A 56,169-nucleotide genomic window follows, 5' to 3' on the forward strand; every position below is an offset into this window, starting at 1 on the left:
CAGTTAAAGCATCATTATCCGAAGTTTCCGCCTCGCTATCTTCAGGATCAACGAGAAGGAGACTTACATGACACCAGATCTCGACACCGCCATCGTCACCGGCGCCAGCAAAGGCATAGGCGCAGCCATAGCCCGCAGGCTTTCGCGCGATGGCTTTCAGGTGGTCATCAACTACGGCAAGGATGAAGCCGCGGCTCACGCACTTGTCAAAAGCCTGGAAGACCAGGGCGGCACGGCAATGGCGATCCAGGGAGACGTTGCCGAGACAGCGACCCACGAGCGTCTTTTCGAAGCAGCAGAAAAGGCCTTCGGCCCGGTGGGTGTACTCGTCAACAATGCAGGCACCATGCGTAATGCCGCGATTGCCGAAGCAAGCGACGAAGATTTCGACAGACAATGCGCGGTCAATCTCGGCGGTGTCTTCCGCGCCATGCGGCTCGCGTCGAGCCGGCTCGCGGATGGTGGCCGGATCATCAGCATTTCCTCCAGTGTGGTCGGTCTCTATCAGCCTCACTACGGCCTCTACGCCGCGACCAAGGCCGCCGTTGAAGCCATGACCCGGGTTCTGGCGAAAGAGCTTGGCCCGCGTGGCATCCGGGTCAACGCGATTGCCCCCGGACCGGTTGAGACTGACTTTTTCCTTGCCGGCAAGCCGGCGGAGCTTGTGGAAACGATCCGGAAATCAAACCCGCTTGGCCGTCTCGGCACCCCCGAGGACATCGCCGCAACCGTCGCCTTTCTGACTGGTCCCGATGGGGACTGGATGAACGGACAGGTTCTGCGTGCCAACGGCGGCATCATCTAGACACTTTCACCAAAACCCCAAGGAGAATCGCAATGCCCTTTGCAAATTACAAACTGCCCGAAGCCGCGTTGAGCACAGCGCAAAAGGAAGAGCTGATCCACAAGACCACCGACCTGCTGGTTTCCTTTTTCGGTGAGATCGTGCGGCCCAACACAATGGTTTTGGTGGAAGAGATCAAGGACGGCGGCTATGGCCGCGCCGACGAAGTCTTCACGATACCACCCGAGTATCGTGCCGGGGACTGATCTGAATCCGCGTCACTCGCCCGGCTGGAAACAGCCGGGCACTTTCCGTCATCTGGCCCGCGAACTCAGATGACTTGCAACGTGATGAGCGCAACCAGCACATAGCGCGTGGTCTTTGCAATGGCGACCAGCAGAGTGAAGCTCCAGAACGGTTCTTTCAGCACACCCGCCGCCAGTGTCAGGGGATCGCCGATGATCGGTGCCCAGCTCAACAGCAGGCTCCAGCGTCCGTACCGGTGATACCAGCCCGTCGCCTTGGCAAGCTTGTCCGGCTTGACCGGAAACCAGGACGCGGTCGACCACGCGGTTGCCGCCCGTCCCAGACCCCAGTTGACCATCGCCCCGAGCGTGTTGCCGAGGCTTGCGGTGGCAACCAGCAGAAAAACCGGGTCCGTTCCCAGCGCGATCAAGCCGGAAAGGCCCAGTTCGGATTGGGCAGGCAGCAAGGTGGCGGCGAGAAACGACACGCCGAAAAGACCCAGCAGGCTGGCACTCACCGGGAGTTACCGGACTGGGCTTTCTGCATGGCGGCAACGGCCCTGTGCATGAAATCCAGGAACTGAGCTTTTTCCTGTTCCGAAAATCCTTCCAGTGCCTCGGCATTCTGTGCAGTCGCTGCGCCGACGGCTTCCTTCTCCAGAACCCGTGCCTTGTCCGTCAGGAAAATCTCCTGAACCCGGCCGTCTTCCTCGCTCGCCCGGCGCGTGATCAGGCCGTCGCGTTCCATCCGCGCCAGCGTGTTGGCCAGTGTCGCCTGCTCGATATCAAGCAGTTGCACCAGTTCCTTTTGCGTGCGCCCCTCCTTCGCCCACAGCGCGAGCAGCGCCGGAAACTGCCCTGGCGACAGGCCAAGGGGCCGGATACGGCGCTGGAGACCCGCAGCAAACAACCGGGCCATCTGGTTTGCTAGATATCCAGCGGAGGAATCTTTTTCGAATGTCATCCCTTGCATATACGATAGATAGCTTACTATATAAATAAACATAGCTTGCTATATAAAAGGAGATGAAAATGACATCACTCTGGACCCGACGTGCCATTCACCTGGCCGCGCTTTCTTTACTAACCGCCAACCTGGGAGTTTCCGCCATGGCGAATGAAATCACCTCAAAAGCCCCCATCACGCTGATCAATTCCTTCGAGGTTCCGCAAGACCGCCTTTCCGATGCTGTCCGCGGCTGGGAAAAAGCCCGCGATTTCCTGAAAGAACAACCCGGCTACATCACCACGCGTCTGCACCAGTCCCTGTCCCCGCAGGCGAAGTTCCAACTGGTCAATGTCGCGCTTTGGGAAAGTCCCGAGACCTATCAGGCCGCCATTCAGAAGCTTGGCAAAAGCGGCATTGTCTCGGAGTTCAAGGGGATCGATTTTCATGCCGCGCTCTACACCGTGATCCGGGAGGACGAATGATGTCTTCCCCCAGTTCCAGTATCCGGTTGCTGCATTGGACCATTGCCGGTCTTACCATTGGCGCCCTGGCGACAGGCTACGCCATGACGAACAGCGACACGTTTTCCGCAACCCTTTTGAAATCCCATCTGGGGCTTGGTTTGTCGGCCGGTGGTCTCGCTCTCGTGCGCACCATCAGCTGGATCATGAAGGGAGCCCCCGCCCCGGTCTTCATCGTCAAGCCCGGCTTCCAGGCTGTCCTCGGCAGGAGTGTCCATGTGGCTTTGCGCCTCGTTCCGCTTCTGCTTCTGATCAGCGGCATTGGCATGATCCTGCTGTCAGGCACCCTGGGCGCGATCGTTGACGGTACAATCCCCGGCCTTGGGGCCCTTGCAGGATTGCCACCGGCAAATCTCCACCATGCCGCAGCATTCTTGCTGGCGGCCCTCATCGGGCTACACAGCCTTGCCGCCCTGTGGCACTGGCAACGACGAACTGTCTGGGGTTGAGATTGGTACTCCCAAAAAGGAAAGGCCCGGCCGCATAAAGCCGCCGGACCTCCGCTCAGGTCTTGGGAGGATCTTTCTCCAGGAATTACGCAGCGAGCGGGCCCACGTTGTCCTGTTCAATGCTGGCAATTGTCACGGGAGCGGCTTGAAGAGCGCTGCATATCTCGGGGCGAAGAATTTCGTGAACTTCCGAACTTCGGGTCTTTTGTAAGCTTCGCTGGAAATCAGCATGAGATGCTCTGCTGCGAGTTCATCGATCGGCTCGAAGCAGCGCACGAGATCGGGCTCCTGTTCTACGAGCTTCAGGTTCAGGAGGCCCAGGCCGACGCCGGACCTTATCGCGGCATGCATCAGCTCAAACTCACTGAACGAAAGAAGGATCTGCTCTCGCTTCACGCGGCAGGCTAGCCAATCGTGAAGGGTCGTTGGAACATCGTCCCGCTCGAAGGTGACGAAGGTGTGGCCGGACAGATCTTCCGGCGATGTGGGCAGGCCGTGTTTTTTCGCATAGTCACGAGACCCGAACAGGGAATATCTGGCGGTGCTGATCTTTCTGCAGACAAGGTCTTGCGACGGCGAGTTCCGGGTCAGCCGCAGCGCAATGTCGGCTTCACCTTTTTCAAGATCCAGCATGAGTTGGGTGGGTATAAATTCCAGCCGGACATCAGGATGCCGGGCAGAAAAATCGCTGAAGATCTTGTTGGCTCGTGGTGAAAAATTTGCCGAATATGCGGTGATGCGGATCGGGCGCGGTGTTGCGAGACCGTTCGCCTCGGTTTCAAGCGCTGTCATCGCGGCTTCAATGGCCTCGGCTTTCGGGTAAAGCGCCCTCGCGTGCCGGGTCGGCCGAAAACCACGCGTGTCCCGGTCGAAAAGAGACAGCTGCAGTTCATGCTCCAGCACTTCGATCCGTCGCGCAACAGTCGGCTGCGCAACCCCGAGCCGGCGTGACGCCGCCAGAGTTGATCCTTCCCGGAACACGGCCAGAAAGGCCCTGATATCTGTCCAGTTCGAGATCCGGCTCTTCATTTATGTAGAGCAACACAACGCCGGGCCGGATACCAGCCGAATGTTGCCGAGGATATTTTAAAGGCAGGAAAACAAGCAGGAGGATCGGAAATGTCTGCAACTCTCACTTCGCGACACGGCTTCAGCCTGCTTCGATTTTTGCGAAACCCAACGAGACCCTGGAAAAGGCAGATGAGATCGGCAGAGGCATCCCCCTCAAAGGACATGAAAGCGCGGCGCGCTTGCATCCGGGACCTGTTGCTGTCGCAGCCAGCCGCCTTCGCGAACGAAATGGACGTTCAATACCTTCTGCAGATGTACCCGCTGGAAAGATAAGGGCAGAGTGCAAAGGCCAAACAAAAAACCCCGCCAAAGCGGGGTTTTCCGAAAATCGTCAGGGACCGGATCGGTTACTTGATCGGTTCCGACACTGTTTGAAGCGCCTTATTTCAGGCGGCTTGCCGGGCCGAGGTCGATGAGCTGGGTTTCACCCGGCGCATCGTCAACACCATCATTGTCGGTCACCAGGATCAGGCGGCCGTCGGCGGTGATTGTCAGGCCTTCCGGCTTGTCGAGAACCCAGCCCTTGCCTTCTGCCAGCGCCGGCAGGATGTCCAGGGCATAATGTTTCTCGACGACCGGCAGGTCGGCCCCGTAGGCAGCCGGTGTCACACCGTCCAGGGAGATCGTGGTGATCTGCTTGATGGCCGCGTCTTCACCGCCCTTGTTGTCGCGCTCCAGGATAGCGAACGTGCCATCACCCATGGAGACGATTTCCGACAGGCCGACCCAGCCACCGGCTGCGCTCTTCGGCTTGTCGAGCGGATAGTGGACGAAGCCCCAGGACTTGTCTGCCGGATCGTAGATGGCCAGCTTCACCATGCCCTTCGGATCGTCCTTCCATTCGCGCTGAACGGCGACGGCAACAAGCGTCTTGCCGTCCATCTCGAACTCGGAAACGCCTTCGAAGGAGAAGCGGACAGACTGGGCGCTCAGCTCTTCTGGAAGTGTGATTTCTTCCTCAACCTGACCGTCGGCACTGACTTTCAGCAGCAGGTGCTGCAGGTCCTTGTCCAGGTTACCCTCGGAAGCCAGCCAGAAGCCGCCATCCTTGGCAATGGAAATACCTTCCAGATCCAGCTTGGCCTGCTTGCCGCCCTGAACGGTGGCATAGCCGACAATCTTGGCAGGCTTGGAGGAGATATCCAGCGTGTAGATGCGGGCATCGTCATAGAAGCTGTCGCTGACCGCATAGAGCTTGTTGGCATCCGCCGGGTCCGCCGCCAGACCGGACAGCGCGCCCCAACCGATCGGCGCACCCTTTTCCGGATCAACGTCGGAAGCAACCATCGGATAGGACGAAGCGTCCGCACCGAACTTGTAGAGGGAGACCTGCGCACGAACGTTGTCTTCCGCACTGTCGACCTCGTTGGCCACCACGAACAGATCGCGGCTCGGGATTGCCAGAGAGCCTTCCGGACCGACGTGGGTCGGCAGGAACTGGACGAATTCCGGCTCGGCACCGGTGTCCTTGTAGACGGCGACGAAATTGCCGCGCTCGGAATTGACGAAAATCAGCTTCTCGCCGCCAAATTCACCGACGGTCACGCCTTCCGGCTCGGTGCCTTTCTTGGCCGCCCGCTTGGCCGGGTAATGGCCGTACGACATGGCCAGATGTTCCATCTGGTTGCCGCTGTCGAACAGGACCTCGCCCTTGGTGTTCCAGATGGTGAAGCCGCGCGAACCGCCTTCGTAGTCGCCTTCGTTGGCCGTCACGAACCGCTCGACATCGAGCCAGGCAACCGCATCCGGTTCACGCTTGACGTTTTCGATCGATCCGGAGGCATCGCTCATGCGGGCCTTGATGACCGGGATATTCTCGGCGGACGACGTGCCGGCGGAGAAATGGCTGACAACCTCGCCGGAGGCCAGATCGACCACGGCAAGGTGGTTGTTTTCCTGCAGGGTGACGACAACCTGGTTCTTGGAATTGATGGAAACGAATTCCGGCTCCGGATCTGTCGGCGCGATTTCGGCAAGACCGGTCAGGTCGACAATGCGGACCGCATCACAGTTGGTCGGCGCCCCGGTCTCGTCCAGATCGAAAATCGCCAGATGACCGGCCGGCATCTGCGGGATCACGCCGTCGTTCAGGTCTTCGTCGCGCTCGTTCTCAATGGCGATGGCGATGAACTTGCCATCCGGGGAAATGGCGATGCTGTCCGGCTGCCCCTTGGCGTCGCATTTCGCGGTAATGCCGAGACCGTCGAGAGCAATCACGGCCAGATGACCGGAGGCATTGACGTAATCTTCAGAGGTGTTGACGCCGGCATAGGCGAAATTCTTGCCGACGGTGACCGAGGTTGGCTCACCGCCAAGGGCGGTGCGGCCCATCGGCTGCAGGTTCAGCGGGTTGGCCGCATTGACGAAGACGATGGCTTCGCCCGGGCTGTCGGTAAAGACGAGAGTGCGGCCGTCCTTGGTGGCGGAAATGATTTCCGCGACGGTTTCCGTCGCCTTATCCGCGCCTTCCGGCAGGGTCTTGTAGACCGGGAAAGTGTTGATACGCTCGAAATACGCAGCTTGCGCTGCCGAGACCGCGCCAAGGCCGAATAAAACTGAAAGGCTGACACCTTTTAAAAAGCGCCCACGAAGGTTCGCCATTGCACTCACTCCCACAAATATCGGGTTGATGTTGCGCGCAAGCTAGTGGGCCAGATTACCATATCGGTGACAATTGCATGAAGCTTTCATGACAACGCACTGCGCGGCTTGAATTTGCATTTCAGGCGTTTACCTCATATGAAGGAGGTGCGGCAGTTACCGCCTTCTCCATCTTCCATTCTTTCCCATATTTGTGCCTCCGGCGCATTTTCATCGGATTTTCCAATGCAGATCGGTTTCATCCGCTCCGCCATTGTGCTGGGGCTTCTCGCCGCTGTCGGTCCATTTGCAATCGACCTTTATCTGCCCGCCATGCCGGAAATCGTAAAGGCATTGCGGACGGACGACGCTGCGGTTCACATGACCTTCACGGTCTATTTCATCGCTTTCGGATTTGCGCAGCTCATCTACGGCCCGCTGGCAGACCGGTTCGGCAGAAAGCTGCCGGCCTTTCTGGGGCTTGTCGTCTTCATTATCGGCTCGATCATGTGCGCCACGGCAATTGACGTTTCGGCGCTGACATTCGGCCGTTTCGTGCAGGCGCTCGGCGCCGCTGCGCCCATGGTCATCGTGCGGGCCGTGGTCCGCGACCTGCACACAGGCCCGAAGGCGACCCGGTTGATGGCACTGGTCATGCTGGTCTTCAGCGTGTCCCCCATGCTTGCACCGCTTGCGGGCAGCCTGATCATCCAGTTCGGCAGTTGGCGTTTGATCTTTGTTGCCCTGGGCGTGATCGCCCTGTTGGCCACGTTGCAAATGGCTTTCCTGCTGCCCGAAACGCTGCCGGCCGAGCGCCGGGGCAAGATCGACCCGACAGCGATGATCCGCAGTGCCATCTATCTGATGCGCGACGGCAGGTTCATGGGGCTGACGTTGATCGGAGGGTTCTCGCTGGCGAGTTTCTTCGTCTTCATCGCCGCCGCCCCACTGGTCTACATGACCCAGTATCAGTTGACGCCGATGGCCTTCAGCCTTGTCTTTGCGCTGAACGCAATCGGCTTCTTCGCCTCGTCCCAATTCGCCGCCACACTTGGTGAGCGCTTCGGCATGGGCCGGGTGGCACTGAGGGCAGTCAGCGGCTTCGCCGCGGCCAACGTTCTCCTGGTCATTCTGGTCTGGAGCGGTATCGATGATCTGCCGGTGCTGATGGCCCTGTTCTTCATCGGCAACACCTGCCTCGGTCAGGTCATCGCCCCGGTGATGGTCATGGCCCTGGAAGAACACGGCGAACATGCCGGCATGGCCTCCTCCCTCGGCGGCACCTTCCAGATGGTCGCCGGCGGCGTGATGATCCTGATCTGCAGCCCGTTCTTTGACCGCACAGCCTTGCCCCTGGTCGGCGCCGTTGCCGCCTGCGCACTCATCGCCCTTGCCATTGCACTGCTGACCTTGCGCACTTCGCGCGAGGGCCAAGCCGTCGCCTGAGGCGATATTCCCGAAGCAGGTACGCCGGAGCAGCCTTATACAGGCTCTTCGGCAGACTGACCGATCTGATCGAGTTTCTTTTGCAAAGACAGCCGATCAAGCGAAGACATCGGCAGGTTCACGAACACCGAGATCCGGCTGCTGAGCATCCGGAAGGCTTCGTTGAATGCGACCGCCCGTTCGCTCTCGCTTCCGGCAACAGCTGCCGGATCCGGCAGGCCCCAATGGGCGGACATCGGCTGGCCAGGCCAGACAGGGCAGGTTTCGTTCGCCGCATTGTCGCAAACGGTGAAAACGAAATCCATGACCGGCGCATCCGGCACCGCGAATTCGGCCCAGTCCTTCGATCGCAGGCCGTCGGTCTTGAAATTGAGCTTGCTCAGCAGCGCCAGGGCCTCCGGGCGCACGGCCCCGGCCGGTTGCGAGCCGGCGGAAAAGGCCCTGAACCGGCCTTGTCCCTCCCGGTTTAAGATGGCTTCCGCCATGATCGACCGGGCGGAATTGCCCGTGCACAGGAAAAGCACATTAAAGACATCGCCGGACATCTGGTCCTCCTTACGATGAACAGGTCTCTCCGCAGGCAATCGTCTCGATAACCTGCGCACAAAGCTCCGGATGACCGCCACAGCAGTCGGCCATCAGGAACGTCAACAACTCACGTATTCCGTCCAGGTCTGCAAAATACCGAATCGACCGGCCTTCTCGTTCGTTGCGCACCAGCCCGGACTGAAGCAAGACGGCCAGGTTCGCCGACATCGTGTTCTGCCGAACGTCCAGAGCCTCGCCGATCTCGCCGGCACTCATTCCTTCTTCACCAGCCCGGATCAGCAACCGGAAGACTTCCAGTCTCGTTTTCTGGCTGAGCGCTCCGAAAGCGCTCAAGGCATCTTTCATATCCATAATTCATGATATTTCGATTCTTCAGCAACAGGCAAGTCTTTTTCGCAGTCGGGCGCAACATCTCGCAGACGGCCTCGTCTGGTTCGGAACCGTCATTTTCCGCAAGACGCTTGCAACCGACCGTCAGAGCTGCTGACCTGCCTGGGAAACCGTGCGGGGCAGACAATGAAAACACTGAAAAACCCTTTTCTCGGCAAAGGCCTTCCAGAACAGACCGGGCTAGCGGAAGGATCCGTTTCGCAGGACGTTGCCGGGGCGGAAAGCCTCTTCCGCAAATGCCCACAGGCCGATGAAACCCCGCTCCTGGCGTTGCCGGATCTTGCAAGCCAATTTGCGATCGGCAGCTTGAGCCTGAAGGACGAACGGCAGCGCATGGGTCTTGGCAGTTTCAAGGCTCTTGGCGCAGCCTATGCCATTGCCAAACTGGCGGACCAGCGCGTGCAGGACGGACTGGCGCCTTCACACGCCTCAGCGCTAAACGGCATGACCTTCGTCTGCGCGAGCGCTGGAAACCACGGCATGTCCCTTGCTGCAGGCGCGCCGCTTTTTGGCGCCAGGGCCGCCGTCTTCGTCGCCGAGACCGTACCCGAAGCCTTTGAGGCCCGCCTGAAGGCTCGGGGTGCCGACGTTGTCCGGGCCGGGGCCACCTATGAAGACAGCATGGCGGAAGCCCAGAGACGCGCCGACGCCGAAGGCTGGACCTTACTGCCGGACAGCACCTGGCCGGGTATGACCGGCCCCGGACACGACGTGATGGAAGGCTATCTGGTGATGGCCGCGGAAATCGCACGGCAGATCGAAACACCGCCCACGCATGTCTTCCTGCAAGCTGGCGTTGGCGGCCTTGCCGCCGCCTGTGCCGTCGGCGCCCGCCTGACCTGGGGCAAGGATGTGACCATTGTTGTCGTGGAACCGGAAAATGCCCCCGCCCTTCTTGCCAGCATTGAAGCCGGCGAACCTGTTACGGCGCCCGGCCCGGTGTCGAACATGGGCCGGCTCGACTGCAAGGAACCGTCTCATCTGGCGTTGAAATACCTGGCCCGGGAAGCCGATGTCTTCGTGATCGTTTCTGACGACGAGGCCTCGGAAACAGTTAAATGGCTGGGGGAAAACGACATTGCGACAACGCCGTCCGGTTCGGCCGGCATCACTGCCGTGCGCCACGCGGCCGGTCAGGCCTCAACTCTTGGCCTTGGTCCGGAGGCTCGGGTGCTCTGTTATCTCTCCGAAGGACCGGAGGATGTCTGAGCAGGATTTCCCTGAAGACGAATTTGCCACCCGCAACCAAGCCGCCCAGACGGCCATGCGCGCGCAAGGCATCGACGCGCTGTTCTTCACGACGGAAGCCGAAATGCGCTATTTCACCGGCTTCCGGACTCTTTTCTGGCAGAGCCCGACCCGGCCCTGGTTCCTTGTCGTGCCGGGGAACGGCAAGCCGATTGCAGTCATTCCGCAGATCGGGGCGCATCTGATGGCCGCCACCTGGATTGATGACATCCGGACGTTTTCCGCCCCGCACCCGGTCGATGATGGCATCAACCTGCTGGCCGATACCCTCAAAGACTTCCCGAAAATCGCCATGCCGATGGGCCGGGAAAGCGCGCTGCGCATGCCGCTTCGTGATTTTCAGCGCCTGCAGGATGTCACCAGCGGCTCCGAATATGTCGATGGAACGAACTTGATCCAGAGCCTCAGGATGGTGAAATCGGAACGCGAGATTGCTTTGCTGCGCGAAATCTGCGGCATCGGTTCGGCTGCCTTCGCCAGAGGACCGGAGCTTTTCCACGCCGGCCAACCGCTCAACGACGTTTTCCGGTCCTTCCGGATCGAACTTTTAAGGCAAGGCGCTGACGACGTCCCCTATCTGGTCGGCGGCGCCGGACAGGAGGGCTACGGCGATGTCATTTCACCGCCCTCCGCCCGGCCGCTTCAGGAAGGGGACGTCCTGATGCTCGATACCGGCGCGACCAAAGACGGCTACTTCTGCGATTTCGACCGCAATTTCGCGATCGGCCGGGCAAGCGACGCTGTCAGGTCTGCTTACGAAACACTTGTGCAGGCAGTTGAAGCGGCTGCCGCCATCGCCCGCCCGGGAAGAACCTGTGCCGATCTCTTCCAGGCCATGGCCGGGGTTCTGGGCGAGAGCGAAGGCGATGTCGGCCGGCTCGGCCACGGCCTTGGCATGCAGCTCACCGAGGCACCGAGCCTGACCAGCTTCGACCAGACCTTGCTGCGTGAAAACATGGTGCTGACACTGGAACCCAGCCTGACGCTTGGCCCCGGCAGGATGATGGTTCACGAGGAAAACATCGTCATTCGGGACGGAGCACCCGAGTTTCTGACCATTCGGGCAGCGCCGGACATTCCTGTTATCGCCGCATGAAACACCGGGAACAGCGCCATGAAACTGCCCTTCGACTGCGACACGGGCTCTGCCACAAAAGCCGCTTTCGGCCTTATCTTGCTGTCGGTTGACGAAACCATCGAGAGCGAATTCCGGCCCCTGTTTCATCAGGAGGGCGTCTCGCTGCTTCACGCCCGGATCGAGAGCGCTACTGAAGTCACTTCCGAAAAGCTCATGCAGATGAAGGCCCGGCTGACGGACACGGCCGCTCTTCTTCCAGGCACACGCCCGCTTGATGTCATTGCCTATGCCTGCACCTCCGGTGCAACGGTGATCGGCTCGGACCAGGTAGCTGGCGCGATCCAGCTGCCTCATCCGGGCGCTCTCGTCACAGACCCGGCCCGCGCGGTGATTGCCGCACTTGGACACCTTGGCGTCTCACGGGTCGCCATCGTCTCCCCCTATGTGGCGGAAGTCTCCGACGCGCTCTGCCGTCTCCTGGAAAAGAACGGCGTGACACCCGCCAGTGTCGGCTCTTTCGGGCAGGCGGAAGAAGCTGTTGTCGCAAGGATCAGCCTTCAATCCGTGGAAGACGCTATTTGCGAAGTCGGCAAGGATCCGGAGATAGAAGCCGTCTTTGCCTCCTGCACCAACTTACGTACGCTGCCCGTCATAGAGACTTGCGAAAAGCGTCTGGGCAAACCCGTCATCAGCTCCAATCTGGCACTTGCCTGGCACATGATGCATCTGGCCGGCTTGTCCACGGCGGGACGCGGACCGGGACGGCTGTTCACCGCGTGATCTGCTTGGGGGCGGTTGAAACGGGCCGGATCGCCCTGTTACCAAAGCGCCTCATCTCACGGAAATGCGAAGGCAGGGGCCGCCTGCCGGGCCCGGCAAAGCATCAATTCGTTCACTTAGCTGGCAACACCGGCCTATTCCTTGTTGACTCGCGGGAATTTCCGGGCAAAAACACCGCCGTCTCAAGTTTTGACGATTGCGAGCCCCGATGACCCGGCTGAAAGCCGACATTCTGGATATGATGTCCCAGGCCCTTGCCAGCGCTACGTTCATGCGCGGCGAGCCGCGGACGGCTGCAGCAACCGCTCTCAAACGCACTACCAAGACCACCAAGACCACCGCTTGACGGTGCCGCTCATCCCGCCTCCCCGGGGATGGGAGGCGCCGGGAGCCGGCCACGCCCATCCAGAACCGGGCGGCTGGCGAAGCGGGGAGACGGACAAGGACTAGTCAAAGATGGGTTTCAAGATCGCAATTGCAGGCGCTACCGGCAATGTCGGACGCGAGATGCTGGACATTCTCGCTGAGCGCGGTTTTCCGGCAGACGAAGTCGTCGCTCTCGCCTCCCGCAGGTCTCAGGGCACCGAAGTTTCCTTCAGCGACAAGACGCTGAAGGTTCAGGCCATGGAGAACTATGACTTCTCCGATACCGACATCTGCCTGATGTCCGCCGGCGGCACTGTCTCCAAGGAATGGTCTCCGAAGATCGCTGCCAAGGGCTGCATCGTCATCGACAACTCTTCCGCATGGCGCTACGACGCCGACGTGCCGCTGATCGTTCCGGAAGTGAATGCCGATGCCGTCGCCGGTTTTGCCAAGAAGAACATCATTGCCAATCCGAACTGCTCCACCGCTCAGCTGGTGGTGGCGCTGAAGCCGCTGCATGATCACGCCAAGATCAAGCGCATCGTCGTGTCCACCTACCAGTCGGTTTCCGGTGGTGGCAAGGATGCGATGGAAGAGCTGTTCAACCAGACCCGTGCTGTCTTCGTGAACGACCCGATCGAGCCGAGCAAGTTCACCAAGCGCATCGCTTTCAACGTGATCCCGCACATCGATACTTTCATGGAAGATGGCTACACCAAGGAAGAATGGAAGGTGCTGGCGGAAACCAAGAAGATGCTCGACCCGGCCATCAAGGTGACCTGCACGGCCGTGCGCGTGCCGGTCTTCATCGGCCACTCGGAAAGCGTCAACATCGAGTTCGAAAACGAGATCACCGCAGAAGAAGCGCGCAACATCCTGCGCGAAGCTCCGGGCTGCCTCGTCATCGACAAGCAGGAAGACGGCGGCTACATCACGCCTTATGAAAGCGCCGGCGAAGATGCGACCTATATTTCCCGCATCCGCGAGGACGCAACGGTCGAAAATGGCCTCAACATCTGGGTCGTTTCCGACAACCTGCGCAAGGGCGCGGCGCTCAATGCCGTTCAGATCGCCGAAGTTCTCGTCAACCGCGGCCTGATCACTCCGAAAAAGGCAGCAGCCTGATCAACAATTCAGACGGGCGCCTCTGGCGCCCGTTTTTTTGGGCCTACCGGCCGCTCGGGTGAAACCAGACACTGATCCCGGGCAGCCCCCCCCCCCTGAAAACGTCCAGACCACCCTCTCTACCCGGTCCGTCAAGCCAGGTGCTCCCTTCTTCCTCGTTCTGAGGAAGCGCAAAGGCCGCCAAAGAGTTCCGTTTCCATGCCATCTGAATTCAACGGGTCGTTCGCCGACTTCCTTGATCGCTTTCCCGGCAAATGTTTCACCGACTGGCTGGCAGCCCGGGCCGAGCCCTATTGGAGCGAGGCGACCGGCCACCCCTTCACAGTTGCGATCGGTGACGGCACCATGCCCGAGGCTGCCTATGCGCGGTATCTGATCGAGGATTACACCTTCGTCACCGATCTCGCCTCCACCCTGGGGTATCTCGTCGCAAAAGCCCCCGGCATGCCTGCCAAGTCCCGGCTTTCCGGTTTCCTGGCCCTGCTGACGTCGGAGGAAAACGATTACTTCCTGCGCTCTTTCGAGGCGCTGGGTGTGGAACCGCAGGTCTATGAAACCGCGGCTCAAGGTCCGGTAACCCGCGCCTTCTGGCAGCTCATGCTGAGGTCCTCCGGACAAGGCAGTTACGCCGAAGGGCTTGCCTGCCTGCTCTGCGCCGAATGGTGTTATCTGATCTGGGGCCTGCGCGAAGCCCGAAAGCCGCGCCCGGATGCGTTTTATCTAGCCGAATGGATCGACCTTCATGCCGTGCCCGGCTTCGAGGCCTTCGTAAACTGGATCCGCGCTGAAATGGACCGGATCGGCCCCGCCCTGCCAGAAGCAGACCAACTCCGTGTTGCGGATCTCTTCCGCCGGATGAGCAAACTGGAAGCCGCTTTCTTCGAAACCGCCTGGACCGGCGAACTGCCCGGCCCGCTGGAAGACCTTTAACGGATCTGAACCGATGTTTTCCTATGAAGCCGCAGCCCTCGGCGCGGCGGCCCTTTGGGCACTTACCGGACTGCTATCGACCGGCCCCGCCCAGCATCTCGGCGCCATTACCTTCAACTGCACACGCATGGTGCTGGTGACAATGATGCTGAACATCTGGGTGTTCCTGACCACGGGTTGGGGCTCCATCGGCCAGGAGCAGATGCTGCCTCTGATCCTGTCCGGTTTCCTCGGCATCTTTCTCGGCGATACGGCTCTTTTCCTGACGCTGAACCGCATGGGGCCGCGCCGGACCGCGATGCTGTTTTCGCTGAACGCACCCATGTCTGCGATCCTCGGCTGGCTGCTCCTGAACGAGGATCTGACCTCCACACAAGTGGTCGGCATTGGTCTGACGTTTCTGGGCGTTCTGCTGGCCATTCGGTTCGGCAAGCGCAAGTCCCAGCTTCACAAATGGGAAAACATCAAGGGTCCTGTCTGGATTGGTGTGCTTCTCGGCCTTGCCGCGGCGCTGTCCCAGTCGGCCGGGTCGCTGATTGCCCGTCCGATCATGGAAACTGGCGCCGACCCGGTTGCCGCCTCCAGCATTCGCGTCGGCGTAGCGGCGCTCGGGCTGCTGCTCCTGACACGCTTGCCGGTTCGTTGGGTCAAGCCGGCGGGAAACTTTACGCTTCCGGTTGTCGGTCTGGTCGCCATTTCCGGCCTGCTCGGCATGGGGCTGGGCATGACGCTGATCCTGTTCGCACTTTCGGGCGGAGAGGTCGGCATCATCGCAACCCTGTCGGCAACGACACCGGTGCTCATACTGCCGATGATGTGGTGGAGAACGAAGGAAGCGCCGGCACCTGGCGCGTGGGTGGGCGCCGCAGGCGTCGTCGCGGGCAGCGCACTTCTCTTTGTCAGCTAGACTGGCAGAAAAGGCCTATGGCGATCAGCAACTCATCAAGGATGAGGAAATATGGGAGCCGGCTTCTAACCAGTACGTTGCAGCAAGCTACAAGCGGGTTGTGCCGATCTCAACCGGCTCCCTAACGCCAGTATCAATATCTTATAAAAACACTCGAAACGAAGTTCGAGGACCGCCAACCCCCCCAAGAGGCAACCGGCAAAAAGTTAACTGACACCCGGCGCTACGTTGAAGCTTAAAAAAATCTCCTCCGCCGAGGCAGCAAGGTCATCTTATGCCCTTGCGTCATATCTACTATTCCCCAAATGGGGAATGTATCCTCACTTTCTCGCGAAAAGTGCGTAGGACGCCTTTTAAAAGACCAGAAACGGTGCGGAGTGGGCTGGCCTCCTGAAGGGCCAATGGGCACGACGCAGTGGCCAATCTCGCCCCATGCGCAATGCTGTTTTAAGCCCTCAGACGCCCTTCTGGGCAGCCCCTGACGCCAACGCCTCCTCCGTCTGCGGCATCGTTGATGGTTTGGTGCAGTCAGGGCAGAGCTCGCCGGAAAAAACATACAGAAAAGACAAGAAATGCACTCAAAACGAGTGAAAAGATTACAGTAAATCCGTGAAAACTGTCTCCCAATTAGGTGAACCTGCCTTCACTGATAATTTACGAAAATCATTAAGAATAATGACAATGTTTACCTTGGGGGTGGCTATGAAGAATTTACTGTCTAAGTTGAGTGTGACTTCAACGCTTGCAATTATTTCTGCGAGCGTTCTTGGAATTTCGATGATCGTTGTGGGCTTTATCCTCTACCAGGTAGCCCTTGGCCAGGCGCAGGATCGCGCCCAGATCAAGCAGAATATCAACCTGCGTGTTGCTGCCACGCTGCTGGAGGACCGCATCGACGGGGCAAAGGTCACCTGGGACGCAAAAAGCAACGTCCAGCGGATCGAAATCGCCGAAATGCCGGAATTCGAAAACCATGACATGATCGACGCCGTCGGGCGCATGACAGGCGAAACCGCGACTGTTTTTGCCTGGGATCCTGAAACGAAGGATTTCTGGCGCAAGACCACCAACATCATCAAGGGTGACGGCAAGCGTGCCGTCGGAACCCAGCTTGGCCAGAACGGCGCGGTTTATCCTGTCGTGACAAACGGCAAGACCTTCCACGGTCAGGCCACCATTCTCGGCAAGGACTATTTCACCGTCTATCAGCCGATCTTCTCCACCAACGGCGATATTCTCGGCATCCTTTACGCCGGCGTGGAAAAGGCTGCGGTCGAGGCACACGCATGGGAACTGACCAGCCGCTACGCAATGCTGGCACTGCCGGTCGTTGCCGTTTCCGTGATCCTCCTCATCCTTGCCATCCGCCGCCAGTTGCGCCCGATTACGAGACTTGCGGAAATCACCGATCAGATTGCGCAGGACAACCTTGCTGACGAAGTTCCCTTCAAGGAGCGTTCCGACCAGATCGGTACATTGGCCCAGGCCGTCAGCACACTGCGTCAGCGCGCCGTCGAGCGGATTGAACTGACCGAGAACCAGCGCACGTCCGAGGCTGAGGCCGTTGACCGGCAAAGCCGGGTTCAGCAGCTGATTGAATCCTTCCGGACCAATGTGTCCAACGTGCTCAACTCGGTCAACGAAACCGTGCATGGCCTGGAAGGCACCGCAGGACGCCTCTCCGACCTCTCCGGCCAGAGCGCATCAAGTGCAACAGAAACGCTGAATTCTGCCGATGAAGCAACCTCGAGCGTCCAGACCGTGGCCAGTGCCGCCGAAGAACTCTCCGCTTCCATCAGCGAAATCTCCCGCCAGGTGGCGCAGACAACGGAGGTTGTTGGCCGTGCAACCGAAGGCACGCGCGTGACCAACGAGAAGGTGGAAGGCCTTGCGGCTTCCGCTTCCAAGATCGGTGAAGTGGTAACCCTCATTCAGGCAATTGCCGAGCAGACCAACCTGCTGGCCCTCAACGCCACCATCGAGGCGGCACGCGCTGGGGAAGCCGGCAAGGGCTTCGCGGTCGTCGCGGCTGAAGTGAAGGAACTGGCCACCCAGACCTCCAAGGCAACCGAGGAGATCAGTGCGCAGATCACCGCCATTCAGGACGCCACGAAGGATTCCGTCGGTGCGATTGCGGAAATCACCAAGATCATGGAAGAGGTGAATTCCTACACCAGCACCATCGCCGCAGCCGTGAGCCAGCAAGGCTCGGCAACCGGTGAGATATCGCAGAACGCCCAGAACGCTGCCGAAGGCACCACGTTCGTCTCGTCCTGCATGTCCGACCTCTCAAGCGCCGTCAATCAGACGTCAGAGGCCTCTCACTCGGTTCTCGACGCGTCGGAATTGCTGTCGGCGCGCACGGAAGAGCTGAAACAGGAAGTGGAAACCTTCCTGAACGGTGTCGCTGCTGCCTGACACCTTCGGAAAAGACTTTTCCTTTCGGAAGGCGCGGTTCCCCAACCGCGCCTTTTTTGTCTTTGGCAGCTGCTGTCTCGTCATTATCGCGCGCTGATGCCGGATCACTTCAGGCGTGGGCCGCCCAACACCCGTTTCCTCCAGGACGTCAGAACCACGCATCGTCGAGCCGGACATTGGGGTGTGGGCTCATAAAGGGCGACGGCAAGAAAACTCGCCGATGCATGGTTGCAAAGACATTTCTGCCGGCACAGCCGCAATTTGCGCTTCTCACCGCCAGCAAATCGTTCTTCCATTGCATATAGCAATAACGAAACAGCCCAAAGCTTCACAGGAAATCTGCCGCAGAGAGCGCTTAATCGATTAGATCAGAAATGTAGTCACCGTGATATCTGGGTAATACTACTGGTAAGTTATACTAAGGTTTTTTAGGGCTTTTTTAGGTTTTTTCTACAATTCTTGTCCTGACCCAAAATTGTTTCAGATGCCGATTGATCATGATTCAAATCTTAATTGCGGCAGAGGATTTCGGAGCGTTTCCATCGCGATTTGCGAAGATCGCGACCCTCTATCCGACGAAAAGAATTGGCTTTTCTGAAACCAGTTTTCGGAAGATCAAGCCGCGTTCGCTCCTGCTTCTCGATTTTCTTGATCTTGGGTCTGCCCAAATCGATATCTTGCGGGCTTTTTCGAAAAGCGGCCAATCCGTCCCGACAATCGGTATTGTCGACATGAACAGCCGGCAAAATTTGCTGCAGGCACGCGAACTCGGATTTTACAATTTACTCGACCGCGAGGAAAAATTCGCGGCCCTGTTCGAAAAGATACGCGAAGTCGTGGGCGACTACTCCAAACCCACACTCCCCAGCCGGTTTTCGGAAACGATCGTCAAATCGGTCGAAACAACCAGCATGGGCTTGAACCTTATGTCGGCGGCCGCCCTTTCCGGAGCGCCGTTGCCCACGCGGTTTCTGGCAACCAACGCCCAGGACATAAGTTCCGCAATCATGACGGACGGTATCGACAATTGGCTCAGTGCGGTCCAGTGCCATCACAGCCATACGTTCTGCCACACGATGATGGTCGCCGGTCACACCGCTTCGTTTACGCGTTCACTTGGTTATTCCGAGGCAGACCAGGCACTGCTTGGCCTCGGCGCACTGGTCCATGACCTCGGCAAGGTCAAGATTCCGCTCTCCATCCTGGACAAGCCGGGCAGGCTGACCAGCGAAGAACGCATACTGGTCAACAAGCACCCGCAATACAGCGAAGAAATTCTTGCAACCCGGCAGGAACTCCCGAAACAGGTCGTGGAGATGGCCCTGTGGCACCATGAATTTCTGGATGGAAGCGGTTATCCGAACGGCTTGAAGGGAAATCAGATCCCGCAACCTGTCAGACTGCTGACAATCGCCGACATCTATTCCGCCCTCACCGAAAAACGGGCTTACAAGGAAAGCCTCAGCCCGCGTCAGGCCTTCGCGATCATGTTTGAGATGAGTGGCAAACTCGATATGTATCTCCTGCGTAAATTCCGTTCCCTCGTGCTGAGTTCTGACTTCGGCCATGTCCGCCGCAAGGTGCGCGCCTGAGAACGGCAGGCGAACGTTTGCAGCCCTGACAACAAAAATCCGGCAACAAAAAACCCGGCGCGCGAGCACCGGGTTTTCGAGTGCGCTGTGAGATTGGTCTCAGCGTGCCGGAAGCGGAATCCACTCGGCAACAGACACGTCGGCATGCTGGAACTGCGGCATCTTCTGGCCCAGTTCCTCCATGTTCTTGACGTCCTGTTCGTTGAGGAACTCCTGGGTGATCAGGGTCGGCGGCACAACAACCTGCTTACCCGGATCTTCCCCGGCCAGCATCAAGGCCAGCGTACGCACGCTGACTTCGCCAACCACTGCCGGGTTGGTTGCAACCGTTGCCGCCCAGGCGGAGTCCGGTTCGCGCATGGCGGAGATATCGGCCGTGGAAACATCGGCGGAATAGATATCGATGTCCTGGTTGAGACCGGCTTCGTCAACCGCGATCTTCACGCCCTTTGCGAACTCATCGTAAGGGGCGAAGATGACGCTGATGGTCGGGTTGGCCTGCAGAACCGAGCGGGCCTGGTTGGCAACCGAATTGGCAATCGGGTTGTCGAGCGTGCCGAACATGGCCGCTTCCGTGATGCCCGGGTTGGAATCCTTGACTTCCTTCCAAGCGACATCGCGGCGATCCAGCGGCGCAATACCCGGCACATAGACGTAACCGGCGGTAAAGGTATCGCCGTTGTCCTTGATCGCCTGATCCAGAGCCAGTTTGCCAAGCAGATAGTCGGACTGCTCGATCTGCGGGATCGCGTCGTTTTCAACGTTGACGTCGAAGGCGACAACCTTGATGCCCGCCTCGACGGCGCGTTGTGCGGCAGCCTTCATAGATTCGGTCAGGCCGTGCTGAATGATGATGCCGTCGACACCAAGCGCAATGGCCTGGTCGACCATGTCGGCCTGAAGGGCTGCATCCTGGCGGCTGTCGAGAACGCGCAGATCGACGCCAAGAGCGTCTGCCTGTTTTTCAACGCCCGACAGATAGGACTGGAAGAAGTCGCCGGTGGATAGGTAACGCACCAGGGCGATCTTGACGTCTTCCGGCTTGTCGAAGGGGGCCGGCATGTCGGCTGCGAAAGCCGCTCCGCCGGAAAGCCCGATCCCGGCGGCAACCGCCAACTTCATGAATTCACGTCTCAGCATTTGTTTTCCTCCCAATGGAAACGGCGCCATTCAGGGCGTCACGCTGTTCTCCGGCCCCCGCGTCGCGAGGACAGGTAGAATGTGAAGACAAGGGCGGCGACCAGTACGGCGCCCTTGACGAAATCCTGCATGTAGTAAGGGGCGTTCATCATGGTCAGCCCCTGAAGAAGAATACCCACGAACAGCGCACCTGCGGCCGTGCCGAATGCGTTCGGCCGGGCGGCGCCAAGCACCGCGAACCCGATGAGGGCGGCAGCCACGCTGTCGAGCAGAAGATTGTTGCCCGAGGCAATGTCCCCACGGCCCAAGCGCGCGGCCAGCAGAATGCCACCGACCGATGCCAGCATGCCGGAAATCATGTAGGCAACGATCTTGTAGCGCTGCACGTTGGTGCCCACCAGTTCGGCGGCCCGTTCATTGGATCCGATGGCATACATCAGGCGGCCATGGCGCGTATACCCCAGGAACAACCAGATCAGCAGCGCGATCAAAAGGAACACCACCACCGGCACCGGAAGCAGGCGGTCCAGGAACAGATCGAAGCGGTGCCGGCCAAGCCACAGGAATGCCGCGGAGAAGGTTCCTTCCGCAACGCCGCCGTCGCCCAGGCTCATCCCGGTCGCAATCGAATTGCCCTGGGTCGGAATGCGCTGCAATCCGATCAGCAGGAACATCATGCCAAGCGTTGCCAGAAGATCCGGGACGCGCATCTTCACGATCAGGAAGCCGTTGATCAGGCCGACAACCGCACCCATAACCAGGCAAAGAACGACAGCCACAAAGGCGGATTGCTCCAGCACCACCATGGAATAGGCCGACAGCATCAAGGCCGATGTTGCGACCGAACCGATGGACAGGTCGAACCCGCCCACTACCAGCGTACAGGTGACCCCGAGCGCCAGGATGCCGGTAATGGCAACCGACTGCAGAATGAAGACCGCCGAGCGCGGGCTGGCAAAGCCGCTGGCATAGAGACTGAAGAAAAGGGCCAGTCCGCCGAGCAGGACGAGGAAGCCGTAGCGGATGGCAAGTTCGAGCGGGGTCTTGTTCATTGTTCCGGTATTCATACTGCCATTGCCTGCGTTGCCGCCTCGCGCTGTCCCTGCCCGTTTGCCGGTCCGGAGACATCCGCGACCAGACGGTTAAGGTCGACGTTCTTGTTGATGTATTCGCCGACAATCGCAGCCTCGTGCATGACGACGATGCGGTCGGCGATTTCCAGGGCCTCATCGATTTCCGCCACGAAGACGAGCGTCGTTCGCCCCTTTGCGGTTTGCCGGATGTAATGACCGATGTCCCGCCGGGCGCCGATATCGACACCCTGGAAAGGTTCGTCCAGCAGCAGGACGCGGCTCGCCTGCAGCAGCCAGCGGCCGATCATGACCTTCTGCTGGTTGCCGCCCGACAGGGTGTTGATGCCGTCGCTGTTGCCCTGACAGACGATGCCGATCTTGCCGATCATCTCATCCGCGGCCCGGCGCTGACCGCGTTCGCTCAGGAAAGAAAACCGGCTGAACGCCCCCAGGAAAGGCAACGTCATGTTGTTGGCAATGTCGAAGTCCGGCACCACCGCATTCACGCTGCGGTCCTTGGGTGACATGAAGACACCCTTGGAGACGGCGTCTTCCGCGCTTTTGGGTGTGTAGGCCTTGCCGTCCAGCCGCAAGCTGCCGCCGGCCGGTTTTGCCAGACCAAAAAGCACTTCCGCGAGTTCCGTGGTGCCACTGCCGAGCAGACCCGTCAGGGCAACCACTTCGCCTTCGCGGGCGGTCAGCTCGATCTGCGGGCCGTTTTCGAAAAGACGAACGCGGTCGACTTCCAGGATCGGATCCCCGCCCGTGACCGGGTCGATGTCCACCTCGGTCATCTGATGGCCAAGCATGGCGTTGACCGCACCGACATAGTCCAGCGGCTCTGTCTCAAACAGGCCGGAGATCGCCCCATCGCGCATGGAAACGATCCGATCCGCCACGCGGCGAATGTCCGACATGCGGTGGGAAATATAGAGAACGGCAACCCCTTCAGCACGCAGCCGGTCGATCAGCGCAAAAAGTCGATCGGCTTCGGAAGCCGACAGGGAAGAGGTCGGTTCGTCCAGAATGAGCAACTTCGGCGACCGGGCCATGGCACGGGCGATTGCGATCATCTGACGGTCGGCGACCTCCAGGTCCGCAACACGGGTGCGCACATCCATCGACAGGCCCATGCTTTCGGCGACCTTGCGAGCCTGCCGACGCAGTTTCCTGTCGTTGACGAAAAAATCAGCGCCCGGTTCGGTGAGCAGATCAAGCGTCAGGTTGGTGGCGACATCGAGATCCGGAATGACACCGTCATCAATGGACTGGTGCACGGTCACGACGCCCTTGGAGATGGCATCGGCCGCATCGAGAGGCTTGAAGGGCGCACCGGCCAGCTCGATCTCGCCAGCATCGGCAAAATGATAGCCGCACAGGACTTTCACAAGCGTCGACTTGCCGGCGCCGTTGGCTCCCATCAGCGCCGTGACTTTGCCGGCACGCAGCTCCAGATCGATCCCCCGAAGCACGTGGTTACGCCCGAAGGACTTTTCCAAGCCGCTCAATTTACAGGTGACGTTTGACACCTTTCCTCCCGATGTTTGGCGAGTTCCTCCCCCGCTTCTCATCGTTACAGCACGCTAAATAGGCAGTTGTCAACTGTATTGACTTTTGAATAATCTTGATCATTATCGGGGCCAAATAGGGAGGAACAAGACCCAAGATGAGTACCCCAGACCTCTATCGGCCCCTGACGCCGGAAACCCTCGGCGAGAGACTTTCCGGGATTTCCGCAGTCGCGGACAGGATCGGAGCAGACCCGTCTGACTGGACCGTTCGCGAAGTGGGCGACGGCAACCTGAACCTCGTCTTTATCGTCGATGGGCCGAAGGGCACCGTCATCGTCAAGCAGGCCCTGCCCTACGTTCGTCTGGTCGGCGACAGTTGGCCGCTGCCGCTTTACCGCGCGCTTTACGAGAACCACGCCCTGGTGCGCCAGGCTGCCCGCGATCCAGGCGCGGTGCCGGAGGTCTATTACTTCGACGAAGACCAGGCGCTGATCGTCATGGAATACCTCTCGCCTCACAAGATCCTGCGACGCAAGCTGATCGACGGCGAAAAAGTCGCCGGGCTCGGCACCTTCCTGGGCACCTTCTGTGCCCGCACGGCGTTTCGCGGCTCGGAGCTCTCCATGAAGAGCGCCGACAAGAAGGCTGATGTCAGCCTGTTCGCCGGCAACGTGGAAATCCCTGCGATCACGGAGGCGCTTGTCTTCACCGACCCTTATTACGCGGCAAAGATGAACCACCACACGGAAGGCCTCGACCCCGTGGTGGCAGATCTGCGCGCCAACACGGACCTGAAGGCCAGGGTGCAGCGCCTTTTGATGAAATTCGCCTCCAACTCTGAAACCATGGTGCATGGCGACCTGCACAGCGGCTCCATCATGTCCACGGACAGCGACAGCCGCGTTATTGATCCGGAATTCGTGCAATACGGCCCGCTGGGTTTCGACATCGGCATGCTGACGGCCAACTTCCTGATGGCCTATTTCAGCCAGCCTGCTCACCGCAGCGCGCAGAGCGTTGACGACTTCCAGGACTGGATCCTGTCGGTCATCACCGAAACCTTCTCCACCTTCGAGACCGAGTTCACGCACCTGTGGAACACCGAACGCACCGGCATGCTTTATCCGGCCGCGCTGTTCGAGGATCAGGGGCAGGCGTCCGATTTTGCCTGTGCCGGTCTCCTTGAGGAAATCCGGACCGAAGCCATGGGTTACTGCGGCATCGAGATGCACCGCCGCACCCTGTCGCTCGCCCATAATGCCGATTTCGAGGACATAAAGGACGAGCAACTGAAGCGCCGCCTTGAAACGCGTAACCTGCTCATGGGCGCCGACCTCATCCTGTCGCCTGAGAGTTACGCCTCGGCTGATGCGCTTGTGAAGCTTGCGCGCCAATTCAACAAGAAGGACATCCCATGAAGGTCAACGGCACTCATTACCGCTCGCTCTGGTGGGATGACGACAAGGCTGCCCTGCAGATCATCGATCAGCGCTGGCTGCCGCATGAATTCCGCGTTCAGCAGGTCGACACGCTCCAGGACTTTGCCGAAGCCATCGTGGAAATGCGCGTGCGCGGCGCACCGCTGATCGGCGCTACCGCCGCCTACGGCATGGCGCTCGCCGCGAAGATCGATCCATCCAACGCCCATCTGGACAAGGCCTGGGAATATCTCGACAAGACACGGCCGACAGCCATCAACCTGCGTTGGGCGCTCAACCGTTGCCGCGCGCATCTGCTGCCCCTGCCCGAGGCGGACCGGTCGGAAGCCGCTCTGAAACTGGCGCACGAGATCTCCGACGAAGACGTCGGCATCAACCACAACATCGGCCAGAACGGCCTGGAAATCATCCGCAAGATTGCAGCGGGCAAGAAGGATGGCGAGCCCGTCCGCATTCTGACCCATTGCAACGCCGGCTGGATCGCCACAGTCGACTGGGGCACGGCCACAAGCCCGATGTACCAGGCTTATGATGCCGGCATTCCGATCCATGTCTGGGTGGACGAGACCCGCCCACGCAACCAGGGCGCCCTCACTTCCTGGGAGTTGGGCAGCCACGGCATCCCGCACACTTACATCACCGACAACGCCGGCGGCCATCTGATGCAGCACGGCCTTGTCGACCTTGTCATCGTCGGCACGGACCGCACCACCCGCCGGGGCGACGTCTGCAACAAGATCGGCACCTATCTGAAGGCACTGGCCGCCAAGGCCAACAACGTGCCTTTCTACGTTGCCCTGCCATCCCCCACAATCGACTGGACGGTGGATGACGGCGTTGCCGAAATTCCGATCGAGGAACGCCAGGAGCGTGAAGTCACGCATATCCAGGGCTTGACCGACGACGGCAAGATCGGCGTCGTGCAGGTGACACCGACCGGTACACCGGGCGGCAACCCCGCCTTCGACGTTACGCCGAACCACCTCATCACCGGCCTGATCACCGAACGCGGCGTTTGCGAGGCCAGCACCGAAGGCCTGGCCGCCCTGTTCCCGGATCTCAGCGGGATTGCCAAAAGCGCATGAGCCCGGGCCCGAGCAGCTCCCGACCTTCCGGCACCAAGGCCGCGACACCAGCCGCGGCCAGCAAGGCACGCAGTCAGGACGATGGCATCATTGAGGTGACCTGGTGCTACTATCAGGAAGGCATGAACCAGAACGAGATTGCCGAACGTCTCGGCATCTCGCGGGCAACGGTCGTCAACTATCTGTCCGAAGCGCGAAAGCGCGACTATGTCCGCATCACGCTGGATACGGACATCTTCCGCAATCATGATCTGGCCCGTCGTCTGGTCGACCGCTTCGGTTTGCAGGACGCCATTGTCGTTCCATCCTCTTCCGCCGGCGCCGACCAGTCGCTCGACCGGGTAACCCGCGTGGTGGCCGACTGGCTGCCCGGTCTTCTGCAACCGGGCGACCGGCTTGGCGTTGCCTGGGGCGAAACAGTCTACCGGGTGGCAGAAGCCGCCCCACGGGTGACGGTTCCGGACCTGACCGTGGTTCAGCTTGTCGGCTCGCGCCCCGCAGCCCTCGGCTTTGCCGCGGAAACCTGTTCGGCGACACTTGCCCGCCGTTATGGCGCACACTGCGTCAACCTTCATGTGCCGCTGCTGCTCTCCAACCGGGCGCTGGTCGAAGAATTGAAACAGGAACCGGTCATCCGCATGCAGCTGGATGCGGTAGCCGACTGCAACAAGACCATTTTCGCCTGCGGTACCTGCACGGCGGACAGCCACGTCGTCCATACCGGCCTGCTCGATACCTCCGACATCGACCCTTGCGCGGAACGCGGTGCCATCGGCGTCATCTGCGGTCGCCTGATCGACCAGGACGGCAACGGCCTCAACCGGGAAATCGAGGACCGGATGATCGCCGTGACGCTGGACCAGATGCGCGGCAAGGACATGGGGCTGCTGGTCGGCTCCGGCCCGGACCGTGCCAGACCCATGCTGGCAGCTTTGCGCGGCGGATACGCCACCCACATCGCCACCTGCTCGGAAACGGCGATCGAAATGCTCAATCTGACGGAAAACAATGCTTAAGACGCCTTATCAGGACACACCCGACCTTCGCCAGGCCATCATCGATTCCTGCAAGGAGATGAACAGCCGGGGCATCAACCAGGGCACATCGGGCAATATTTCCGCGCGCGCCGGCGACCGGATGATCATCACACCCTCCGGCGTACCCTACGACCGCATGACGCCGGATATGCTGGCCTCCATTCCGCTGGACAGCGACGGCGCCTTCGAGGGGCCACTGCCGCCTTCAACCGAATGGCAGTTCCACCTCGCCCTGCTCAGGGCAAAGCCGGACATGCACGCGGTCGTCCATGCGCACCCGGTCCACTGCACGGCACTGGCGATCAACCGGATGGAAATTCCCTCGTGCCACTACATGATCGCCCTCTTCGGCGGCGACACGGTTCCGCTGGCAGGTTACGCGCTGTTCGGCAGCGACGAACTTGCACGGGAAGTGACCGGCGCCATGAAAGCCCGGCACGGCTGCCTGATGGCCAATCACGGTGCTGTGGTGGTCGGGGAAACTCTTGAAAAGGGTCTGTGGCGGCTGGAGGAACTGGAAATCCTGGCCAAGGCCTATATCCTCAGCCGCACCATCGGCTCGCCGCACATTCTTTCCAGCTCCGAAATCGATGCGGTGCTGGGTGCAGTGAAGAACTACGGGATGAAGACGGAAGTCTGAACCGGCTTGCCGATCACACCAGATCGGGCATGAACGGCAGATCTGTAACGCCGATGTCGTGCCCGGCCTGCGTGAGCAGCGTCGACACCTGACCGCGATGATGGGTCTGGTGATTGAACATGTGAGTGACGAGCAACCAGCGCGGCCGGGACCGGGTGATACGATCCTGGCCGCTTGTCCATTCCTGATCCTCGGCCAGCCAGTCGATGGTCAGCCAATCGGCAAAATCGGAAATCTGCAGGCACATGTCGAAATGAGCGGCTTTCAGCTCGTCAAAACTCTCGTAGAGATCGACGCCCATGCCCTTGATTTCGTATCTGCGGCCGGTAAACCGGCCCATCCAGGCTCTGTCGGCAAAAAGAATGTGATTGAGCGTCGAATGCACGGACCGGAAAAAGGCTCCCCGGTCTGCCTTGCGGTCTTCATCGCTCATCAGGTCGGCCGCTGCATAGACCTTTTCGGTCATCCAGCCGTTGTATTTCGCCATACGGCGATAAAGCGTCGGATCGACAAGCATGATGTCCCTTTCCTTGCCTTGCCGCGCTTATCCAGCCGCTTCGAGAACACTCGGCGCAGTGGTGGTAAACCTCTGGGTTTCGGGATCCATCACCCGCAGCTCCCCGGAGCCGATGTCGAACCAGGAGCCGTGCAGGTTGAGCGTGCCTTCCTGAACCGCCGCCTCGATGAAGGGGAAGGTCAACAGGTTCTTCAACGACTGCCGGATACCGGCATACTCCATCGCAAGCTGCGGATCGTCTGACTTGTCCACCGGCATGCAGGCCATCGCGATGGCCGCCGGTTCCAGAAGCTTGATCCAGCGGCCGATGAACTTGCCCGTCGCCATCGGTGCATTGGCGTTTTCCCGGAAGGCCATCACACCACCGCAGTGACCATGCCCCATGATGACGATGTGCTTGACCTGAAGTCCGTTGACCGCGAATTCGATTGCCGCGCTGGTGCCGTGCTGCCCTTCCGTGTCCTCGTAGGGAGGCACCAGGTTGGCAACGTTGCGCACCACGAACAGCTCTCCCGGCCCAACGTTGAATATGCCTTCAGGCGTCACCCGGCTATCGCAGCAGGAAATCACCATCACGTCCGGTGTCTGACCATAGATCGCCAGACGTTCATGGGTTTCCCTGTGCCTGACGAACCCCTTGTTGAGGTATCGGCTATAGCCTTCAAGAAGATGTGCGGGAAAAGTCAAACTCAAGTCTCCAGCTCTTGTCACCCGGAACCGGCTGCCTGCGCCAGACAAGGGCAGGTTGTCCAGCCGGAACGGCGGCACCTGACGCAGCATCTGCAACAACGTGCACCGGCGGGCAAACGATAGGATATCTTCCCCGCCAGCGATAGATACGGCTTAGGGTGTGGACCCATAAATAACAAGCCAGGAAACTTCAACCGAAAGGGCGTCCCCGCCCCTCAGGTCGCGACATTCACTTCATGTGGAGGTTCACCGTCATCGTGATCCTCATAAGCATGGCGGATATTGTCTGCCGGCATCCTGTCGACCGGCCCCTGCAACGGATGCACAGGCCCGTGGTCGATGCCCGGCTCCATGACCTGCAGGGCAGCGGCCCTGTAGGCGGCAACGCCATCCAGCACATGATTTACGGTATGATGATCGTCAATAAGAACAGCCGGAGTGTCTTCGGACAGTCCGGTTTCATTTTCGTGGCGCTCTGCGGTGTCACGCTGTTTTCTGCGGTCGTAACCTGTGCCGTCACCGTCACGGTCCGCTGGGTACTCTGTCGCATGCGCCACGACCTGGGCCGCTTGCGGCCTTTCGATCGTCGCCATTCCGGCCTCCTGGCCCTCAGAGAATTACCGCCTTCTGGCGGAACCCCTAGATTGTTTCAACAAAGAGTTAACAAAACTTTACGCTAGGTTAACCTTCTCCACAATCGAGCGCAACGGCGTCTGGTGAGCACAGACGCCTTTGAAACCACGCCTGCTCAAGCTGCCTTTTCCGCCCGATTGCCGACAATCCGTACAACATCGGCCATGATGTCGGTGAGCTGGAAGTCCTTGGGTGTATAGACCGCGGCAACGCCTTGTGCCTTGAGCTGAGCTGCGTCTTCGTCCGGAATGATGCCGCCGACAACCACCGGGATGTCGTCCGCCCCGGCGGCCCGCAGCCGGTCCATCACATCGCGCACCAGCGCCAGATGCGAGCCGGAGAGGATCGAAAGTCCGATCACATGAACGTCTTCTTCCACAGCCGCGTTGACGATCTGCGCCGGGGTCAGACGGATCCCTTCATAGACCACCTCCATGCCGCAGTCGCGCGCCCTGACGGCAATCTGCTCCGCCCCGTTCGAATGCCCGTCGAGACCGGGCTTGCCGACCAGAAACTTCAGCCTGCGGCCAAGTTTCTTGGAAACCGCTTCCACGTTTGAGCGTATGTCGGCCAATGTACCGGCGTTGTCCCGCACAGCCTGACCGACACCGGTTGGCGCGCGGTATTCGCCAAAGACTTCGCGCAGGGTCCGGCCCCACTCGCCCGTCGTCGCACCGGCCTTGGCCGCCGCAATGGAGGGCTCCATGATATTCCGGCCTTCCTGGGCCGACGTCTTCAACTCCGCCAGCGCGGCTTCCACCGCAGCGTGATCGCGCGCGTCGCGCCAGGCCTTGACCTTTTCGACCGCTTCTTCCTCGACATGCTCGGAAACGGTCAGAATGCCGCCGTCTTCACCGGAGGCCAGCGGCGAAGGTTCGCTGTCCGTCCAGCGATTGACGCCAACCACCACCTGCTCGCCGCCCTCGATGCCGGCAAGACGTGCGGAGTTGGATTCCACAAGCTGGCGCTTCATGTAGCTGCTATCGACCGCCGCAACCGCCCCGCCCATGTCATCGATCCGGGCGAGCTCTTCACGGGCTTGCGCCTTCAGCTCCTCCACCTTGCGGGTGATTTCAGCAGACCCGTCGAAGATGTCCGCATATTCCAGAAGGTCGGTCTCATAGGCGACGATCTGCTGCATCCTCAGCGACCATTGCTGGTCGAACGGCCGCGGCAGACCCAGCGCCTCATTCCAGGCGGGAAGCTGCACGGCGCGGGCACGCGCGTTCTTGGACAACACCACCGCCAGCATCTCGATCAGGATACGGTAGACGTTGTTTTCCGGCTGCGGCTCGGTCAGACCGAGGCTGTTCACCTGAACCCCGTAGCGGAACCGCCGGTAGCGCTCGTCTTCGACGCCATAGCGCTCCAGGCAGATCTCGTCCCACAGTTCGGTGAAGGCGCGCATCTTGCACATCTCGGTGATGAACCGCATGCCCGCGTTGACGAAAAAGGAAATACGGCCAACCGCCTTCGGAAAATCCGCCTCGGGAATGGCGCCGCTCGCCTTGATGGAATCCAGAATGGCCACCGCCGTCGCCAGCGCGAACGACAGTTCCTGCACCGGCGTCGCGCCCGCTTCCTGCAAATGGTAGGAGCAGACGTTCATCGGGTTCCACTTGGGCATGTTGGAATAGGTCCAGGCGATGACGTCGGTCGTCAGCTTGAGCGACGGCGCCGGCGGGAACACATAGGTGCCCCGGGACAGATATTCCTTGATGATATCGTTCTGGGTCGTGCCGGACAGAAGGCTGCGGTCAGCGCCCTGCTCGTCGGCAGCGGCAATGTAGAGCGACAGCAGCCAGGGCGCGGTCGCGTTGATCGTCATGGAGGTGTTCATACGTTCCAGCGGAATATCCTGAAACAGGGTGCGCATGTCGCCCAGGTGGGTCACCGGAACCCCGACCTTGCCCACTTCACCGCGTGCCAGGGCATCGTCCGGATCATATCCGGTCTGAGTCGGCAGATCGAAGGCGACGGACAAGCCGGTCTGACCCTTGGCAAGATTACCACGGTAGAGCTTGTTCGATTCAGCCGCCGTCGAGTGGCCCGCATAGGTCCGGAATATCCACGGACGATCTTTCTCCGGACGGCTCTCACCCGATGCACTCATGCCACTCATCCTCCTAAGGCGTTCTGATGCCTGTTTTTTCTTGATTTGGCAGCACCGCGTCCGCCTGTTTCTCCCTAACAGTCAGCAGTGTGCCGGAGTTTACGCGACTGCGAAACCCCAATGTGCAATGCAAAATATGGTTGGCATCAAAACGCAAGTTAAGCAATAGTCGTATAGAACGGTGTTCGTTTTTGAACAATAGTTGCGCAAAATTGGGTATTTGCCCGATTAAGCCTTGTGCAAATGCGAAATTCTGAGGCCAAACAAAAGCCCTGGGAGGGGGAGAATGACAGCAAGCGCGGAAGCCAATGACAACGAAACGCGAGAGGGCGCGCCGGTGAAAGATCTTTATGAAGTCGGAGAGATCCCGCCGCTCGGACACGTTCCCAAGAACATGTATGCCTGGACAATCCGCCGCGAACGCCACGGTCCGCCGGAAGAGGCCATGAAACTGGAAGTCGTGCCGACCTGGGAACTCGACAGCTACGAGGTTCTGGTCCTGGTGATGGCCGCCGGCGTCAACTACAACGGCATCTGGGCAGGTCTCGGCCAGCCGATCAGCCCGTTCGACGGGCATGGCGCCGCCTACCACATTGCCGGATCCGATGCGTCCGGCATCGTCTGGGCTGTCGGCGACAAGGTCAAACGCTGGAAAGTTGGCGACGAAGTCGTGGTCCATTGTAACCAGGACGACGGAGACGACGAGGAATGCAACGGCGGCGACCCGATGTTCTCGACCTCCCAGAGAATCTGGGGCTACGAGACACCCGACGGATCCTTCTCGCAGTTCACCCGCGTTCAGGCCCAGCAGTTGATGCCCCGGCCGAAGCATCTGACCTGGGAAGAAAGCGCCTGCTACACGCTGACGCTCGCGACCGCCTACCGCATGCTTTTCGGCCATCATCCGCATGAACTGAAGCCGGGCCAGAACGTGCTGGTCTGGGGGGCGTCCGGCGGTCTCGGCTCCTACGCCATCCAGTTGATCACCGCAGCGGGCGCCAACGCCATTGGAGTCATCTCCGAGGAAGACAAGCGCCAGTTCGTCATGGAGCTCGGTGCCAAGGGCGTGATCAACCGCAAGGACTTCAACTGCTGGGGCCAGTTGCCCAAGGTCGGCTCGCCGGAATATGCGGAGTGGTTCACAGAAGCCCGCAAATTCGGCAAGGCGATCTGGGACATTACCGGCAAGGGCAACAACGTCGACATCGTCTTCGAACACCCGGGTGAGGCAACCTTCCCGGTCTCCACCCTGGTGTGCAAGAAGGGCGGCATGGTCGTCATTTGCGCCGGCACCTCAGGCTTCAACTGCACGTTCGATGTCCGTTACATGTGGATGCACCAGAAGCGTCTGCAGGGCTCGCACTTCGCCCATCTGAAGCAGGCGTCTGCCGCCAACAAGCTGATGATCGAGCGGCGCATCGACCCCTATATGTCCGAGGTTTTCCCCTGGGACCAGATTCCGAAGGCCCATACCAAGATGTGGAAGAACCAGCACGCTCCGGGCAACATGTCCGTGCTGGTCTGCGCACCGACCACCGGCCTTCGCACCTATGAGGACGTTCTGGAAGCGTCCACCCGCTGATCCGGCTCCGCCGCCTTCAGGTCTCCCCTCCTGGTGGCGGGCTCATCGAGCTCCCTGAAAGGCTGGGGGCAACTGCTCCCTGGCCTCGTACAGCCTGACCAGCCCGTGTCTCACGGGCTGGTCTTTTCCTTTTCGACATCCGGGCGGTGGCAACCCGCCCCGTGAAGGCGTGCCGGCTTCAAGGCCACGTTGTGGCTCGTGACGTGACTTAAGCTGCACGCACCGATTCAAGAAACTTGCTGATATTCTGATTTATCTCATCAGCAGTGGTCGAAACCTCGAGTGAAGCGGACTTCACAAGTTCCGAGGATTGTTTCGTTTCTTCGGCCGACATCGACACATCTTGAATATTTGTGGCAACGATCGACGTACCTTGAGCAGCTTCCTGAACATTCCGCGAAATTTCGTTTGTCGCGGAACTTTGCTGTTCAGCAGAGGAGGCGATTGCAGCAGAATAGTCACGCACCGAATTCATGGTCGCAGAAATCTTCTCGATTGCAGCGACAGCGTTGCTGGTAGAGCCCTGAATCGCGGATATTTGTTCAGCAATTTCACTTGTCGCCTTTGAAGTCTGGTCGGCCAACGCCTTGACTTCCGTGGCAACAACGGCAAATCCCTTGCCAGCTTCGCCTGCACGTGCGGCCTCGATTGTCGCGTTAAGCGCAAGGAGGTTTGTTTGTGCTGCGATGTCGGTAATGATATTTACAACGTCACCGATACGTTCAACGGTGTTGGCCAGCCCGACAATTTCATCACTAGCCGTGCTGACGTCTTGATCGGCCTGCAAGACCACATCACCTGTCGTCTTGATTTGCTGTTGTATTTCATTGATTGACTGCGACAATTCTTCGGCCGCGGCTGCGACTGCCTGAACATTCCGAGCGGCTTCTTCAGACGATCCGAATGCCCCGTTTGATTTTTCCGTCGTCATTTCGGCAACATTTCCAAGCCCATCGGCAGTCTCGCGCAAACTGGTCGCGGTATTTTGCGCTTGCTCCATCAAGTTTGCGACGTTGCTTTCAAAGTCGGAGATGAGATTGGAGATGACATTTTGACGTTGCTGTTCAACCGAGTTCGCTTCCGCCTGCTGATGGCGCAGGTTCTCGGCTTCGATCGCATTGTCTTTGAATACCTGCAAGGCAGAGGCCATCTGGCCGATTTCATCACGACTGACCTTGGGAACAACGGCTTCCAGATCACCTTGCGACAAGGCAAGGGTTGTATGGTTCAGCGCCACCAGCCGCCGAACGACACGTCTTTCAACGTAGAATAAGCCGATCAACGCGGAAAGGACCACCGACGCGATTGACAGCACGATCATCAACATGAAAGCGAACGAAGTCAGTCGTTTCATATCGGATTTGGCTGAGGCGATGTTGTCCTTGGATATCCTGACAGTGTCTAGAACGGATGCTTCAAGTTCCTTGGTGCTTTGTTGCAAATCCGCCTGAAGAGCAGCCATCTCGTCTTTCGTTTCAATACGATTGACATTGATGGAGTGAAAGCTCTCTTCAGTTCCTGTGTCTACCAAGGATTGGATCTCAGACAAGACTGCCAGAGCTTGTTTTTTGCGGTCGGGATCATCAATTTTTTCTGCATTCCGACCCAGAGAGACAAGCAACGCTTCAACTTGTGCTTCAGCCTGCTCTATCTCTTCAAGTGTCTGCGCGTTCTTCACCAGACCAATACTGTGTTCGACGGCGAGGGCGTTCGCCTTGAAGCTTGTCATGGCGTCCGAGTAAAACAGCTGGATATCCAGCAAATCGTCGAGAGTGGCAAAAACAGCGTCAACGTTATCGCTGTCTTCAACGATATCGTACAATGTGGACACTGAATTCGTTACACTGGATTTCGAATTCGCGACAAGCGTCTCAGAAAGATCTATCAGGTCTTTCGCGTGCGCTTTAATTTCTTCTTCGACCAAATCACCATTATTACTAAGCTCTATGCGTGCATTGGTGAGTTCGGTGTACGTTTTCAGCTTTCCGGTCAGAGATTCAATTTCTGACGCCAGCTTGGAATTTGCTTCTTGCTGACCGCCAAGCTCCCCCAACTTGTTCACGGCATCGTTCGCTTTCATCATCGCGCTTTGAAGAGAAGCTTCGATGCCGGAAATTTCTTCAAGGTTTTGCGCCTGATCCAACATGCCGGTCATGTTGGTGAGCAAGATGCCGTTCACGTAGAGGTCTTTTGCCGCCTCCGACGAAGGCATATCGACGTCGAGAACGGATGCCTGTTCCTTGTTCATGGAACTCAATGCAAACATCCCTGTCGCCGATGAAACAAGCACCATTGCGGTGACGACGCCAAATGCTCCCAGCAGGCCGGTTTTTACGGTAAGACCCTTCATGTTAACCCCCAAAGTGTATGGAAAAAGGAGCGTGCGTCACGCTCCTTTGTTTTCGTGTCCGCTCAGTCGACTTTGAAAGTCGGCTTGAAGTCGGAGGGGGCGAGCGATTCTTCGAGCGTGAAAGATTTCACATTCTCTTTGTTGACGTTGAAAATCGCGGGACCAACGTGGTCAGCTTCTACAGAACCTTCAAGAAACCGAACGGCCTGGTCGACCGAAATCATCCCCTGCAGCGCCGCGCTGTCAGTCGGAGCGCTTGAGATCAAGCCCCGGCGAATTCCGCGATAAATGGCTGGGGTGAAGTAATCCGAGACCAGTTTTACTTTGTCTTTCAGGCCCTTTTGCCGCACCACGCTCATCGCAACTTCAATCGCAACCGCGTTTCCGGCGATATAGTCCACATCAGGATGTTCTTCGAGAACGTCTTCAACAAGCTTTTGTTGAATTTCCTTGCCGGTATCGCCGTACTTGACGGCAACCAGGTCAATGGAAGAGTCCTTGACGACTTCCCGGAAGCCCTCATCTGTGAACTTTACCCAGCCTGCGCTTTCCGGCCCAGGCAACCAAGCGACTTTGGGGGAATCCGATCCCTTGGGATAGGTTTCGGAAAAATACCGGCCGGCCGAGCGGCCCATGTCGCGCCAATCGACGGCGGCCATTCCTGAAATTCCATCGGGCAAAATCGCATTTACCGTAGCAAAGACAGGCTTCTTCTTGGAAGCTTCGACGACTGTTGGTGTCATCTGATCGTGCGATACAGTACCCAAGAGTATTGCGTCGTAGTTTCCATCAGCGCAGTCCGCCACTTGCTGCTTTTGCTTTTCGAGATTGGGATATCCCCCTGCCTCGAAAAGATCGACAGCCACGCCAATTTTCTGCGCATGCGCAACAACACCGTAGTTTGTCGCGACCCAATAGGGGTCTTTCAGATGCGGAAAAATGACGCAAAGGTTCCACTTCTTGGAAGCCTTCTCGACAGCTGTATAACTGGCATCTTCTGGCGAGTTCGAGAAATCATACGCGGGTGTCCACTTGTCGACCTCCCAGGTCTGCCCGAATGCGGCGGAGATTGAAAATGCGGCAATTCCAACCGCTAATGAAGTCCCTTTGAGCATGTCCTTTTATCCCTCAGCTGTTCTGAAATCGATTTCTACTTTAAGTAGCTTTAGTATAGGCATAGTCATTTCTGACAATGCGGCGATTTCTACTAGAATATTTCAACATTTTCCTGAAGATGGAGTTAATGACTTTTCCTGAGCGAGTAATGTAAGTTCTATGTATGAAGTAATACATATAGATTCATTTTTTAACGCTTAGGCAGTTTAAGAGCTGCGATTTCGACCAACTCGAAGTCCGGCTAGGGAAAACAGGTTCAGATGGCTAGTGATTTGGCCGCCTGAACCGAACAATGTCGGATGTCGCAAACGCACTGAAACAACTTGGCGATGTCTTCCGGAGAGTTTCCCGTCCCGTCCTCATCGGCTCCCGCTGACCGGCTTGTGCACCGGTTTCAAAGGACACACGCCGCAATTCTGCTCAAGTGTCGTCCCATCACCTTCCCAAGCGGGGCGAATCATGTGCCTCAATGGGGTGTAGACCCATAAATCTCTTTGATTCTGAGCGGGAGCTTCAACAGCGTGGCTGACAATCCGATGGTTCATCGATCCCTGAAACTCGGCCTCGCCGGTGCGCTGCTGCTCTCGGTCGCCGCCTGCATGGGCGACCGCATGCAGACGCCTCCCTTCTACGAGGATCTGGCGCGTGTCGATGGTGTGGTGGATGCGGCAACGGCCGCTCAGATGATCTCGCAGTACCGGATCAACAATGGGCTATCGCCCGTGACTGCCGATCCGCAGCTTACCTCGATAGCCAAATCACAGGCTGACGCCATGGCAGCTGCTGGAAACGTGCAGGCCTCGCTTGCTCCCAATCAGCAACTGGCAACGCGCATGGCGTCCATTGGCGAGCCGAAAACGGCTGCTGCCGAAAACGTCAGCGCCGGCTACAGAACCTTCGCCGAAGCCTTTTCCGGCTGGCGGGAAAGCCCGAAGCACAATCAGGTTCTGCTGACAAAGGACGCCACACGGCTCGGCATAGCGACGGCTTATGCGCCGAATGCCAAGCACAAGGTGTTCTGGTCACTGGTCATGGCCGCGCCGAAACCGGCGCAATAACGCCGACCTCGATAAACGCGGTGTTCGAAACACCGTTGCGGATGACCCGGTATGACTCTCAATATGGCTGTATGATAACCGGCCGCGGCGGCGCCTGATAAATCGGGCCCGGAGCGGGAGCGTAGACGGGCCCTGGTGGCGCGTATGGAGGGGCGCGGTTGTAGACCGGCCCGCCCCGATAGGGCGGCGCTCCGCCATAGATCGGGTAATCGCGGTAGTAGCGCTGCACACCCAGGTTGATACCCGCGCTCGGGATCGGCCGGCCGTAATAGATGCCTTCACCGCCATAGCTGAGATACTTGCCCGAAACCCATCCCTTGACGTTGGTAAAGGCGGCATCGCACCAGCGGAAGTCGGCTGTACATCCGAAAACGGTAACGCCGCCTCCGCGCGGCACGGTGGCAAGAACCGGATAGTTGGTTCCCGGTCCGGCACGCATGTTGAGATTGGCCGTCGTATAGGCAATCGCCGGCCGTGATTGCGCGCCCGCCGGCAGCGCCATCATCACGGTCGCGGCAAGTGCCAGCGAAAAACGGATCAACATGGTCGAAACTCCAAAGTTCTACACCCCGATTCACTCAACAAGTGGCTAGCATCGTGGCGAAAGTATAGCGCGACAGGCATCTCGCATCTTTCACACGACAAATGGTGCCCGCTCCACGTTGTATCCGGCTTGCGTCCGATTTGCGTTGGGCAGGCCTTTCAGGCTTGATGGGCGCACAAACAGCCGGGGGGCTTTATGAAAATGAAACGCGTTCAAACTGTTGTGCCTGCCATGGCGCTGTGGCTGGTTGTTACCACGCTTGCGGCAGCCGCCTTTGACGCGCATGCCGGCTATTACTACCCGGAAGCCCAGACCCAGGAGGTTTACATCTCGGATCTTGCGCTGGCTGAAGACACTGGCAAACGCTCGCGCGCCGCATTCGTCAGCGGCCTTGCATCCCAGAATTCCAAGCTGGGTTATCCGCCCGGATATCACTTGTTCGCCAAGGGCACCGAACTGGAAAAACTGATTGTCGTGGCAACGGGAGACGGGCGCTATGACACGTTGTTCAGGCTGCGGGCCCTGCTCGCTTCCCTCACCTCGATGGCCCGCACGACCGACCTGTTCGCACAGTCAAACCAGCCGCAGGACCTGAATTTTCTCGACCTGTGCAAACTGATCGGCTTCACCCAGGTTACGGTCAGCAACGGCAAGGACGTGACGCACCAGATCAAGGTGCGCTGACGCGACCGCGTCCTGCAAGCCGTCAGCGTTTCAGTTTGCCGTTCAGCCAGTCGCGGTATTGCGATTTCGTCCCGAAAAACGCGTTCCGGTCGACGTCGCCCTGCACGCCCGGCACACGGCCCTCAGCCGTATACTGCCAGAACACCCAATCGTTGCGCTGCTCATAGATGTTGTTCGGGAAGCTGGCGACCGAGCGCAGCCAGAACTGCTCGTTCTTGAGCGCGCCGACCAGCCGGTCGCGGTGGAAGTCGACAGAGGAATAGATCACCGGACGCTTGCCGTAATGCCGTTCCATTTCGTCCAGGAAGATCTTCATATCCCGCAGGATTTGAGACCGTCCCGGCCGTTCCCGGCAGGTCTTGGAGTGAGCGTTCCATTCCATGTCCAGCACAAGCGGCAGGGCTTGCGGGTCGACGGGAACGATTTCCTTCACCCAGGAAATCTGTTCTTCGACAGGACGGCAGAAATAATAGAAGTGGTAAGCGCCGCGCGGCATGCCAGCCTGGCGTGCCGCGACCCAGTTGTCGACAAAGCGCGGGTCGACGTGGTCGCCCCCTTCCGTCGCCTTGATCCAGGCAAAGGCGACACCGCCCCGCCTTGCCGCCGCCCAGTCGATATCACCCTGCCAGCGCGACACGTCAATGCCATGCACAGCGTAGTCTTCTGGCGTTGGATCCGGAAAGTCATAAGCTGCACAGGAGCTTAAAAAGATGAACCCGAAAATGGAACAAAACGATTTCGCGATTGCCAGCACAGCGTCCTCGGCAGGGTTAAGAAAGGCTTTAAGTCACCGCACAAAATGACTGGGATTTCCTAACGGAGCGTAGACAAATTCACGATTTCTCCGCGTAAACACGTATCTGTTATCGTGCAGGCAATCGCATAGGGCGGGATTGCGGCGGATCAAAGACATCTGACCCGCTTCAGCCAATGTAGGACCATGGAAATAGCGACCACACTGATCGCCATTGGCGCTCTTCTGCTGCTCGGCATGCTGGCCGACGAAATCGGTCACAGGACGCAATTGCCCCGTGTCACCCTGCTGATCCTGTGCGGACTGGCCGCCGGTCCGGCCTTTCTGGATCTTCTTCCTGAAAATCTGACGCAGCTTTACGAGACCCTGACCGTTCTGGCCCTGTCGATGGTCGCCTTTGTGCTCGGCGGCAAGCTCTCCAGGGTGCATCTGAAGAACAGCGGCAGAGCCGTCACGATCGTCTCGGCCGCCGCCGTGGTATCCACAGCGGTCATCGTCTTTGCAGGCCTTGTCCTGCTCGGTTTTCCGCTGGAACTGGCGCTGATCCTGGCCGCACTGGCCACGGCGACGGACCCGGCCGCCACAAGTGACGTCATCCGCCAGTATCGCGCCAAGGGGCCCTTCACGACCATTTTGTCCGGCATTGTCGCTCTCGACGACATCTGGGGCATTCTGGTGTTCGCCTTCTGCCTCATGGGCGCCCAGGCCCTCATGGGCGGCGACGGCTCGGGCGCGTTGCTGCACGCCGTGTGGGAAATCGTTGGATCGCTGCTGCTTGGTGCGGTCGTTGGACTTCCCGCAGGCTATCTGTCGGGCCGTTTGCAGCCAGGCGACCCGACACTTGCCGAAGCGCTCGGCATTGTTTTCCTGACCGCAGGTCTGGCGCTCTGGCTCGACCTGTCGTTCCTGCTGGCAGGCATTGCCTGCGGTGCCATGGTGGTCAACACGGGACGCCACCATTCCCGGCCATTCTATGAAATCGAACACATCGAATGGCCTTTCATGATCTTCTTTTTCGTGCTTGCCGGAGCGGCGCTGCAACCGGATCTTCTTCTAAAGCTCGGACTTCTGGGGGCTGCCTACGTTCTGCTGCGGCTTGCCGGGCGCCTTGCGGGGGGCTGGCTGGGCGGCAAATTCACCGGCGCTGCCGGAACCGGACAAAGTTATCTCTTCGGCCTGTCGCTGCTGCCTCAGGCGGGGGTCGCGCTCGGCATGGCGCTGGTCGCCGCCGAGGTGCTGCCTCACTTCCGGGACGAAATCCTGACCGTCGCCATCGGATCGACAATCGTGTTCGAGCTGCTCGGACCCGCTGCCACCCAGCTCGCGCTGAAATGGGCCGGCGAAACCGGCAAGGCCGGGACGGACGATCCGGAGCCCTGAAATCGTTTGCACTCGGCGGCCAAATCCGTATGACTTGGCAAATCCCTCAACAAGCCTTGGCAAATTTCCCATGACAGACCGGATCAAACTCGTCACCTGGAACATCAATTCCGTGCGCCTGCGCATGCCGATTGTGGAACAGCTGATCGACGAAGTGTCACCGGACGTGATCTGCCTGCAGGAAACCAAGTGCCCGGACGCCAATTTCCCGGAAAACGCCTTCCGCAAGGCCGGTTACGAACACATGGCCATTCATGGTCAGAAGGGCTACCACGGTGTGGCGACGCTCTCCAGGCTGCCCTTGAGCAACATCGAGAAGCGCGATTTCTGCCAGGTTGGCGACAGCCGCCATGTGGCTGCGGATGTTCCCTTCAACGGCTCCAGCGTCCGCGTGCATAATTTCTATGTTCCGGCAGGCGGCGACGAGCCGGACCGCACGATCAACCCGAAATTCGGCCACAAGCTTGATTTCATGAACGAGATGCTGGGATGGCTGAAAGGCGAGGAAACCGCGAAACCGGCCATTCTGGTCGGCGATCTCAACGTCGCCCCCTACGAGCACGACGTCTGGTCGCACAAGAAGCTTTTGAAGGTCGTCTCGCACACACCGGTCGAAACGGAGCTGTTCGAACAGGTGCGCGAAGCTGGCGGCTGGCTGGACGCCATGCGCCAGTTCACGCCGATGGACGAAAAGCTCTACACTTGGTGGAGCTACCGCGCCAAGGACTGGGCCGCCGCCGACAAGGGCCGCCGCCTCGACCACGTCTGGGTCTCGCAGCCGCTCGCTCCGCACGTGAAGGGCACCACGGTGCTGCGCGACGCACGCGGCTGGGAAAAGCCGTCCGACCACGCCCCGGTGATCGCGGAATTTGCGGTCTGAAGTCAGCCCAAGCAAGCGGCCCATCCTTCGAGACGGACCTTACGGTCCTCCTCAGGATGAGGCTGTGATGATGGCTGTTTTCTAGACCGCCCAAACCACTCCCTCATCCTGAGGAAGCGCAAAGCGCTGTCTCGAAGGATGGGCCACAACAAAAGTCCGCCCCGGACTGACCAAACCTGGCAAGTCCGCGCACCTCAAGGCGTGACGATCACCTTGCCCTGCACCCGGCGCGCAGCGATTTCCTCCAGCGCCTGAGGGGTCTCTTCCAGCTGGTAGACCCCGTGGATATGCGGTTTCAGCTTGCCCTCGCCGACCCAGGTCAGAAGCTCTTTCATGTTGCGGCGGTGGCCATCCGGATCCTTGTCGAGAGCAGCGCCCCAGAAGACGCCACGAATGTCGCAGCCTTTCAGCATGACGATATTGAGCGGGATCTTCGGGATGTCACCCGCGGCAAAGCCGATCACCAGAAACCGCCCCTCCCAGGCCGTTGCCCGTATCGCCTGCTCCGAAAGATCCCCGCCAACCGGGTCGTAGACGACGTCGACACCCTTGCCGCCGGTCAGCTCCTTCAGGGTTTCCTTGAGAGGTTGAGCCGAATAGTTGACCGTCATATGCGCACCGAGCGAGCGGGCGAAGGCGAGTTTTTCCTCCGATGAAGCGCAGGCAATCACCTTAGCCCCCATGATCGCGGCAATTTCCACCGCCGCCTGACCGACGCCGCCCGATGCACCCAGAACGGCAACGGTTTCGCCCGGCTTCAGTCCGGCGCGGTCACGGTAGGCATGCAGCGTGGTGCCGTAGGTCACCGTCAGACCCGCTGCGACTTCAAAGGAAATATCATCCGGCAACGGAACAAGATCAGCCGCGGCAACCACCACTTTTTCCCGCGCCGCGCCCCAGCGCATGTAGCCCATGACCCTGTCACCGGCAGAAACCCCCATGACACCGTCGCCAACCGTTTCGACCACACCGGCAAACTCGGCACTTGGCGAAAACGGCATCTCCGGCTTGTACTGGTACTTGCCCCTGATGATCAGCGTATCGAAGAAATTGAGCGCGCAGGCCTTCACCCGCACCACGACCTCACCCGGTGCGGCAACCGGATCGGCAATCTCTTCGACAACCAGAGCCGAAGGCGGACCGAAGGTTTTGCAAAGACAGGCTTTCACGGCATCCTCATGAGGTTGAACGGGGCAAAGCGCCGGTCGCGCTGCGTTGACGGAGACGTTAGCAAGCCATGCTCAAGTCGGGAATTGGCTTTCCGGATAAGCTCGGAACTTTCAGCTCTGGCGAAAGTCGGCTATGAGGCAGCCAGATCGAAAACGGACGAACTGATGCGCGGATACTTTGCAATCGGGGCCGAGGGCCTCTCCAAACGGATGAACCTGGGCACCTTGATGCGTTCCGCCCATGCGTTCGGCGCCAATTTCTTCTTCACGGTGGATGCCGACCACAAGCTGCGCAAGGCGCCGCCCTCCGACACCTCCAAAAGCCCCGGCCACCTGCCGGTTTTCACCTGGGACAGCGTCGATACCATGGACCTGCCCAGGGGCTGCCAGCTTGTCGGCATCGAGTTGACAGACGAATCGATCGAACTGCCAAGCTTCGGCCACCCGTTACAGGCAGCCTATGTGCTGGGACCCGAGCGCGGGTCCCTGTCGCCGCAGATGCTGGAACGCTGCGACCATGTGGTAAAGATCCCGACCAAATTCTGCATCAACGTTGCCATGGCCGGCGCAATCGTGATGTACGACCGCCACCGGGCCCTCGGCCGCTACGCGGATCGCTCCATCACGGCGGGTGCCCCGAAAATCGAACGGCCGAAGCATGTCAGCGGCGGCCCGGTGATGCGCACGGGCCGCAAGGTTCCGGGAACCTGAGCCGGACGGTATCAGTCCACATCCACGGATGAGTCGGTTTCCAGAAGCTGGCGCAAGCGTCCGAAGGCAAGCCTGATGCGCGATTTGACCGTTCCGAGCGGCAAGCCGGTTTCTTCGGCAATTTCGCTATGCGACTGACCTGAAAAAAATGCCAGGCGAATGACATTCCGCTGTTCGTCAGGGAGCTGCGACAAAGCGGCACGCACGCGGTCTTCCCGCAGCCGGGCATCCATTTCTTCGGCAATATCCGGCAAGGGCGTCGGTTGCAGGGACGGGTCTTCCTGATCCAGCGCGGCGGACTTCTGGCGGCGAATCCTGTCGATCCGCCGGTTGCGGGCGACACGAAACAGCCAGGTGCTGGCATTGGATTTTCTTGGATCGAACAAATCCGCCTTGCGCCACAACGTCATCATCACGTCCTGGGCGACTTCCTCCGCAAGAGCCTCGTCGGCCCCCTGCTTCATGAGATAGCCTTTCAGGCGCGGCGCAAAGTGATCGAACAGCTCAATAAAAGCCGCCCTGTCCCGGTCTTTCGCCACTTTGACAATGAGATCGGAAAAATACTGCACCTGCGCCAAAGACAATCAATCCCCCCTGCCGATACATCTTCTTTAGCAGGTTCGGCATAATTCGAAAGGGGGTCAAGCAGGCCTGCCACACTGTTGCCGCGATTAAACGCAAAGCGGTTAGGTTGGTGCACGCACCGAAAACAGAAAAACAATTGCCGGGCTTCAACCCTTTCGTAACCCGCTTTAAGTTATCATTAAAGCAAGGTTTATATGTCAGACGGCAATTGAACTAAATTTGACGGAAACTCAAATCCAACGGTGTGGAGATGATGAAAGCAAAATCGCTGGTTCTGGCCATCGCAGGTCTTGCCGTTTCGAGTGCAGCGGCTTTCGCACAAACCCCGACACTTCTGAAGCAGCACAAGGACTGGGCGGCCTATGCGCTGACCAGCGGTGGCGGCAAGGTGTGCTACGCGCTCACCAAACCGACCACGTTGCTTCCCGGGGATCGAAATCACGGCGACGTGTTCTTTTTCGTGACCACACGCCCGGCGGAAGGCGTTTCGTCCGAGCCGAGCCTGCTGGTCGGTTATCCTTTCAAGGATAAATCCTCGGTCAGCGTCGATATTGATGGCAAGGGCTTCACGCTCTTCACCAACAATGATGGGGCCTGGGTCGAGAACGCTGCAACCGAAGCGCAACTGGTCGCTGCCATGAAGGCAGGCCGGGAAATGACGGTATCGGGCGAATCCAGCCGCGGTACCAAGACCACCTACAAGTTCTCTCTGTCCGGCGTCACAGCCGCGATCGACGATTCCAACGCTGCCTGCCGCTAACGCGTTCAGGCAGCGGCTTCTCCGGCTTTCCCCTGCATTTGCAGGGCGAAAGGCCGAAGCCGGCAGGTGGTTTCCTCTCAAATTCGACTTTACCCCGGACGAGCTCAACAGCCTTTCCGGGCCATTTTCGTTTGGCCAAAACACCTCTGCATAGCTCCCCTGCACGTCGAGAAACTTGATTTTCGGCGCTTTTTGTGGTGTTAGGTGCGCTTGAATTCAGTCCTGCGAGGCAGGTGCCCGGCGACCGCGTCGTCTTGTTACAAGACGCTCAGACACCTTGCCGGACGAGATTACGGATCACGACATGGCAATTACGCTCGACATCGCGCGGGACAATCCCAACGCGCAAACAGTTTCAGCCGCAGCCGGCGCCGTTCTGCCCGGCGAAGACAAGCCGACGCTGATCGGCCTGTCGCGCGAAGAACTGGGCGAAGCGCTCGGAACCATCGGCGTGCCGCAGAAACAGTGGCGCATGCGTGCGTCCCAGCTCTGGCACTGGCTTTATGTGCGCGGCGTTTCCGACTTTTCGCTGATGACGAATATCGCCAAGGACCTGCGCCAGAAGCTGGCCGAGGCCTTCTCGATTGCCCGCCCGGAAATCGTGTCCGAGCAGATCTCCGTTGACGGCACCCGCAAATGGCTGTTCCGCTTTCCCGCACGCGGCGCCGGCCGCCCTGTGGAGGTTGAAACCGTCTATATTCCCGAAGAAGGTCGCGGCACGCTCTGCGTTTCTTCCCAGGTCGGCTGTACGTTGACCTGCACCTTCTGCCACACGGGCACGCAAAAGATGGTCCGCAATCTGACGGCTGAAGAAATTCTGTCGCAGATCCTGATTGCCCGTGACCGGCTAGGCGATTTTCCGCATGCGGATACCCCTCAGGGCGCCATCGTGCCGTCCGAAGGCCGGCTCGTGACCAACATCGTCATGATGGGCATGGGCGAGCCGCTCTACAATTTCGACAACGTCAAGAAGGCGCTGCTGATCGCGTCCGACGGCGACGGCCTGTCGCTTTCCAAGCGCCGCATCACCCTGTCGACCTCCGGCGTCGTGCCGGACATCTTCCGCACCGGTGAAGAGATCGGCTGCATGCTGGCCATCTCGCTGCATGCGGTCCGTGACGAATTGCGCGACGTGCTGGTGCCAATCAACAAGAAATGGAACATCAAGGAACTGCTTGACGCCTGCCGGCAGTATCCGGGACTGTCCAACGCCAAACGCATCACCTTCGAATATGTGATGCTGAAGGACGTCAACGACAGCAACAAGGACGCGCTGGAGCTTGTGCGCCTGCTCAAGGGCATTCCGGCCAAGATCAACCTGATCCCGTTCAACCCGTGGCCGGGTACCGATTACGAATGCTCCGACTGGGAGCGGATCGAGGAATTCGCCGACATCGTCAACCGCGCCGGGTATGCCTCACCAATCAGAACGCCGCGCGGCCGTGATATCTTCGCCGCCTGCGGCCAGCTGAAATCGGCATCCGAGCGCATGCGCAAGAAGGACCGCGAGGCTCTGGCGGCCTCCTGAGGCCCCTTTCCTCCTGAACGAAAAAACGGCGGCCCCTGGAGCCGCCGTTTTTGGTTGATCAAATAAAATCAAGGCAATCCGAAAAAAGACCGCCCACAGGCGGCCTTTCTCGTTGGCTTTCTCAAAGGCTCAGACCAGACCGGCCTTTGCCAGCGGCAGGCTGGTTGCCCATTCGCCCTTGGCGGCGGCAATCGCGTTGGCGACGGCCGGACCGATCGGCGGGGTGCCAGGTTCCCCGATACCGGTTGGCGCTTCGTTCGAGGAAACGATATGAACCTCGATCTCCGGCATGTCGGACATCCGGAGCGGCTCGTAGGTGTCGAAGTTGGTTTCTTCGACAACCCCGTCCGCAAGCGTCACCTGATTGCGCAGGATAGCACCAAGACCGTAGCCGATGCCGCCTTCGACCTGCGCCCGGATATTGTCCGGGTTGATCGGCGTGCCGCAGTCGACCGCCGCCGTCACCTTTTCCACCTTCACTGTGCCGTCGTCGCGGAACGAGACTTCCGCAACTTCCGCCACGTAGGAGCCGAAGGACTTGTGCACGGCGACGCCGCGATGACGCCCCTCGGGCAGCGGGGTGTCCCACCCGGCCTTTTCGGCAGCCAGCTTCAAAACGCCCACCTTGCGCGGATCGTCCTTGATCATCTCAAGACGATAGGCAACCGGGTCCTTGCCGGCTTCCTTGGCCAGGCGGTCGACCATGGTTTCCATGACATAGGCCGTGTGGGTATGCCCTACCGAGCGCCACCACAGCACCGGCACCTGCGTTTCCTGGAAGGACTGGTCCATGTTCATGAGCGGAAACGCATAGGTGGTGTCATGCGCGCCTTCTGTCATGTTGTGGTCGACACCATCCTTCATCAGCATGGCTTCGAAAGGCGTTCCCTTGACGATGGACTTGGCCGCGATGTTGTACTTGAACGCCGTCACGTTGCCTTGCTCGTCAAGCCCGACCCGCAGCCGGTGAGCCGACATCGGACGGTAGTAACCGCCCGCCATGTCGTCCTCACGCGTCCAGACGATCTTCACCGGAGCCGGCGCCATGCCAGCAGCCTGCATGGCCTTGGCCAGCGTGGTGATTTCCACGACGGGATGCGCATCGGCCTGGGCCCGGCGCCCGAAAGACCCGCCTGCCCACAGGGTGTTGATCTTGACCTTCTCGAACGGAATGCCGAGCACGGTGGCCGCCACGTTATGGTCGATGGTCGGGATCTGGGAAGCGAACCAGAATTCCGCTGTTTCACCGTCGAACATCATGGCGATATCCAGCGGCTCCATGGCACCATGGGCCAGGAACGGGAAGTCGTATTCCGCTTCGATGACCCTGGCAGAGGCTTCCAGCGCCGCATCGAAGTCGCCGTCCTCGCGAACCTTCACACCCGGTTTGGTGGTCATGTCCTTGAGGTCTGCGATCATCGCATCGCTGGACCGGGTCTCGGCCTCGGCGTCGTCCCACTCGATCTCAAGCAGGGACCGGCCCTTGATCGCCGGCCAGGTCGACTTTGCTATCACCGCGACCCCGTTCGGGATCTGCAGCACATTGACGACACCCGGCACCTTCTTGGCTTCGGCGGCGTCGAACGACTTCACCTTGCCGCCAAAGCGGGGCGAGCGGGCAACGACGGCAACCAGCAGATCGTCGCGCTGGAAATCCATCGTATAGGTCTTCGGCGCCCCCACGGTCTTGTTCTTGACGTCAAGACGCGGGAAGGACTTGCCGATATAGACCCACTGGTCCGGTGTCTTAAGCACAGGTTCTGCCGGAACGTCCTCGTTGGCGGCAAGACCCGCCAGCTCACCCAGGGTCGCGGACTTGTCCGAACCATGGGAAACGACGCCACCCGACACGGTGATCTCACCAGCCGGCACACCCCATTCCTTTGCTGCAGCAGCAACGATCATCGCCTTTGCTGCGGCACCTGCCTGACGGTACTGCATGAAGGAGTTCGCCATGGCCGTAGAGCCGCCGGTGCCCTGAACGCCGAACAGCGTGTTGGCATAGACCTGCGGATTGGACGGAGCGAATTCAACGCGAACCTGCTCCCAGGAGGCGTCGAGCTCATCGGCGACCAGGGTGCTCAGACCGCTGGCCGTCCCCTGCCCCATGTCGAAGTGCTTGGAAATCACCACGACCGTGTTGTCCGGACGGATATGAACGAACGGCTGGATGAACTCGCCCTCAGCGGCCAATGCGGCCGAGCGCGGCAGGTTCATGGCAAGCACGAGACCGCCGACGGCACCGGCAGATATCTTCAGGAAGCTGCGCCGGGTCGGCGTCACGGCTGCCAGCGGTTGTTGCAAGAGATGCAGCATGGCTCAGGCCTCCATCTTGTCTGAGGCAAGGTGGATGGCCTTGCGGATCCGGGCATAGGTGGCACAACGGCACACGTTACCGTCCATGGCGGCGTCGATGTCCTCGTCGGTCGGCTTGGGTGTTTCGGCAAGCAGGGCCGTCGCGGCCATGATCTGGCCGGACTGGCAATAACCACATTGCGGCACGTCCAGCTCGTTCCAGGCGGCCTGCACGGCGGTTGCCGCCTTGCTGTCGATGCCTTCGATTGTCGTGATTTCGGCACCTTCAAGGTCACCGACGAACGTCTGGCAGGAGCGGATCGGGACCCCGTCCCAGTGAACCGTGCAGGCACCGCAAGAGGCGATGCCGCAACCGAACTTCGTCCCCGTCATTCCCAGTTCGTCTCGCAAAGCCCACAACAGGGGACTCTCGGGATCTGCGTCGAGCGTGCGCGTTTCCCCGTTGATTTTTAATGTCACTGACATGAGGAGGCGTCTCCTTTGGCTGGCCAAATCTGGCTAAAGGAAGTAAACTACACCGTGCAGTTTAGTTCGTAACCGCACATCTGTAAACGCCAGAGTTTACATAGGGCGCGAATTTTGGGATTAAAGAGGCGGGGGCCTGTCAACCGGCAGATAATGCAACGGGGTCTATATGAGTAGATAATGTCCGTATCGGATCAGAAGAAGAAGCAGATCGTTCAGGCTGCAATCGCAGAGTTTCAGGAAAAGGGTTACGCCGGAGCCAGCATGGACCGGATTTCCGAGCGAGCCCACGTTTCCAAGCGCACGGTCTACAATCACTTTGAAAGCAAGGACGTGCTTTTCAAGGAGATCAACCAGTGCCTTGCCGACCAGATCAACTCGGCACTTGAAGTCTCCTACGACCCGGCAGCCCCCATTCGCGACGCCCTGGTGCGCCTGGGCTGGGCGGAAGGCGAGCTCATGATCAACCCTTGCTTCATGAGCCTGGCCCGTATGGTCATGAGCGAAACGATCCGCGATCCGGCCCTTGCCGCCGATATGGACAGCCGCATGACCAAGATCTCCGTCTTTACAGAGTTCATGGAACGCGCCACCCGCGAAGGCAAGCTCACCGCCACCGATCCGGCCCTGGCCGCAAGCCAGTTTCTTGGGCTGATCAAGGCCCATTCCTTCTATCCCAACATCCACAGCGGCCGGGTGACCACCCGCCTCGAGATGGAACGGATCATTGAGGAAAGCGTCGACATGTTCCTGGCCCGATACGGCGCCAAGCCAACCGCGCAAACGGTCGCAGCACGGTAACGGACGTCCGCCGGAAATCTCCGATATGACAGATCGACACGCGTAGACCCAAACGCGACGAAATGAGTGCATTCCAGGGCTTGCGCCGTCCAGAGAACCGGCTAAATTGCCGCAAATTTTCATCGGCGGGCAACCGCCAGGAACAGCGAACTGGATTTTTCCCAAAATGGCGCATGGTGACATCAAAAAAGTCGTGCTGGCCTATTCCGGCGGCCTCGACACCTCCATCATCCTGAAATGGCTGCAGACCGAACTGGGCTGCGAAGTGGTGACATTCACTGCCGATCTCGGCCAGGGCGAGGAACTGGAGCCGGCGCGCAAGAAAGCCGAAATGCTCGGCATCAAGGAAATCTACATCGACGACCTGCGCGAGGAATTCATCCGCGACTTCGTCTTCCCGATGTTCCGCGCCAATGCCGTCTATGAAGGCGTTTACCTGCTCGGCACCTCCATCGCCCGGCCGCTGATCTCCAAACGCCTGATCGAGATTGCCGAGGAAACCGGCGCCGACGCCATCGCACACGGCGCAACCGGCAAGGGCAACGACCAGGTTCGTTTCGAACTCTCCGCCTACGCCCTGAACCCGGATATCAAGGTGATCGCCCCCTGGCGCGACTGGAGCTTCAAATCCCGGACGGACCTTCTGGAATTCGCCGAACAGAACCAGATCCCGGTTCCAAAAGACAAGCTCGGCGAAGCTCCGTTCTCTGTCGACGCCAACATGCTGCACTCCTCTTCGGAAGGCAAAGTGCTGGAAGACCCGGCCGAGGAAGCACCGAACTACGTGTTCCAGCGCACGGTTGACCCAACTGAGGCTCCCGACGAAGTCACCTACATCGAAATCGGCTTCGAAAAGGGCGACGCCGTCTCCCTCAACGGCGAGAAAATGTCTCCGGCAACCCTCTTTGCCAAACTCAACGACTATGGCCGCGACAACGGCATCGGCCGCCTCGATTTGGTCGAGAACCGCTTCGTCGGCATGAAGAGCCGCGGTATCTATGAGACGCCGGGTGGCACCATCCTTCTGACGGCGCACCGCGCCATGGAATCCATCACGCTTGACCGCGGTGCATCGCACCTGAAGGACGAGCTGATGCCGCGCTACGCCGAGCTGATCTACAACGGCTTCTGGTTCTCTCCGGAACGCGAGATGCTGCAGGCCCTGATCGACAAGAGCCAGGAACATGTCACCGGCTCCGTCAAGCTGAAGCTCTACAAGGGCAACGTCATCCTCGTCGGCCGGTCCTCGCCCTATTCGCTCTATTCCGAAGAGCTGGTCACCTTCGAGGACGACCAGGGCGCTTACGATCAGAAGGACGCTGCCGGCTTCATCAAGTTGAACGCCCTGCGCCTGCGCACCCTCGCCAAGCGCAACCGGATCGGCTGAGATCTCTGACATGAACAGACCGGTGGCAGCAAACCTCGAACAGGACATTGCTGCCGCCGGTTTTTTGTTGCTCGGCGGCTTTGCCCCGGACGGCTCCGTTGCCGTCCCGCCTCTTGCCGGCGGCAAGCAGGCTCGAATCCTTCTGCTCATCGGAAGCACCGGACCATCAATCTGGCCGCACCTGACGGCAAGTCCGGAATACAGGAGCGGCCAAGCGGACCCGCTTGACCGCTACACGCGGCGCGCACTTCTGGAGATTGCCGAGGCATCCGGCTACGAACCGGTGTTTCCGTTCGAAGGCCCGCCCTATTACCCCTTCCAGCAATGGGCGATGAAATGCGGCGGCTTCTCCCAAAGCCCCCTCGGCGTTCTGGCGCATCACGACTACGGGCCCTGGAGTGGTTTCCGCGCAGCGTTTCTGAGCAGTGAACCACTATGGACGGGAACATCTGACGGTCTGCCCGGCCCCTGCGAGACCTGCGAGGACAAACCCTGTATCGCCACCTGCCCGGCAGAGGCCCTGTCGCTGGAAACCGGCTACGACGTTCCTGCCTGCCGGACGCACCTTTCTGAAGACAGGATGCAGGCCTGCTGGACCGGCTGCCTTGCCCGCCGAGCCTGTCCTGTCGGCCGTGACCATAGCCAGGCCCCGGACAATGCCCGATTCCACATGGAGAGCTTTATCGGACTTTGTTAGAGCCAGCCGACGGAGTAGCCCGGATTTGGAGCTCTGGCCCTATGGTGCGTGCACCATTGGCTTCTGACATCCAGCGACTCTGCCTGCTGATGGGGCGGTCCTGAAGCAGGAACAGGCGAGCGCCAGAACCAGAACAGCCAGGAACAAAATCGAACCTGAGAAGTAGAACGCCGCGGTGGCGTCATACTTTTCGGCAATGTCGTGCAGGACAGGCGCGGACCAGAGCAGCCCGGCGGCGGCCTGAAGGGCCACCGGCCAATGAGGTCTGACCTTGACCAGCAGAAGCAGGGCCATCGCGTAGATCAACCAGTCGTAGAACAGGAAAGACGGTGCCGCCAGGCACATTGCCAGCAGGCAGAAGGCCACCGCCTCTTCCCTCGGGCGACGGCGGGCAAAGAACCAGACAGCCACCGCAAAAGCCGGCATGACGAGCAGTTGCAATGCCTTCCTGAGGTCGGGTTGCACGCCGAATTTTCCGACAGAATTCCCGACCGTTATCATCATGTTGTGCAGCGCCTCGAACTGGACCGCATGCACACCACTTGACAGGGACGTAAAGAATGCCTGCCAGACCTCGAGGCCGTAGACAGCGACGGACAGCGCCGCCAGCCCACAGGTTCCGAGCGCGGCGACAGCGAAGGCACGCCAATCCCGATTGGCTGCAAGGAAGACGGGCACCAGAACGCCGTACTGCGGCTTTATCGTGAGCACAGCCAGAGCGAGCCCCGTCAGCACTGGCCGCGTCCGGCTAAACAGCAGGGCGAACAGAAGCAGGAAAGTCGTGATTGGAGCAAGTTGCAAAAGCTGAAACGAATAGAAAGCCCCGCTCGACAGAAGCACGAAGACATAGGGCCACAGACCGAGCTTGAGCCGGATCATGTGAACGGACATCAGCAGGCAAAAAACACTCAGCACCATAAAGGCGGCTTTCGCCCCCGGATAACCTAGGTACGTGAGCGGTTCGAAGAACAGAAAGGCATGAGGAGGGTTCAGGAAGAACAGGAATTTGTTGCTCTCTGAAAATGCCTCCGTGAACCTGTAGTAATCGTAGGCATCGGACGCAATGCCAAGCCGCGCCATCTCGCCAGCATGGTAGAAGGCGGCGAAATCCTCGTTTTCCGCAACACCGACACTTTGCGCGAAGGTAAATGCGCCGCCGTCGTCGTAAAGCCAGGATGCAAGGAGAAGCAGTGAAGTGGAAAGCAGAATGAATACGAAAAGTGGCCCGGCAAAGCGGGTACTCAGATCCTCCGACCTGAGCATTCCCAGATAGAACTGTCTGACCTTGCCAATCACAACCTTGCCCCCTGCAACGACATGCCGACTGTAAATGGAGGACATGAAGTGCGCCCCGCTTGCGACAGTTTAGGACGTGTTTGGTTGAAATTTTCCAAAGGAAGCGGGATTAGGACCGCCGCATACGCATCAACAAATCACCCGTCCAGCCTCACAACCCCCTCCTGATCCGGACAGCTTTCCAGTGCCTCCATCGCGGTGCGGCCGTCGCCGAGGGGGGCGTCGGGCCAGATTTCGGCGAGCGGGATCAGAACGAAGGCGCGGTCGCCCATGCGCGGGTGCGGGATTTCGAGGTTGTTTTCGGCAACCCTTTGCAGGCCATAGATCAGAACATCGATATCCAGTGTCCGCGGTCCCCAGCGCACATCGCGCACCCGACCCAGTTCGGCCTCGATCTCCAGGCATCGCTGCAACAAGGCCTGCGGGCTCAGGCTGGTATCGATCACCGCGCAGCAATTGCGGAAATCGTCCTGCGGCACCGGGCCCCAGGGCGGCGTCCTGTAGTCGGAGGAGCGGGACACCAGCATGATGCCGGATGTCGCCTCCAGGCGGCGGATGGCTTCGTCCAGATTGGCCTTCGGATCTCCAAGGTTGGATCCAAGCCCGAGCGCACAGCGGGTCGGGGCATCGGCCATCGCACTTTCAGCATTCATTCGACAGGGTTCCGTTCCAGGCGGGTTGCCTCGATCATACGCGCGCAATCGGCATGTGGACTTACGTCATGCGTCCGCACGATGGCAGCGCCCTTCAACATGGCCGTCATGTGGACGGCAACGGATCCGAACAGCCGGTCCTCCGTCTCCGCTTCCAGCACGGCCCCGATCATGCGCTTGCGCGACGCGCCAGCCAAAAGCGGCAGACCGTGTTTCCTAAGCGTTTCGAAGCGGTTCAGGACAATGAAATTCTGATCGATGGTCTTGCCGAAACCAAAGCCAGGATCAAGAATCTGTTTTTCCCGCGCAATCCCGGCCTTTTCCGCCAGGTCCATCGAGGTTTCGAAGAACCGGTCGATGTCCGAAAGAATGTCCAGTCCGGCATCGGCGGCAAGACGGTTATGCATCATGACCACATGCACGCCTGCCTCGGCAACGACGTCCGCCATCGCCGGATCTTTTTGCAGACCCCACACATCATTGACGATGAGTGCCCCTGCCGCGCAAGCCCGGCGCGCGATCTCCGCCTTGTAGGTGTCGATAGAGACCGGCGTGCCCATTGCGATCACCTGATCCAGGATCGGATCGAGCCGCGACCACTCCAGATCCAGCGGCACCGGCTCCGAACCCGGCCGCGTGCTTTCGCCGCCGACATCCAGTATATCGGCGCCTTCCAGAATCATTTCCTGCGCGCGCTTCAAGGCGGCATCCGCATTGGCGTGGCGCCCACCATCGGAAAAGGAATCCGGGGTCACATTCAGGATCCCCATCACGTGGGGACGTTGGCTTCCAGCGTCGAAACGCGGCGGTTCATAGGCTGTCGGGCTCGGCATCATGGCGTCCTTTTGACGGTCAGGCACGTGTTTGGCCCGTCTGACACCGACGGTCAAGCGGCACCAATGCGACCTCGCCCTGCCTTGCCCCATCGCAGGGCTGTGGACGATCACGATTTGGAAGCAATTTGGAGGTTCAATCGTTCCGTAGCGGTTTTCGGCAATCCGGACACACCGTCATCAAAAATTCGGGAAACGGTCTTGGAACGGACATGCGTCTGTCACGGAGCTTCAGCACCAGATGTTTCGCCAAGGGACTCGCCCTCGCGGTCCCCAGCCACGGAGCTTGAAAATGTCTTCAAAAGTTTCTCGACGCAATTTCCTGAAATCGTCTGCTGCCACCGGTCTGGTGCTGGCTTCACCCCTGGCCATGCCTGGCCTGTCCCGCGCCGCCTCGCGCCCGCAGATCACCCATGGCCTGCAATCCGGCGACGTTGACGGCAATTCCGGCATGATCTGGGCCCGCTCGGACCGCCCCGCCAGAATGCTTGTGGAAGTCGACACCACCGGCGCTTTCGAGTCCCCGCGCCGGCTCGCCCCGATCAATGCGCTTCCCGATTCGGATTTCGCCGTCAAACGGCTCATTGAAAATCTTCCGTCCGATCAGGACATCTTCTACCGCGTCGCCTTTGCCGACCTGAACGACGTCAATGCGGTGTCCGAGCCGATGACCGGCCGATTCCGCACGGCGCCCGCCTCCCGCCGAAACATCCGCTTCGCCTGGTCTGGCGACACTGTCGGCCAGGGCTGGGGCATCGATACCGACCGCGGCGGTCTGAAGACCTACGCCACCATGGCAAAGCATCAGCCGGACTTCTTCATCCACTCCGGCGACACGATTTATGCCGATGGCCCGGTGAAGGAAACCGTCGAGCTGAAGGACGGGACCGTCTGGAAGAACATCGTCACGGAAGAAAAATCCAAGGTTGCCGAAACGCTGGACGAATATCGCGGCCAGTGGAAATACAACCTTCTGGACGAGAACCTCAAGGCGTTCAACGCGGAAGTTCCGACGTTCTTCCAGTGGGACGACCATGAAGTCGTCAACAACTGGTCTTCCTCCAAGGATCTCCTGTCCGACGACCGTTACAGCGAAAAGAACATCCACCTGCTGGCCGCCCGTGCAGGTCGGGCTTTCCACGAACTGACCCCGATCCGCTACACACCGGCTGAACCGGGCCGCGTCTACCGCAAGATCGCCTATGGTCCGCTGCTGGACGTGTTCTTCCTGGATCTGCGCTCCTATCGCGGTCCAAACGGCGCTTCGATGGAAGACAGCATGACGCCGGCTTCTCGCATCCTTGGCGCCGAGCA

Annotated in this window: 53 protein-coding genes and 1 pseudogene (1 of these 54 running past the window's edge); 30 read left to right on the top strand and 24 right to left on the bottom strand. The window is 59.5% G+C overall.

Going from position 1 to position 56,169, the window contains the following annotated elements:
- The first annotated feature begins 67 nt into the window (after window positions 1–67).
- On the top strand, window positions 68–805 hold the full coding sequence (locus FMN63_RS08715; RefSeq protein ID WP_148583574.1) for an SDR family oxidoreductase: 738 nt from the start codon (window positions 68–70) through the stop codon (window positions 803–805).
- Window positions 806–837: 32 nt separating this feature from the next.
- The gene (locus tag FMN63_RS08720; RefSeq protein WP_148583575.1) at window positions 838–1,050 is read left to right on the top strand and encodes a tautomerase family protein; all 213 of its coding nucleotides are present in this window, start codon (window positions 838–840) and stop codon (window positions 1,048–1,050) included.
- A gap of 65 nt (window positions 1,051–1,115) precedes the next feature.
- On the opposite strand, the gene FMN63_RS08725 is transcribed toward FMN63_RS08720, so the two are convergent.
- Both FMN63_RS08725 and FMN63_RS08730 read right to left on the bottom strand, forming a co-directional pair.
- The gene (locus tag FMN63_RS08725) at window positions 1,116–1,547 is read right to left on the bottom strand and encodes a YqaA family protein (protein WP_148583576.1); all 432 of its coding nucleotides are present in this window, start codon (window positions 1,545–1,547) and stop codon (window positions 1,116–1,118) included.
- Complete coding sequence (locus FMN63_RS08730; RefSeq protein WP_148583577.1) at window positions 1,544–2,002, bottom strand: MarR family winged helix-turn-helix transcriptional regulator; 459 nt, start codon at window positions 2,000–2,002, stop codon at window positions 1,544–1,546. Before FMN63_RS08730 ends, FMN63_RS08725 begins: the two co-directional genes overlap by 4 nt.
- Before the next feature lie 59 nt (window positions 2,003–2,061).
- Here FMN63_RS08730 and FMN63_RS08735 point away from each other — a divergent pair, with 59 nt between their 5' ends.
- Together FMN63_RS08735 and FMN63_RS08740 are read left to right on the top strand one after the other, a co-directional pair.
- The gene (locus tag FMN63_RS08735; protein WP_148583578.1) at window positions 2,062–2,460 is read left to right on the top strand and encodes an antibiotic biosynthesis monooxygenase family protein; all 399 of its coding nucleotides are present in this window, start codon (window positions 2,062–2,064) and stop codon (window positions 2,458–2,460) included.
- Window positions 2,460–2,948, top strand: coding sequence for a cytochrome b/b6 domain-containing protein (locus tag FMN63_RS08740; RefSeq protein ID WP_162530005.1), 489 nt, complete (start codon window positions 2,460–2,462; stop codon window positions 2,946–2,948). The genes FMN63_RS08735 and FMN63_RS08740 overlap by 1 nt, the downstream gene beginning before the upstream one ends.
- A 132-nt stretch (window positions 2,949–3,080) precedes the next feature.
- On the opposite strand, the gene FMN63_RS08745 is transcribed toward FMN63_RS08740, so the two are convergent.
- Together FMN63_RS08745 and FMN63_RS08750 are read right to left on the bottom strand one after the other, a co-directional pair.
- Window positions 3,081–3,977, bottom strand: a complete 897-nt coding sequence (locus FMN63_RS08745; protein ID WP_148583580.1) for a LysR family transcriptional regulator — start codon at window positions 3,975–3,977, stop codon at window positions 3,081–3,083.
- Window positions 3,978–4,400: 423 nt separating this feature from the next.
- Window positions 4,401–6,620 carry an esterase-like activity of phytase family protein gene (locus FMN63_RS08750; protein WP_148583581.1) on the bottom strand — a complete coding sequence of 740 codons (2,220 nt, stop codon included), beginning with the start codon at window positions 6,618–6,620 and terminating at the stop codon, window positions 4,401–4,403.
- Window positions 6,621–6,845: 225 nt separating this feature from the next.
- Between FMN63_RS08750 and FMN63_RS08755 the strand changes: the two genes are divergently transcribed.
- Window positions 6,846–8,045, top strand: coding sequence for a multidrug effflux MFS transporter (locus tag FMN63_RS08755; protein ID WP_148583582.1), 1,200 nt, complete (start codon window positions 6,846–6,848; stop codon window positions 8,043–8,045).
- A 35-nt stretch (window positions 8,046–8,080) separates the two neighbouring features.
- On the opposite strand, the gene FMN63_RS08760 is transcribed toward FMN63_RS08755, so the two are convergent.
- Window positions 8,081–8,590 carry an arsenate reductase ArsC gene (locus FMN63_RS08760; RefSeq protein ID WP_148583583.1) on the bottom strand — a complete coding sequence of 170 codons (510 nt, stop codon included), beginning with the start codon at window positions 8,588–8,590 and terminating at the stop codon, window positions 8,081–8,083.
- 10 nt (window positions 8,591–8,600) lie between these two features.
- Window positions 8,601–8,945, bottom strand: coding sequence for an ArsR/SmtB family transcription factor (locus FMN63_RS08765; protein ID WP_148583584.1), 345 nt, complete (start codon window positions 8,943–8,945; stop codon window positions 8,601–8,603).
- 165 nt (window positions 8,946–9,110) lie between these two features.
- Between FMN63_RS08765 and FMN63_RS08770 the strand changes: the two genes are divergently transcribed.
- From FMN63_RS08770 to FMN63_RS08805, 9 genes are all read left to right on the top strand, one after another.
- Entirely contained in the window at window positions 9,111–10,193 is a 1,083-nt protein-coding gene (locus FMN63_RS08770) for a pyridoxal-phosphate dependent enzyme (protein ID WP_162855008.1), read from the top strand.
- Complete coding sequence (locus tag FMN63_RS08775; RefSeq protein WP_148583586.1) at window positions 10,186–11,328, top strand: M24 family metallopeptidase; 1,143 nt, start codon at window positions 10,186–10,188, stop codon at window positions 11,326–11,328. Before FMN63_RS08770 ends, FMN63_RS08775 begins: the two co-directional genes overlap by 8 nt.
- Window positions 11,329–11,346: 18 nt before the next feature.
- Window positions 11,347–12,090, top strand: a complete 744-nt coding sequence (locus FMN63_RS08780; RefSeq protein ID WP_148583587.1) for a maleate cis-trans isomerase family protein — start codon at window positions 11,347–11,349, stop codon at window positions 12,088–12,090.
- Between the two features lie 208 nt (window positions 12,091–12,298).
- The gene (locus FMN63_RS29385) at window positions 12,299–12,436 is read left to right on the top strand and encodes a hypothetical protein (protein WP_006937785.1); all 138 of its coding nucleotides are present in this window, start codon (window positions 12,299–12,301) and stop codon (window positions 12,434–12,436) included.
- A 110-nt stretch (window positions 12,437–12,546) separates the two neighbouring features.
- The gene (locus FMN63_RS08785; protein ID WP_148583588.1) at window positions 12,547–13,581 is read left to right on the top strand and encodes an aspartate-semialdehyde dehydrogenase; all 1,035 of its coding nucleotides are present in this window, start codon (window positions 12,547–12,549) and stop codon (window positions 13,579–13,581) included.
- Between the two features lie 198 nt (window positions 13,582–13,779).
- Window positions 13,780–14,511, top strand: coding sequence for a TenA family protein (locus FMN63_RS08790; RefSeq protein ID WP_148583589.1), 732 nt, complete (start codon window positions 13,780–13,782; stop codon window positions 14,509–14,511).
- 13 nt (window positions 14,512–14,524) lie between these two features.
- Window positions 14,525–15,418 carry a DMT family transporter gene (locus FMN63_RS08795; RefSeq protein ID WP_148583590.1) on the top strand — a complete coding sequence of 298 codons (894 nt, stop codon included), beginning with the start codon at window positions 14,525–14,527 and terminating at the stop codon, window positions 15,416–15,418.
- Window positions 15,419–16,195: 777 nt separating this feature from the next.
- A complete protein-coding gene (locus FMN63_RS08800) occupies window positions 16,196–17,836 on the top strand; it encodes a methyl-accepting chemotaxis protein (RefSeq protein ID WP_209001023.1) in 1,641 nt (546 codons plus the stop codon).
- A 497-nt stretch (window positions 17,837–18,333) separates the two neighbouring features.
- On the top strand, window positions 18,334–19,428 hold the full coding sequence (locus FMN63_RS08805) for an HD-GYP domain-containing protein (protein WP_148583592.1): 1,095 nt from the start codon (window positions 18,334–18,336) through the stop codon (window positions 19,426–19,428).
- A 99-nt stretch (window positions 19,429–19,527) separates the two neighbouring features.
- Here the strand turns inward: FMN63_RS08805 and FMN63_RS08810 are convergent, their stop codons facing one another.
- From FMN63_RS08810 to FMN63_RS08820, 3 genes are read right to left on the bottom strand one after another with little or no spacing between them, the layout of a single operon-like run.
- Entirely contained in the window at window positions 19,528–20,550 is a 1,023-nt protein-coding gene (locus FMN63_RS08810; RefSeq protein WP_286192572.1) for a substrate-binding domain-containing protein, read from the bottom strand.
- 56 nt (window positions 20,551–20,606) lie between these two features.
- Entirely contained in the window at window positions 20,607–21,635 is a 1,029-nt protein-coding gene (locus FMN63_RS08815) for an ABC transporter permease (protein ID WP_209001024.1), read from the bottom strand.
- Window positions 21,632–23,170 carry a sugar ABC transporter ATP-binding protein gene (locus FMN63_RS08820; protein ID WP_286192560.1) on the bottom strand — a complete coding sequence of 513 codons (1,539 nt, stop codon included), beginning with the start codon at window positions 23,168–23,170 and terminating at the stop codon, window positions 21,632–21,634. The genes FMN63_RS08815 and FMN63_RS08820 overlap by 4 nt, the downstream gene beginning before the upstream one ends.
- A gap of 137 nt (window positions 23,171–23,307) precedes the next feature.
- Between FMN63_RS08820 and mtnK the strand changes: the two genes are divergently transcribed.
- Genes mtnK through FMN63_RS08840 form a run of 4 tightly spaced genes read left to right on the top strand, consistent with a single transcriptional unit; the run spans window position 23,308 to window position 27,353 of the window.
- On the top strand, window positions 23,308–24,570 hold the full coding sequence (gene mtnK / locus FMN63_RS08825) for an S-methyl-5-thioribose kinase (RefSeq protein ID WP_148583594.1): 1,263 nt from the start codon (window positions 23,308–23,310) through the stop codon (window positions 24,568–24,570).
- Complete coding sequence (mtnA, locus tag FMN63_RS08830) at window positions 24,567–25,676, top strand: S-methyl-5-thioribose-1-phosphate isomerase (protein ID WP_148583595.1); 1,110 nt, start codon at window positions 24,567–24,569, stop codon at window positions 25,674–25,676. The genes mtnK and mtnA overlap by 4 nt, the downstream gene beginning before the upstream one ends.
- Window positions 25,673–26,692, top strand: coding sequence for a sugar-binding transcriptional regulator (locus FMN63_RS08835; protein ID WP_148583596.1), 1,020 nt, complete (start codon window positions 25,673–25,675; stop codon window positions 26,690–26,692). The genes mtnA and FMN63_RS08835 overlap by 4 nt, the downstream gene beginning before the upstream one ends.
- Entirely contained in the window at window positions 26,685–27,353 is a 669-nt protein-coding gene (locus tag FMN63_RS08840) for a class II aldolase/adducin family protein (protein ID WP_148583597.1), read from the top strand. The genes FMN63_RS08835 and FMN63_RS08840 overlap by 8 nt, the downstream gene beginning before the upstream one ends.
- A gap of 13 nt (window positions 27,354–27,366) precedes the next feature.
- Here the strand turns inward: FMN63_RS08840 and FMN63_RS08845 are convergent, their stop codons facing one another.
- From FMN63_RS08845 to FMN63_RS08860, 4 genes are all read right to left on the bottom strand, one after another.
- Complete coding sequence (locus FMN63_RS08845; protein WP_148583598.1) at window positions 27,367–27,870, bottom strand: DinB family protein; 504 nt, start codon at window positions 27,868–27,870, stop codon at window positions 27,367–27,369.
- A gap of 27 nt (window positions 27,871–27,897) precedes the next feature.
- A complete protein-coding gene (locus tag FMN63_RS08850) occupies window positions 27,898–28,557 on the bottom strand; it encodes a carbonic anhydrase (protein ID WP_148583599.1) in 660 nt (219 codons plus the stop codon).
- Window positions 28,558–28,775: 218 nt separating this feature from the next.
- Window positions 28,776–29,153, bottom strand: a complete 378-nt coding sequence (locus tag FMN63_RS08855) for a hypothetical protein (RefSeq protein WP_148583600.1) — start codon at window positions 29,151–29,153, stop codon at window positions 28,776–28,778.
- A 155-nt stretch (window positions 29,154–29,308) separates the two neighbouring features.
- Window positions 29,309–31,315: a methylmalonyl-CoA mutase family protein gene (locus FMN63_RS08860; RefSeq protein WP_502706268.1), complete on the bottom strand. Its 2,007-nt coding sequence runs from the start codon at window positions 31,313–31,315 to the stop codon at window positions 29,309–29,311.
- A gap of 277 nt (window positions 31,316–31,592) precedes the next feature.
- Between FMN63_RS08860 and ccrA the strand changes: the two genes are divergently transcribed.
- Entirely contained in the window at window positions 31,593–32,888 is a 1,296-nt protein-coding gene (gene ccrA, locus FMN63_RS08865; protein WP_148583602.1) for a crotonyl-CoA carboxylase/reductase, read from the top strand.
- 208 nt (window positions 32,889–33,096) lie between these two features.
- Here the strand turns inward: ccrA and FMN63_RS08870 are convergent, their stop codons facing one another.
- Both FMN63_RS08870 and torT read right to left on the bottom strand, forming a co-directional pair.
- Window positions 33,097–35,238, bottom strand: a complete 2,142-nt coding sequence (locus tag FMN63_RS08870) for a methyl-accepting chemotaxis protein (RefSeq protein WP_148583603.1) — start codon at window positions 35,236–35,238, stop codon at window positions 33,097–33,099.
- Window positions 35,239–35,300: 62 nt separating this feature from the next.
- The gene (gene torT / locus FMN63_RS08875) at window positions 35,301–36,353 is read right to left on the bottom strand and encodes a TMAO reductase system periplasmic protein TorT (protein ID WP_148583604.1); all 1,053 of its coding nucleotides are present in this window, start codon (window positions 36,351–36,353) and stop codon (window positions 35,301–35,303) included.
- Window positions 36,354–36,875: 522 nt separating this feature from the next.
- Between torT and FMN63_RS08880 the strand changes: the two genes are divergently transcribed.
- Window positions 36,876–37,412 carry a CAP domain-containing protein gene (locus FMN63_RS08880; protein ID WP_353619174.1) on the top strand — a complete coding sequence of 179 codons (537 nt, stop codon included), beginning with the start codon at window positions 36,876–36,878 and terminating at the stop codon, window positions 37,410–37,412.
- A 58-nt stretch (window positions 37,413–37,470) separates the two neighbouring features.
- On the opposite strand, the gene FMN63_RS08885 is transcribed toward FMN63_RS08880, so the two are convergent.
- Window positions 37,471–37,956, bottom strand: a complete 486-nt coding sequence (locus tag FMN63_RS08885; RefSeq protein WP_148583605.1) for an SH3 domain-containing protein — start codon at window positions 37,954–37,956, stop codon at window positions 37,471–37,473.
- Window positions 37,957–38,157: 201 nt separating this feature from the next.
- Between FMN63_RS08885 and FMN63_RS08890 the strand changes: the two genes are divergently transcribed.
- A complete protein-coding gene (locus FMN63_RS08890) occupies window positions 38,158–38,640 on the top strand; it encodes a hypothetical protein (protein WP_209001026.1) in 483 nt (160 codons plus the stop codon).
- Window positions 38,641–38,662: 22 nt separating this feature from the next.
- Here the strand turns inward: FMN63_RS08890 and FMN63_RS08895 are convergent, their stop codons facing one another.
- Window positions 38,663–39,394, bottom strand: a complete 732-nt coding sequence (locus tag FMN63_RS08895; protein WP_148583606.1) for a glycoside hydrolase family 25 protein — start codon at window positions 39,392–39,394, stop codon at window positions 38,663–38,665.
- A gap of 186 nt (window positions 39,395–39,580) precedes the next feature.
- Between FMN63_RS08895 and FMN63_RS08900 the strand changes: the two genes are divergently transcribed.
- Together FMN63_RS08900 and xth are read left to right on the top strand one after the other, a co-directional pair.
- Window positions 39,581–40,774 (top strand): cation:proton antiporter, encoded by a 1,194-nt coding sequence (locus FMN63_RS08900; RefSeq protein ID WP_148583607.1) that lies wholly within the window; start codon window positions 39,581–39,583, stop codon window positions 40,772–40,774.
- A gap of 70 nt (window positions 40,775–40,844) precedes the next feature.
- Window positions 40,845–41,654: an exodeoxyribonuclease III gene (xth, locus tag FMN63_RS08905; protein ID WP_148583608.1), complete on the top strand. Its 810-nt coding sequence runs from the start codon at window positions 40,845–40,847 to the stop codon at window positions 41,652–41,654.
- 194 nt (window positions 41,655–41,848) lie between these two features.
- Here xth and FMN63_RS08910 read toward each other — a convergent pair whose 3' ends face one another.
- A complete protein-coding gene (locus FMN63_RS08910; protein WP_148583609.1) occupies window positions 41,849–42,823 on the bottom strand; it encodes an NADPH:quinone oxidoreductase family protein in 975 nt (324 codons plus the stop codon).
- Window positions 42,824–42,988: 165 nt separating this feature from the next.
- Here FMN63_RS08910 and FMN63_RS08915 point away from each other — a divergent pair, with 165 nt between their 5' ends.
- Window positions 42,989–43,534, top strand: a complete 546-nt coding sequence (locus FMN63_RS08915; protein WP_148583610.1) for an RNA methyltransferase — start codon at window positions 42,989–42,991, stop codon at window positions 43,532–43,534.
- A gap of 11 nt (window positions 43,535–43,545) precedes the next feature.
- On the opposite strand, the gene FMN63_RS08920 is transcribed toward FMN63_RS08915, so the two are convergent.
- Window positions 43,546–44,118, bottom strand: a complete 573-nt coding sequence (locus FMN63_RS08920) for a sigma-70 family RNA polymerase sigma factor (RefSeq protein ID WP_148583611.1) — start codon at window positions 44,116–44,118, stop codon at window positions 43,546–43,548.
- Between the two features lie 251 nt (window positions 44,119–44,369).
- Between FMN63_RS08920 and FMN63_RS08925 the strand changes: the two genes are divergently transcribed.
- On the top strand, window positions 44,370–44,879 hold the full coding sequence (locus tag FMN63_RS08925) for an invasion associated locus B family protein (RefSeq protein WP_148583612.1): 510 nt from the start codon (window positions 44,370–44,372) through the stop codon (window positions 44,877–44,879).
- Window positions 44,880–45,264: 385 nt separating this feature from the next.
- Window positions 45,265–46,407 (top strand): annotated as a pseudogene (gene rlmN, locus FMN63_RS08930) (dual-specificity RNA methyltransferase RlmN); the annotation flags it as partial.
- Between the two features lie 129 nt (window positions 46,408–46,536).
- Here the strand turns inward: rlmN and FMN63_RS08935 are convergent.
- Window positions 46,537–48,723, bottom strand: a complete 2,187-nt coding sequence (locus tag FMN63_RS08935; protein ID WP_148583614.1) for a xanthine dehydrogenase family protein molybdopterin-binding subunit — start codon at window positions 48,721–48,723, stop codon at window positions 46,537–46,539.
- Window positions 48,724–48,726: 3 nt separating this feature from the next.
- Window positions 48,727–49,188 carry a (2Fe-2S)-binding protein gene (locus FMN63_RS08940; protein WP_148583615.1) on the bottom strand — a complete coding sequence of 154 codons (462 nt, stop codon included), beginning with the start codon at window positions 49,186–49,188 and terminating at the stop codon, window positions 48,727–48,729.
- Window positions 49,189–49,368: 180 nt separating this feature from the next.
- Here FMN63_RS08940 and FMN63_RS08945 point away from each other — a divergent pair, with 180 nt between their 5' ends.
- The 3 genes from FMN63_RS08945 to FMN63_RS08955 all read left to right on the top strand — a co-directional run bounded on the left by FMN63_RS08945 (window position 49,369) and on the right by FMN63_RS08955 (window position 52,073).
- Complete coding sequence (locus FMN63_RS08945; protein ID WP_148583616.1) at window positions 49,369–49,989, top strand: TetR/AcrR family transcriptional regulator; 621 nt, start codon at window positions 49,369–49,371, stop codon at window positions 49,987–49,989.
- Window positions 49,990–50,155: 166 nt separating this feature from the next.
- Window positions 50,156–51,376: an argininosuccinate synthase gene (locus FMN63_RS08950; protein WP_148583617.1), complete on the top strand. Its 1,221-nt coding sequence runs from the start codon at window positions 50,156–50,158 to the stop codon at window positions 51,374–51,376.
- Between the two features lie 10 nt (window positions 51,377–51,386).
- Window positions 51,387–52,073, top strand: coding sequence for a hypothetical protein (locus FMN63_RS08955; RefSeq protein WP_148583618.1), 687 nt, complete (start codon window positions 51,387–51,389; stop codon window positions 52,071–52,073).
- Between the two features lie 39 nt (window positions 52,074–52,112).
- Here the strand turns inward: FMN63_RS08955 and FMN63_RS08960 are convergent, their stop codons facing one another.
- The 3 genes from FMN63_RS08960 to folP form a co-directional block, all read right to left on the bottom strand.
- Entirely contained in the window at window positions 52,113–53,414 is a 1,302-nt protein-coding gene (locus tag FMN63_RS08960) for a glycosyltransferase family 87 protein (protein ID WP_148583619.1), read from the bottom strand.
- Between the two features lie 92 nt (window positions 53,415–53,506).
- Window positions 53,507–54,022, bottom strand: a complete 516-nt coding sequence (gene folK / locus FMN63_RS08965; protein WP_148583620.1) for a 2-amino-4-hydroxy-6-hydroxymethyldihydropteridine diphosphokinase — start codon at window positions 54,020–54,022, stop codon at window positions 53,507–53,509.
- Window positions 54,019–54,855: a dihydropteroate synthase gene (gene folP, locus FMN63_RS08970; RefSeq protein WP_162855009.1), complete on the bottom strand. Its 837-nt coding sequence runs from the start codon at window positions 54,853–54,855 to the stop codon at window positions 54,019–54,021. The genes folK and folP overlap by 4 nt, the downstream gene beginning before the upstream one ends.
- A 292-nt stretch (window positions 54,856–55,147) precedes the next feature.
- Between folP and FMN63_RS08975 the strand changes: the two genes are divergently transcribed.
- Window positions 55,148–56,169, top strand: the 5' portion of a protein-coding gene (locus FMN63_RS08975) for an alkaline phosphatase D family protein (RefSeq protein ID WP_148583622.1). The gene runs 553 nt beyond the window's last position; 1,022 of the gene's 1,575 nt are visible here — the first part of the coding sequence; its start codon is at window positions 55,148–55,150; its stop codon lies beyond the right edge, outside the window.

Source organism: Stappia sp. BW2, from assembly GCF_008107695.1.
Lineage (GTDB): Bacteria > Pseudomonadota > Alphaproteobacteria > Rhizobiales > Stappiaceae > Roseibium.

Excerpts from the sequence above, each read along its gene's own strand:
- FMN63_RS08735 (WP_148583578.1), top strand. The coding sequence starts at position 2,062 with ATGACATCACTCTGGACCCGACGTGCCATTCACCTGGCCGCGCTTTCT.
- FMN63_RS08950 (WP_148583617.1), top strand. The coding sequence starts at position 50,156 with ATGGCGCATGGTGACATCAAAAAAGTCGTGCTGGCCTATTCCGGCGGC.
- FMN63_RS08870 (WP_148583603.1), bottom strand. The coding sequence starts at position 35,238 with ATGAAGGGTCTTACCGTAAAAACCGGCCTGCTGGGAGCATTTGGCGTC.
- FMN63_RS08815 (WP_209001024.1), bottom strand. The coding sequence starts at position 21,635 with ATGAATACCGGAACAATGAACAAGACCCCGCTCGAACTTGCCATCCGC.
- mtnK (WP_148583594.1), top strand. The coding sequence starts at position 23,308 with ATGAGTACCCCAGACCTCTATCGGCCCCTGACGCCGGAAACCCTCGGC.
- FMN63_RS08795 (WP_148583590.1), top strand. The coding sequence starts at position 14,525 with ATGTTTTCCTATGAAGCCGCAGCCCTCGGCGCGGCGGCCCTTTGGGCA.
- FMN63_RS08810 (WP_286192572.1), bottom strand. The coding sequence starts at position 20,550 with ATGAAGTTGGCGGTTGCCGCCGGGATCGGGCTTTCCGGCGGAGCGGCT.
- FMN63_RS08940 (WP_148583615.1), bottom strand. The coding sequence starts at position 49,188 with ATGTCAGTGACATTAAAAATCAACGGGGAAACGCGCACGCTCGACGCA.
- FMN63_RS08855 (WP_148583600.1), bottom strand. The coding sequence starts at position 29,153 with ATGGCGACGATCGAAAGGCCGCAAGCGGCCCAGGTCGTGGCGCATGCG.
- FMN63_RS08945 (WP_148583616.1), top strand. The coding sequence starts at position 49,369 with ATGTCCGTATCGGATCAGAAGAAGAAGCAGATCGTTCAGGCTGCAATC.
- FMN63_RS08955 (WP_148583618.1), top strand. The coding sequence starts at position 51,387 with ATGAACAGACCGGTGGCAGCAAACCTCGAACAGGACATTGCTGCCGCC.
- FMN63_RS08785 (WP_148583588.1), top strand. The coding sequence starts at position 12,547 with ATGGGTTTCAAGATCGCAATTGCAGGCGCTACCGGCAATGTCGGACGC.
- FMN63_RS08755 (WP_148583582.1), top strand. The coding sequence starts at position 6,846 with ATGCAGATCGGTTTCATCCGCTCCGCCATTGTGCTGGGGCTTCTCGCC.
- FMN63_RS08775 (WP_148583586.1), top strand. The coding sequence starts at position 10,186 with ATGTCTGAGCAGGATTTCCCTGAAGACGAATTTGCCACCCGCAACCAA.
- FMN63_RS08890 (WP_209001026.1), top strand. The coding sequence starts at position 38,158 with ATGAAACGCGTTCAAACTGTTGTGCCTGCCATGGCGCTGTGGCTGGTT.
- FMN63_RS08845 (WP_148583598.1), bottom strand. The coding sequence starts at position 27,870 with ATGCTTGTCGATCCGACGCTTTATCGCCGTATGGCGAAATACAACGGC.
- FMN63_RS08745 (WP_148583580.1), bottom strand. The coding sequence starts at position 3,977 with ATGAAGAGCCGGATCTCGAACTGGACAGATATCAGGGCCTTTCTGGCC.
- FMN63_RS08935 (WP_148583614.1), bottom strand. The coding sequence starts at position 48,723 with ATGCTGCATCTCTTGCAACAACCGCTGGCAGCCGTGACGCCGACCCGG.
- FMN63_RS08760 (WP_148583583.1), bottom strand. The coding sequence starts at position 8,590 with ATGTCCGGCGATGTCTTTAATGTGCTTTTCCTGTGCACGGGCAATTCC.
- FMN63_RS08780 (WP_148583587.1), top strand. The coding sequence starts at position 11,347 with ATGAAACTGCCCTTCGACTGCGACACGGGCTCTGCCACAAAAGCCGCT.
- FMN63_RS08790 (WP_148583589.1), top strand. The coding sequence starts at position 13,780 with ATGCCATCTGAATTCAACGGGTCGTTCGCCGACTTCCTTGATCGCTTT.
- FMN63_RS08900 (WP_148583607.1), top strand. The coding sequence starts at position 39,581 with ATGGAAATAGCGACCACACTGATCGCCATTGGCGCTCTTCTGCTGCTC.
- FMN63_RS08960 (WP_148583619.1), bottom strand. The coding sequence starts at position 53,414 with ATGTCCTCCATTTACAGTCGGCATGTCGTTGCAGGGGGCAAGGTTGTG.
- FMN63_RS08805 (WP_148583592.1), top strand. The coding sequence starts at position 18,334 with ATGATTCAAATCTTAATTGCGGCAGAGGATTTCGGAGCGTTTCCATCG.
- FMN63_RS08925 (WP_148583612.1), top strand. The coding sequence starts at position 44,370 with ATGATGAAAGCAAAATCGCTGGTTCTGGCCATCGCAGGTCTTGCCGTT.
- ccrA (WP_148583602.1), top strand. The coding sequence starts at position 31,593 with ATGACAGCAAGCGCGGAAGCCAATGACAACGAAACGCGAGAGGGCGCG.
- torT (WP_148583604.1), bottom strand. The coding sequence starts at position 36,353 with ATGCTCAAAGGGACTTCATTAGCGGTTGGAATTGCCGCATTTTCAATC.
- folP (WP_162855009.1), bottom strand. The coding sequence starts at position 54,855 with ATGCCGAGCCCGACAGCCTATGAACCGCCGCGTTTCGACGCTGGAAGC.
- FMN63_RS08885 (WP_148583605.1), bottom strand. The coding sequence starts at position 37,956 with ATGTTGATCCGTTTTTCGCTGGCACTTGCCGCGACCGTGATGATGGCG.
- FMN63_RS08765 (WP_148583584.1), bottom strand. The coding sequence starts at position 8,945 with ATGGATATGAAAGATGCCTTGAGCGCTTTCGGAGCGCTCAGCCAGAAA.
- FMN63_RS08840 (WP_148583597.1), top strand. The coding sequence starts at position 26,685 with ATGCTTAAGACGCCTTATCAGGACACACCCGACCTTCGCCAGGCCATC.
- FMN63_RS08715 (WP_148583574.1), top strand. The coding sequence starts at position 68 with ATGACACCAGATCTCGACACCGCCATCGTCACCGGCGCCAGCAAAGGC.
- FMN63_RS08915 (WP_148583610.1), top strand. The coding sequence starts at position 42,989 with ATGCGCGGATACTTTGCAATCGGGGCCGAGGGCCTCTCCAAACGGATG.
- xth (WP_148583608.1), top strand. The coding sequence starts at position 40,845 with ATGACAGACCGGATCAAACTCGTCACCTGGAACATCAATTCCGTGCGC.
- FMN63_RS08835 (WP_148583596.1), top strand. The coding sequence starts at position 25,673 with ATGAGCCCGGGCCCGAGCAGCTCCCGACCTTCCGGCACCAAGGCCGCG.
- FMN63_RS08770 (WP_162855008.1), top strand. The coding sequence starts at position 9,111 with ATGAAAACACTGAAAAACCCTTTTCTCGGCAAAGGCCTTCCAGAACAG.
- folK (WP_148583620.1), bottom strand. The coding sequence starts at position 54,022 with ATGAATGCTGAAAGTGCGATGGCCGATGCCCCGACCCGCTGTGCGCTC.
- FMN63_RS08740 (WP_162530005.1), top strand. The coding sequence starts at position 2,460 with ATGTCTTCCCCCAGTTCCAGTATCCGGTTGCTGCATTGGACCATTGCC.
- FMN63_RS08750 (WP_148583581.1), bottom strand. The coding sequence starts at position 6,620 with ATGGCGAACCTTCGTGGGCGCTTTTTAAAAGGTGTCAGCCTTTCAGTT.
- FMN63_RS29385 (WP_006937785.1), top strand. The coding sequence starts at position 12,299 with ATGACCCGGCTGAAAGCCGACATTCTGGATATGATGTCCCAGGCCCTT.
- FMN63_RS08860 (WP_502706268.1), bottom strand. The coding sequence starts at position 31,315 with ATGAGTGGCATGAGTGCATCGGGTGAGAGCCGTCCGGAGAAAGATCGT.
- FMN63_RS08800 (WP_209001023.1), top strand. The coding sequence starts at position 16,196 with ATGATCGTTGTGGGCTTTATCCTCTACCAGGTAGCCCTTGGCCAGGCG.
- mtnA (WP_148583595.1), top strand. The coding sequence starts at position 24,567 with ATGAAGGTCAACGGCACTCATTACCGCTCGCTCTGGTGGGATGACGAC.
- FMN63_RS08730 (WP_148583577.1), bottom strand. The coding sequence starts at position 2,002 with ATGCAAGGGATGACATTCGAAAAAGATTCCTCCGCTGGATATCTAGCA.
- FMN63_RS08720 (WP_148583575.1), top strand. The coding sequence starts at position 838 with ATGCCCTTTGCAAATTACAAACTGCCCGAAGCCGCGTTGAGCACAGCG.